Origin of the sequence: Micrococcus sp. SL257 (assembly GCF_026625585.1) — a bacterium.
In the GTDB taxonomy this organism is placed as follows: Bacteria; Actinomycetota; Actinomycetes; order Actinomycetales; family Micrococcaceae; genus Micrococcus; species Micrococcus luteus.
Genome location: NZ_CP113053.1, coordinates 675579 through 731244 on the forward strand (window position 1 = coordinate 675579; position 55666 = coordinate 731244).

The window sequence follows — 55666 nt, forward strand, 5'->3', positions numbered from 1 at the left end:
CCTCGGAGGACCTGGTCACGCGCGAGGCCGTCACCGAGCGGTTCGACCGCGTCGTGGTGGCCACCGGGCACTTCCACGCCCCGCACCTGCCGTCCTGGCCCGGCGTGGAGACCTTCCCCGGGCAGGTCCAGCACGCCCACGACTACCGAAGCCCGGAGCCGTACACGGGCCGTCGCGTGCTCGTGGTGGGCTCCTCCTACTCCGGGCAGGACCTGGCCCTGCAGCTGCACCGCGCCGGCGCCGCCCACGTGACCACCGCCTACCGTGCCCGCCCGCAGGACATCGCGTGGCCGGCCGGCATGGACGAGGCCCCCGAGGTGCAGGGGTTCGACGGTGCGGAGGTCACCTTCGCGGACGGCTCCACCGGCGAGTACGACGCCGTGCTGCTGTGCACCGGCTACCGCCACCACTACCCCTTCCTGCCGGGCGAGCTGGCGCTGGCCGGCCCGAACCTGCTGGCCCCGTTCGGGCTGTGGAAGGGCGTGGTCTGGCACGCCGACCCGCGCGTGCTCTACCTGGGTGCCACCCAGCAGCTGTTCACCCTGACGCTCCTGGACGCGCAGGCCTTCTTCGCCCGCGACGTGCTGCTCGGCCGCGTCCCGGTGCCCGGCGATGAGGAGCGTCGGGCCGACATGGACGCCTGGTTCGAGCGGATGACGCGGATCGACGGGCCGCCGGCCGCGCTGGCCTACCAGGGCGCGTACATCCAGGACCTGTCCTCCCACACGGACTGCCCGGAGGTGGACGTCGAGGCGGTGGCCCGCACCTTCCTCGAGATGCGCGACGCCCGGATCGAGGACGTCCGGACGTTCCGCGACCGGCGGCACCGCTCGACCGTGACCGGCACGCTGGCCGCGGCGCACCCGGTGCCGTGGATGGACCGCCCGGACGACTCCCTCGAGGAGTACCTCCGCCGCTTCCCGGCCTGACCCCCCACCCTGCCCTTCCCGTTCCGAATCCACTGCACTTCCGACCCTTCTGGCGGCCGTTCCGGGCCTCAGACGGGTCAGAACCGCAGTCGATTCGCGGGGGCGGGTGCTGGTGCTGGTGCGGATGCGGGTGCGGGGAGTGCTGAAGGGGGTGGGCGCTCAGCGCTGGAGCGCGGCCAGGGCGGCCTCGGCGTCGTCCGCGGCGGCGCGCAGCACCGGCAGGGCCTGCACGACGGCGGCCGCCACCTCCGGCGTGCGCGGCGCCGGCACGCGGGCCCCGGTCCGCAGGGCCGCCCGGCGCGCGCCCGGGTCGCGATGGTCCGGCCCGAGGGACAGCGCCGTGTTGATCGCCACGGCCACTCGCCCCTCGGCGTCGCGCACGGGCACGGCGACGCTGCTCAGATGGGCGTCCAGCTCCGCGGTCACCACGGCGTGGCCCTGCTCCCGCACGCGCGCCAGCTCGGCCATCAGCGCGTCCACGTCCGTGAGGGTGTGCTCCGTGGCGGGGGTGCGCGGGGCGCCTGCGAGCAGGGCACAGGCCTCGTCCTCGGGCAGGTCGGCCAGCAGCACGCGGCCCATGGACGTGGTGAACGCGGGCAGGCGCGTGCCGACGTCGAGGTTCACCCGCAGGATCCGCTCGGTGTGCACACGCGCGATGTACATCAGGTGCGCCCCGTGGAGCACGCCCGCGGAGCAGGACTGGTGCAGGCGCTGCGAGGCCTGGGTGAGGATCGGCCGGAGGATCTCGGAGACGGACCGGCCGGACCAGTAGCCGTGGCCGAGCTCCAGCACGCGCGGGGTCAGCGCGAACCGCCGCCCGTCCTGCACGGCGTAGCCGAGCTCCGTGAGCGTCAGCAGCATGCGCCGCGCCGTGGCCCGGGTGACCCCCGCGGCGGTCGCGGCCTCGCTCACCGAGAGCGTGGGGGTGTCCGGGGTGAACGCGCGCAGCACCGCCAGACCGGACGCCAGGGCGCGCACCACGTCCCCGCCCGACGCGGGACGTGCGCCGGGGGCGTCGACGTCGTCGGTCATGTCCGCCAGCGTAGTCCGCTATGCGCACAGCGCACGCCCGTGCGCGTCACGCACACACCCTTCCCCGCCCGCCGAGGCGGTCCTACGGTGAGGCCATGAGCCTCACCGATGCCTACGTGTTCGACGCCGTCCGCACCCCCTTCGGCAAGGTCGGCGGCGCGCTGTCGGGGGTGCGCCCCGACGACATGGCCGCCCACGTGGTCCGCACCCTCGTGGACCGCGCCCCGGGCCTGGAGGGCCTGCGCGCCGCGTCCGCCCAGGCCGTGGCCGACGCCGCCGCCGGCCGCCCGATCGAGGCCGGCACGGACGCCGCCGCCCCGCAGCGGATCGACGAGGTCGTCTTCGGCAACGCCAACGGCGCGGGCGAGGAGAACCGCAACGTGGCCCGCATGGCCACCCTCCTGGCCGGCCTGCCGCTGTCCATCCCCGGCACCACCGTGAACCGCCTCTGCGGCTCCTCCCTGGACGCGGCGATCATCGCCTCCCGCCAGATCAACACCGGCGAGGCGGACGTGGTCCTCGTGGGCGGCGTGGAGTCGATGTCCCGTGCCCCGTGGGTGCTGCCCAAGACCACCCGCCCGTTCCCCATGCACGACCTGGCGGCGGCGAACACCACGCTCGGCTGGCGCCTGATCAATGACGCGATGCCGCCGGAGTGGACCGTCTCGCTCGGCGAGGCCACGGAGCTGCTGCGCGAGCGCTTCGGCATCTCCCGCGAGCGCCAGGACGAGTTCGCCGCGCGCTCGCACCGCCTTACCGCGCGGGCGTGGGACGAGGGGCGGTATGACTCCCTCGTGGCCGCCGTGCCCGGCACGGACCTGGAGCGGGACGAGACCGTCCGCCCGGACTCCACCCCCGAGACCCTCGCCGGCCTGCGCACCGTGTTCCGCCGGGAGAACGGCACCGTCACGGCGGGCAACGCCTCGCCCATGAACGACGGCGCCTCGGCCGCCCTCCTGGGCTCGTCGACGGGCGCCGATGTGCTCGGCCTGGAGCCCCTGGCCCGCATCGCCGGCCGCGCCACCGCCGCCAACGAGCCCGACTTCTTCGGCTACGCGCCGGTGGAGGCGGTGAACCGGGCCCTGTCCCGCGCCGGGATCGGCTGGAAGGACGTGGCCGCCGTCGAGCTCAACGAGGCCTTCGCCGCCCAGTCCCTGGCCTGCACGGACGCCTGGGGCGTGGACCCGGAGATCGTGAACGCCTGGGGCGGCGCGATCGCGATCGGCCACCCCCTCGGGGCCTCCGGCACCCGCGTGCTCGGCACGCTGGCCCGCCGCCTCGAGGCCTCCGGTGAGCGGTGGGGCGTGGCCGCGCTGTGCATCGGCGTGGGCCAGGGCATCGCCGTCGTCCTCGAGAACGTGGCCGCGCGCTGACGCGTCCGGCCGAGCACCCACCCGACCCCCTCATCCAAGGAGTCCCCATGCTGGAGTTCGTGGACACGGCCGCGCAGGCCGTCTCCCGCATCACCGACGGCGCCACGGTGCTGATCGGCGGGTTCGGCAACGCCGGCCAGCCGATGGAGCTGATCGACGCGCTGCTCGAGTCCGGGGCCACCGGCCTCACGGTGGTCAACAACAACGCGGGCCAGGCGGACGCGGGCCTGGCGCTGCTGATCAAGGAGCGGCGGGTCGCCAAGATCATCTGCTCGTTCCCGCGCCAGTCCGACTCGTGGCATTTCGACGAGGCCTACCGTGCCGGGGAGATCGAGCTGGAGCTCGTCCCGCAGGGCAACCTGGCCGAGCGCCTGCGCGCCGGCGGCGCCGGCATCGGCGGCTTCTTCACGCCCACCGGCTACGGCACGCAGCTGGCCGAGGGCAAGGAGGTCCGCGAGATCGACGGCACGCACTACGTGCTGGAGGCCCCGATCCGCGGCGATGTCGCGCTCATCAAGGCGTACGCGGCGGACCGCCACGGCAACCTCGTGTACCGCAAGACCGCCCGCAACTTCGGACCCGTCATGGCCGCGGCCGCCGCCACCACGATCGTCCAGGTGGACGAGGTCCGCGAGGAGCCGATCGACCCGGAGCACGTGGTGACCCCCGGCATCTACACGGACACCGTGGTGCGGATCGACACCGAGTCCGGGGAGAAGGAGCGCGCCGAGCGGGCTGCCCTGGCGGAGGGCCGGCCGAAGCCGTGCGCGGCCACGACGACCGCGGCCGAGCCGGCCGCCGAGGGGAAGTGAGGAGAGCGATGAGCATCACCCAGACCGACACCCCGCTGACCCAGGACGAACTGGCCCGTACGATCGCGGCGGACATCGCCCCCGGCTCCTTCGTGAACCTGGGCATCGGCCAGCCCACCACGGTGTCCAACTACCTGGAGGCGGAGAAGAACGTCACCCTGCACACCGAGAACGGCATGCTGGGCTTCGGCCCGCAGGCCGAGGGCGAGCAGATCGATGAAGACCTCATCAACGCCGGCAAGATCCCCGTCACCGAGCTGCCCGGGGCCGCGTACTTCCACCACGCCGACTCGTTCGCCATGATGCGCGGCGGCCACCTGGACGTGTGCGTCCTCGGCGCCTACCAGGTCTCCGCGACCGGCGACCTCGCCAACTGGTCCACGGGCAAGCCCGGGGCGATCCCCGCCGTCGGGGGTGCGATGGACCTGGCGATCGGCGCCAAGGACACCTACGTGATGATGGATCTCTTCACCAAGAAGGGCGATCCGAAGCTGCTGGCCGAGTGCACGTTCCCCCTCACCGGCGTCGGCTGCGTCTCCCGCATCTACGCGGATCGGGGCGTCTTCCTGCTGGACGCCTCCGGGGTCGTGCGGGTCCGCGAGCTGCACGGCATCACGTGGGAGGAGCTGGAGGCGGCGCACCCCGGCGTGCGGTTCGAGAAGCTCGAGGACTGAGCCGCGGCGCCGCAGCCACCGGCCCCACGGGCTCTCGGAGGCCTGCGCCGTCGTCGACTTGTCCTGGGGAGCAACGTCGGTTGACTTATCCCGGGTGCGGCGGCCTACGACCGGTGATAACTCAACCGACGACGTCGGCCCGCAGGCCGCCCCGCGCCGTGAAAGGCCAGCGGCACGCCACGGGCGAGGCCCCCGAGCGCGGCCGGAATGTGCCGAGGAATCTCCTTGACACCCCACCGGGGGGGATGATGATTACCCTACTCACAGGGGTATGAGAGACATCACAGATGGTCAGGGGGATCTTCTGGGTGTCACACAGCAAGGAGGCCATCATGGCCCTGCTCAGGAAGACTGCCGCGTGGGGAGCCGCTGCGGTCGGTGCTGTGGCGCGGGTGCAGTACGGGGCCCTGTCCGAGCCCATCGGTGGGAACTGACCGTGACGGGCAGGGGACTCCGGACGCTCGGGCTGCTCGTCACCCGTGCCGTGCTGCTCGTGGCACTGTGCGGGCTGGCGCTGAGCCTCGTGGGCTCCCTGTCCGTCCACCATCGGCAGTACTTCGGAGCCGCGGAGTGCGGGCCGGCCGTCTGGGATGTCGGCATCGGAGGCGGCGGCGAGGTCTGGTCCGTGGCAGAGGCCGCCACGACCGGGCGGAACCTCACCCTGATGGCGAGCGGGGCGGACCCCGGCGTGCGCCACCTGGCCGGCCCCGCGGCCCCGTGTCTTGCGGGCATCGACGTGCCGACCTTGGAATCTCTGCGGGCAGCGCGAGGGTTTCTGCTGCGCGAGGGCAGCATTCTGGCCGACCGGGCCGCTCGGAGCGGGGAACTGTCCGGTCGGCCGGTGGCCCTCACCTCCGCGGCGGACTGGCGAGGCCTCCCCGCAGACGGGGTGATCCAGCCGACCCCGGCGTTCGACAACGCCGCCTCCTACGTGGGCATCCTCGTGGGCGAGCCCGGTGATCTGGAGGGATTCCTCCAGACCCTGCGAGCGTCCGGGCTGGGAGCCGAGGCGACTCCAGCGCCCTCGGCACTGAACGCGGCCATCACGTCGCCGGTGCTCGGCGTGACCGCGACGCTGACCGGCCTCACTCTGATCAGCGTCACGGCGTTCTGGGTGCTGACTCTGCGCGCGGGGGATCGTCCCTCTTTGCGGGTGCTGCGCCTGCTCGGGGTCTCCCCGCTCCGGGCCGCCGTGTCTCGGGCTCGCGTGAGCCTGGTGCCGTTCCTCGGCGCTGCGGGGATCTCGGCCGCGCTGTGGCAGGGGATGGTGCTGACTGGCGCGGTCACGGAACCGTCCCCGCTCGTCGCGAGTGGCGTCATCCTGGTCGTGCTGCTGGGCGATGCCGTGCTCGTGTCGGCGACCCATGTGGTCGCCCTCTGGATGCGAGCGCCCCGGTGAACCTCCGGAGTCTCGGTGTGGCCTGGAGCGAGGGGTTGCGCGACACCTTGAGGTTCTGGCCGTTGGTGCTGGTCGCCTTCGTCCACGCGGTCGCCTCGTGCTCGCTCTTGGGACTGTCCTTCCAGCAGGCGAGCGAGGCACAGGAGGTCGATCGGCACCTGCAACGGTGGGAGCAGCTCGGCGCGGCCTCGTTGCGGGGCTTCTACCTCGCGGCGCCAGGGCATCTGGAGGGAGGCGGCGCCGCCCCTGGCGAATCGCAGCAGGAGCCGCCCGAGCCCGACCTCTCTGCCGACTCCAAGGCCGCCTCCGCCGACGACGGTCGGCGCGCCGCCGCGCTGTTGGCCCTCCTGGAGGACCCGCACCGGACGGCGTACACGATGGACCCCTACGGGGACCGGTTCGGCGACGACCTCCCCGGCGCCCTGCTGGTGACCGAGGACTTCTTCGCCGGGTCCGGTCTCGCCGAGGCGATGTCTCCGACGGGTCAGTCCCCGCATCGCGACGCCGACGGCACTGCCGCTCCCTACGCGGTGCTGGGCAGCGACTCCTCGGCGAAGGACCCGTACGCGCTCACGGTCGGGGGCGTCCTGCCGCCGCCGACGCGTGTGCAGTTCCAGGACGCCATGATCCCGGTGACCGGACGACTGGCGCCGGGCGCCACCGCTCTGGATCCGATGATGGGATCGGTTCCGCTGGACGGAGCCGTCCTGGTGGTCGTCCCGCCCTCGGCGCTGGCGAGCCTGTACCCGCCAGACGCGCTGGAGGCCATCCTGCTGCGCACCATCGTCCTGGGCCAGGACGCCGTCCCGGCGCTGGATGCGGCCGGACGAGCCCTCGAAACGGACGCTCTGGTGGTCAACGCTGAGCCCTTGACCCCGCAGTCCTCTGCGCTGCTGCAGTCTCTGAGCGCCAGCTCCCGCACGCTGCTCGTCCTGTTCGGCGCGGCGGTGCTCGGCGCCGTCGTCTCCCTGTTCGGCGTTCTCGGCGTGCTCGCCCGGGCTCTCGCCCCCACCTGGCGGATCGCCGCGATGGTGGGCGCCGCCCGCTGGCAGGCCGCGGTGCGGATCATCGTTCCCGTGCTCTTCGCGTGGGTCCTGCCGGCCGCCGTCGGTCTCACCGCGGGCGCGTCCGCCCTGCCGGGGCCGCCGCCCACCGGTCTGACGTCCACCGCGCTCATCGCCGTCATGGCGATCGGCGCCGTCGCCACCCTGTCCTCCTGGCGCGCACTCGCGGCGACCTTCGGCCGCCGCCCCCGCCGCCACCGGCCGACCAAGGAGACCGCACGAGCCTCCTCGAAGTCCACGACGTGGACAAGACGTTCCTCTCCGGCGGGGAGGCGGTGCCCGTCCTCCGGGGGGCCTCTCTGCTGGTTCCGGCCGGTGAGATGCACGCCGTCACCGGGCCTTCCGGGTCCGGGAAATCCACCCTGCTGCGGATCCTCGCGTGCCTGGACTCCCCGGACTCGGGTCGCGTCCTGCTCGGGGGCGAACCTCTCCCGGAGCCGTGGAGCCGGGGCGGGGACCGGTATCGGAACCAGCGGTGCGGCATCGTCCTGCAGGACTTCGCCCTCATGGAGCACGCCACCGCACTGGAGAACGTGATGCTGCCCCTGCGCTACGGCCCGGACCGGGTCCCGCGTGGGGAGCAGCGACGCCGCGCGGGGGAGGCCCTCGAGCGGGTGGGGTTGGGAATGCGCACGGGTCACCGGGCCCGCACGCTGTCCGGCGGGGAGAAGCAGCGGGTGGCCGTCGCCCGGGCTCTCATCAACGAGCCGCCGCTGGTCCTGGCGGACGAGCCGACGGGTGCGCTGGACCAGGCGAGGACGCGGGACGTCGTCGACCTGCTGCGCGGAGCCGTGGGGCCTGAGCGAGCCGTGGTGGTCGTGACCCATGACCCGAGGGTGGCGGCCGCCTGCGACCGGCGCTGGCACCTCGTGGACGGGGAGCTGGCACCACAGGACTGAAGCGGCGCGCGCCGTCGTCGACTTCTCGTGGGGAGCAACGCCGGTTGACTTATCCCGGGTGCGGCGGCCTACGACCGGTGACAACTCAACCGACGACGGCGGCCCGCACCTTCACGCGCAGGTGCGGGCCGACGTCGTCCCGGCGGGGTGCTCAGGCGGTGCGCAGCACCATGCCCGGGTGGAGCAGGGTCGAGACCGTCATGCCGTTGAGGCGTTGCAGGCGCTCCATGGAGACGCCCGTGCGCTGGGCGATGAGCCACCAGCCGTCGTTCGCCTGGACCACGTAGGTGGCGGGCGAGGGCGCCGGGGCGGAGGCGGTCTGGCCGGTCCGCAGCACCATCCCCGGGTGCAGCACGGTGGTCGCGGTCATGCCGTTGAGGCGCTGGAGGGTCTCCATCGTCACGCCGGTGCGGTGGGCGATGATCCACCAGCCGTCGCCCTCGCGGACCGTGTACGTGCCCGGGGCCGGGGCGGGCGCGGGCGGGGAGGCCGGCGCCGTGGCGGCCGTGACGAGCACCATCCCCGGGTGCAGGACGGTCGACGCCGTCATGCCGTTGAGCCGCTGGAGCTCCGCGGCGCTGACGCCGGTCCGTCGGGCGATGACCCACCGGCCGTCGTTCGGCTGCGCCGTGTACGTGCCGGTGGTGATGGGGGTGGGCTCCGGGGCGGTCGGGTCGGCGACGGTGCGCAGCACCATGCCCGGGTGGAGCACGGTCGACTCGGTCATGCCGTTGAGCTCCTGGAGGGTGGCCGCGGGCACGCCGGTCCGTCGGGCGATGACCCACCAGCCGTCGTTCGGCTGCACCGTGTACGTGCCGGCGGTCGACGGCTCGGTCGTCGGGGCCGGCGTCGGAGCAGGCGTGGTCGGTGCCGGCGGCTGGCCGGCCGCCGTCGCGATGGCCTCGGCGCGGTCGCGCAGGTCGTCGAAGCGGGCCATCAGGTGCTGCCCCGGGCACGCGGTCGCGGACGTGGCCCGGTGCGGGAAGATCGTGTCCACGGTGACGGGCGTGCCCGCGGCGTACTTCGTGCTGCCGCCCGAGGTCAGGGTGACTCGGCCCCGCGCGTCGATGCTGTCGCGGTACAGGTAGTAGGCGGTGGCGCGGGCCATCGCGTCCACGACCTCCTCGGACGGGGCGAGCACGTCGTAGTTGCCCATCGTGGAGATGCCCATCGTGCCCCGGTTGAACCCGCCCGCGTGCGTGCCCAGCGGGTTCGAGTCCAGGGCGCCGCGGCGGCCCTCGTAGATGTTGCCGAAGCGGTCCGTGATCAGGTGGTACGGGAAGTCGCCCCAGTCGAGGGTCTTCGTGTAGTACGCGTAGATGCCGCGCATCTGCTCGACGGCCTGGGCGCGCGTGTAGTCATTGGTGCCGGCCGTGTGGTGGATGGTCAGCGCGCGCACCTGGTCGAACTGCGGGGAGGACTCGGCCCAGGACTCGTCCGCGCCCCACTGCGCGCGGGTGATCACGTCCGGGAGGATCTTCGCGCGCGCATCCGAGGCCGTGGCCACGGTGCGGGCCTCGGCGGGTGCGGCGCCCCCGACGACGGCGCTCGACTTCACGCCCCGGGGCAGGCCGGCCGTCTCCGCGGCCTGCTCGGCGGTCGCCGCCGGGTGCGCGCTCGCGACGGTCTCGTCCGTGGCGGCCGTGCCCGGGTCGATGAGGGACAGCTCGAGGCCGGCCGGGGCTGCGCCGTCGGGCAGGACGGGCCGATCCAGGACCTGCCACGGGCCCCAGGCCCCGTCCTGACGCACGCGGATCTCCACGCGCTCGACGGCGTCGTCCGCCGCGGCGTCCCACACGGCGGCGGCCACCGTGAACGGGCGGTCCACCACGGGCTCGCCGAGCACGACGCCGGCCGGAGCCTCCTCGGCCGGGACGAGGTTCTCGCCCTCCTGCGGGACGGTCGCGACGCCGGCGACCGCGACGGCGGGCGCGAGCGGGCGGGGGGATGCGGCGGAGCGCGGCGGGAGAATCTTCATGCGGATGCCGTCGGAAGGTGGAGTGCCCGAGGAATGACAGGCGCGGGCCGTGTCGCATCCCCGGGGCGGTGACGTGGTGAGGGCGGGATGACGGCCGGAGAGCCGTCGTGATCGTAGCGTGATCGACCATTCCCGGGGACCTTTTTCTCGGGCCTGTCAGGTGATTTCACGCCCCCGTGATGTCCGGTTCACCCATTCACAGGTGGGCACGGTGTGGCGCCGGGGCGGAGCACAGCGGAGGGGTGTCGGGTCCGCGCCGGGGGATACGGTGGCGGGAGACCACCACGGGCCGCCCGGCCCGGGAACCAGAGGAGGCAGACCATGGCGGAGCCGATCCACATCGGCGCGGCGGCGGACGTCCCGGAGGGCGAGGCGATCGTCGTCCCGGCGGCGACGGCGGGGACGAGGGACGACGTCGCGGTGTTCCACACGGACGCGGGCGAGTTCCACGCGATCGACGACACGTGCACCCACGAGGACGCCTCGCTGGCCGAGGGCTGGCTCGAGGACGACCGCGTGGAGTGCCCGCTGCACGCCGCGCAGTTCTGCCTGCGCACCGGCGAGGCGCTCTGCCTGCCCGCCACCAAGGGCGTCGGCGTGCACCGCGTCGAGGAGCGCGAGGGCCAGCTCTACCTCGTCCCCGGCGCATGAACCACGACGTCGACGCCCCGGCAGGCATGCCCGGCTCGGTCGCGGTGGTGGGCGGCGGCGTCGCGGGCTTCGCCGTGGTCCGCGAGCTGCGGCGCCGCGGCTTCGCGGGCGGGATCGCCCTCGTGGACCCGCAGGGCGTGCCCTATGACCGGCCGCCCCTGAGCAAGGAGTTCCTGACCGGCGACACGGACGCGCACCGCCTGCTGCTCGCCCCGCCGGCGTGGTTCGCCGAGCACGGGGTGGAGCTGGTGGAGGACCTGGCGGTCCGGGTGGTGCCGGGCGGTGTCCACCCCGACGGCGGCCCCGCGCCCCACCGGGTGGAGACGGCCTCCGGGCGGGTCCTGGACGCGGACGCGGTCGTGCTCGCCACGGGCGGGCGACCCCGGGCCCTCGACGTCGCCGGCGCCGACCACCCGGACCTGATCACCCTGCGCACCCGCGCCGACGCCGAGGCCCTGCGCGACCGCCTGACGTTCGGGGCCGAGGTGGCGGTCGTGGGCGGCGGCTTCACGGGGGCGGAGGTCGCGGCCGCGGCGCGCCGCTCGCTCGCCGCGGTGACGCTCGTGACCGGGACGGACGCCCCGGCTCGCGCGGCGGTCGGGCCGGCGCTGGCCGCCCGCCTGCACCGGATGCACGTCGAGCACGGGGTCGCTGTCGAGGTCGGCCGGGCGGCCTGGATCGAGCACCGGGATGCCGACGGCGGCGCCGCGCTGCCGGCCGCCCACCGGCTCCACCTCCACGACGGGCGGACCGTGGACGCCGACGTCGTGGTGCTGGCCGGCGGCACCGTGCCGGACACCGCCCTCGCCGAGGACGCCGGTCTGGAGGTGGCCGACGGCGTGCTCACGGACGCGACGGGCCGCACGACCGTGCCCGGGATCCTGGCCGTGGGCGATGCCGCGCGGGCCCGGGGGTCCGCGTGGGCGCCGTCGCGGCACTGGGAGCCGGCGCTGCGTTCCGGTGCGGCCGCCGCGGCGGCGATCCTGGGGGAGCAGGCGGACGCCCCGGGCGCCCCGTGGTTCTGGTCCGACCGGTACGACGCCCACGTGGAGGCCGTGGGGGACATGACGGTGCCGGCCGGCGGGCGGATCGTGGACCGCGAGGTGCGCGGCGTCGTGGTGGCGAGCTTCGCCCTGGCCGCGGACGGGACCCTGCGCGGGGCCGCGTCGATCGACGACCCCATGACCGTCAAGGCCGCCCGGCGCATCATCGACCGGGGGATCGTGGTGGACGCCGCCGCGCTCGCGGACCCGGCCGTGCCGGTCAAGTCGCTGGCGCGGGGGTGAGAGCGCCCGTTTCGTCAACGAAAGTGCCCTGGAGGGCGTCCGTTTCGTCAACGACAAGCGGTCAGGTGCCGCAGTAGGTGACGAACGGGGCCCCGTCCGCCGGACCCGGCTCCGCGTACCGCTCGAACCCGGGGCGCGGAGTGAAGGGATCTGTCACGGCCTCGAGCAGCCGGTGGACGGCGGTGAGGTCCCCGTCCTCCGCGGCCGTCAGGGCCTCGTCGAGCAGGTGGTTCCGCGGGATGTAGACGGGGTTCACCGCGCGCATGCGGGCCGGATCGGGACCCATCGCCCGCCAGTCCGAGAGCCAGGCGGCGAGCCCCGCGGGGTCCGGGGCGCCGGGGACGAGCCGTGCCGCCTCGGTGCGGGCCGCGTCGTCGTCCACGGGCGGCGCCGTGTGCTCGGCCAGCCGCACCCAGAACGAGGTCCAGTCGGCCCGCGCCGCGGCCAGCCACGGGAACAGGCGGTCGGTGAGCGCGGCGACGTCGTCCTCCGCCACCGACGCCGGGAGGCCGAGCTTGTCCCGCAGTCCGCCCCGCCACGCCGCGAGATGGGCGCCGTGGAACCTGCCCAGCGCCTCCTGGGCGAGTGCGACGGCGCGGTCGGGGTCGTCGTCGAGCACGGGCACGAGGGCCTCGCCGAGCCGGGCGAGGTTCCACGCGGCGATGGGCCCCTGGTTGCCGTACGCGTACCGGCCCTGGGTGTCGATCGAGGAGAAGCTCGCGGCCGGGTCGAAGGCGTCGATGAACGCGCAGGGGCCGTAGTCGATGGTCTCGCCGGACAGGGTCATGTTGTCCGTGTTCATCACACCGTGCACGAAGCCGACGAGCATCCAGCGGGAGATGAGCTCGGCCTGCGCGGCGATCACCGCCTCGTAGAGCGCGAGCGCGGGGTGCTCGGCGTCGGTGGCGTGCGGGTGGTGGCGGGCGATGGCCTCGTCGACGATCCGGCGCAGCACCTCCGTGGGGTGCGCCTGCTCGGGGAGGGCCGCGGCGTACTGGGCCGTGCCGACGCGCAGGTGCGACGCGGCCGTCCGGGCCAGCACCGCACCCGGCAGCACGGTCTCGCGGCGGACCGGGTGGCCCGTGGCGACGACGGCGAGCGCCCGCGTGGTCGGCACGCCGAGGGCGTGCATCGCCTCGGAGACCACGTACTCGCGGAGCATGGGGCCGAGCACGGCCTGCCCGTCGGCGTTGCCGCGCGCGAAGGGCGTGCGACCGGAGCCCTTGAGATGCAGGTCGTGGAGCCGACCGTCCGGAGCCGTGAGCTCGCCGAGGAGGAGGGCGCGCCCGTCGCCCAGGCGGGGGGAGTAGTGGCCGAACTGGTGGCCCGCGTACGCCTGCGCGACCGGCCGTGCGTCCGGGCCGAGCTGCTCGCCGGTGAGGAAGCGGACGCCGTCGTCGGTGGCGAGCCACGCGGCGTCGAGGCCGAGCTCCGCCGCGAGGCCGGCGTTGAGCAGGACGAGTTGCGGGCCGTCCGTGGCCTGGGCCTGCCAGGGCAGGGCGAGCTCGGGGAAGGTGTCGGCGAAATGCGAGCTCAGGGTGGGGGCGGACGTGGTCATGGGGCCACGCTACGTGGGGGAGCACGGGTGTTCACGGGCCGACTCCCACCGCACCCGTCCTTTCGAGGCGGGAAATCGACCCCATGGGCGTGGACCAGAGTGCTATGACCTGGATTTCCCGCCTCGAAACGAGGGGGCCGTGGCGGGCCGCGGGGGCCGTGGATCTCACCGGGTCACCCACCGAACGCGGCCGCCCGGCGCCGCACCCGGGCGACGACGTCCGCGTAGTCGTCCCGGGCGTCGGCCCACATGACCTTGATCGAGAGCCAGTCGCGGTCGGCGCACCAGCGGTCGCGCAGCACGTCCCGGGCCTGCTGCTCGGCGGAGCGGTGGTGCTCGCCCTCGTATTGCAACGCGAGGCGCCACGGCCGATACCCGAGGTCGACCGTCGGAGCGCGGCGGTCTGACGGGTCCAGCCGGCACTGCACCTCGGGCTCCGGCAGCCCGGCATCGACGAGCGCCAGCCGCAGACGTGTCTCGCGCGGCGAATCCGCCCCCACGCGCATCCTCGCCAGCGCCGCCCGGGCCAGTCCTCGCCCCTGGAAACGTCCCCGTTCGGCCAGCGATCGGACGAGCTCCTCCGGGGTGTAGGCGGGAGCCCCGCGTCCGCCGCCGGGCAGCCACGGCGGGTAGAGCAGCGCGTCACCGGCGGCGACGACGTCCCGCTCGGTGAGCGCCGACCGTGCCGCGCACAGGTCCCACAGCGTGCGGGCCGGCGTCGTCACGAGCACGCCGCCCCGCGTCATCCGCTGTCCCTCCGGCACCTCGATGCGGTGCGGCACCAGACCCGCCTGGACCGGCCGGCCGCCCGAGGTGCCGACGCTGACGTGCACCGCACCGGGGGCCAGCAGCCGTGCGGGCACGGTCAGGCCGTGCAGGCGGGCGGCGGTCTCATGGCTGACGACGACGCCGGGGTGGCGCCGCTGGTACGCGCGGACCTCGTCCATCGTCCACTCACGGACGGAGGCCGCCGCAGGGCCGGCCGGCCCGTAGATGCCGTGGCGCAGCCGCCGCAGGTCTGAGGACTGCAGTCGGGACCACGTCACACCCGCCCGGCGCGCGTCGTCGACCGTGAAGGCGGCGGGGTCGATCGACGGCGGCAGCGGGGCGGGACGACGGGGCATGCGGCGAGCGTGCCCCGTCGCTCCGCGTCCCGAGACGGACGAGCGGGGGCCTGGGGACGCACGAGGGGGCCCGGCGTGGTTGTGCAGGAGGCGGTGACGTCCCCCGGGGCGCCGGCCCCGAGCCATTCGAGGCGGGAAATCCACGTCATGGGCCAGGATCGGGCGTCCATGGGGTGGATTTCGCGCCCCGAAGTGAGGGGATGACCGGATCAGTACGACGCGCGGGGCGCGCTCTGCCCGTCGGCCGCGGCGTTGCTCGGGGCCGGGCACCAGCGGTCGGCGAGGGCCTCGGCGGCGCGGGCCAGCAGGGCGACGTCGGCGCCCACGTTGACGTAGTCCGCGCCGGCGACGGCGTAGGCGTCGGCCTGCGCGGGCACGAACGCATTGACGCCCACGAACTTCCCGGCGGCCTTGACCTTCGTGATGACCTCCTCGACCGCGGCCACCACGTCCGGGTGCGACTGCTGGCCGAGCAGGCCCAGGGACGCGGAGAGGTCCGAGGGGCCGATGAAGACGCCGTCGATCCCGTCCACCGCCGCGATCTCGTCGGCGTTGCGCACGCCCGCGGCAGTCTCGATCTGCACGATCACGGAGACGTGGTCCGCCGCGCCGGGCAGGTAGCCGGGGATCCGGTTCCAGCGGCCCGAGCGTGCCAGGGCGGAGCCCACGCCGCGCACCCCGCCCTCGGCGGAGCCGTCCGGGTAGCGGGCGGCGGCCACGGCGCTGCGGGCCATCTCGGCGTCGTCGACCATGGGCACCAGCAGCGTCTGGGCGCCCAGGTCCAGGAACTGCTTGATGGCCACGGTGTCCAGCGCCGGCACACGCACCAGGGTGGGCACGCGGTAGCCGGCGATCGTGCGCAGCTGGGCGAGGACGTCCTGCAGGGTCAGCGGGGCGTGCTCGGCGTCGATGAGCAGGTAGTCGAGGCCCGCGCCGGCGCAGATCTCCGCCGTCGTCGGGTCCCCCGAGGAGAGGAACATGCCGGCGGCGGGGCGGCCCCCACGGGCGGCGACGGCCTCGGGCGTGAAGAGGTCGCGGAACAGCGGCTGCGGGTTGTGGCGGACGGGCATGGGACGTTCCTCCGGGGTTCTCCGCGCCCTCCACCCGACGCGGGTTGAGTTGTCGCGGGTGGAGCGGCGTCGTACTGGTGATAGGTCAACCCGCGTTGCGGGCGGGCGCGGGCGGGCGGGGCGACGACGACGGGCGGGTCAGGCGAAGCGGCAGGTGATGGTGCCGAGCGGGCCGTAGTCGGCGTAGACGGTGTCGCCCTCGTACACCCACATCGGGCGGGTGAAGGAGCCGGCGAGCACGATCTCACCGGCTTCGAGCGCGTCCCCGTGCTCGGCGATGCGGTTGGCCAGCCAGTGCACGCCGTTGGCCGGGTGGTTCAGCACGCCCGCGGCCACCCCGGTCTCGATGATCTCCTCGTTGCGGGAGAGGATGCCGGAGACCCACCGCAGGTCGACGTCGTGCACGCCCACGGGGCGGCCGCCGATCACCAGGGAGCCCAGGGCGGCGTTGTCCGAGATGGTGTCCGTGATGGTGCGGCCGGCCATCTCGATGCGCGAGTCCAGCACCTCCAGCGCGGGCACCACGTACTCGGTGGCGCGCAGCACGTCCATCAGGTTCAGGCCGGGCCCGCGCAGCTCGTCCCGCAGCACGAACGCCAGCTCCATCTCGATGCGCGGATGGGTGTACTTCTTCCACTCGTACACGTGGCCGGACTCGAACACCTGGTCGTCGAAGATCACGCCGTAGTCCGGTTCGTCGATCCCGGTCGCGTCCTGCATGGCCTTGGAGGTCAGGCCGATCTTGTGGCCCACCTTGCGGCGGCCCGCCTCGACCTGACGCTCGGCCCAGATGCGCTGGATGGCGTACGAGTCCTCGATCTCCATCTCCGGGTAGCGCGCGGTCAGCCGCGGCACGGGCACGCGGTCGATGCCCGCGCGGTGCAGCTCGTCGGCGATCTTGAGGTGGGTCTCGTGGTCCAGCACAGCGGTCTCCTTCACGACGACGGGCAGGGGCCTGGCCTTGATCGTATACGATTACGCGGCTCGGCCCCCGGCCCCGTCGCCATCCTGTCACCGCCCCGGATCAGTCCGGGGTGCGCGTCCCGATGCCCAGCCCGGGCTGGCGGCGGTGCACCGTGAGCCAGGCCAGCCCCCCGACGCCCGTCTGCGAGGCGGGACACCCCTGCTCCCCACGCTTTGAGGCGGGAAATCGAGCTCAAACTGGCCCTCCTGGCTCGAATGAGATGGATTTTCCGCCTCGAACGGCGCGGGGCGGGGAGACGCGGAGGGTGGCAGGGAGGGCGGACGCCGACGGCGGGCACCTGCGTTGGGTGCCCGCCGTCGTCGTGATGCCCCCGGATCGCGGCCCCGGCCGTGCCGGTCAGAGCTGGTTGCCGAGCTTGTACTCGGCCTGCTTCCACTCCGGCAGGGACTCCTCGCCCTGCCCCTCGCGGGTGTAGGAGAAGCCGTCGGCGCCGATGGTCACGGCCATCTCCGAGTCGTCGGTGCGGGACACCAGCGGCTGCAGGTTGCCGTCGAGGTCCAGCACGCGGGAGGCATCGGTGTACCAGGACGGCACGACCGGGGTGCCCCACCAGTCGCGGCGCTGGTTGTCGTGCACGTCCCAGGTGACCACGGGGTTGTCAGGGTCGCCGGTGTAGTAGTCCTGGGTGTAGACCTCCACACGGTGGCCGTCCGGGTCGCGCAGGTAGAGGTAGAACGCGTTGGAGACGCCGTGGCGGCCCGGGCCGCGCTCGATGTGGTCGGACATGCGCAGGGCGCCGAGCTTGTCGCAGATCGCCAGGATGTTGTGCTTCTCGTGCGTGGCGAAGCACACGTGGTGCATCCGGGGGCCGTCGCCGCCGGTCATGGCGGTGTCGTGCACGGTGGGCTTGCGGCGCATCCACGCGGCGTAGACGGTGCCCTTCTCGTCCTGGATGTCCTCGGTGACGCGGAAGCCCAGGTCCTGCATGTAGCGGGCGGCGCGCGGCACATCCGGGGTCACCTGGTTGAAGTGGTCCAGGCGGACCAGGGCGCCCGGGGTGTAGAGGTCATAGCGCCAGGCCAGGCGCTCCACGTGCTCGACGTCGTGGAAGAACTCGTAGGGGAAGCCCAGCGGGTCCTCGACGCGCACGGAGTCGCCGACGCCCTTGACGAAGCCATCCTTCCGACGCTCGACACGGCAGCCCAGCTCCTCGTAGAAGGCGACCGCCTTGTCCAGGTCCTCGGGGGTGCGCACGCGGTAGGAGAACGCGGCCACGGCGGCGGTCTCGCCCTGGCGCAGCACCAGGTTGTGGTGGATGAACTCCTCCATGGAGCGCAGGTAGACGGTCTCCTCGTCCTCCTCGGTGACCACCAGGCCGAGCACGTCCACGTAGAACTCGCGGGAGACGGCGAGGTCCGTGACCACGAGCTCCATCGAGGCGCAGCGCAGGATGTCCGGTGCCTCGGACGTCGGGGTGGGGAGGGGGTTCTCCGGGTCGATGGGGGCTTCCTTCGTGACGAAGAAGCCGGAGGAGGTCTTCTGGCGGCTCTCGAGGTTGGTCATCGGTGCTCCTTGGTGAGGGGGCGGTGCGCTGTGGCCTGGGACACGGTCACGGGCTCGATCGTATACGATCCAGGCGACCGGCGGGAAGGCCGTCGAGGAACGCGGGTTGAGTTGTCGCGGGTCCGGGGCGCCCGCACCCGCGACAACTCAACCCGCGTCGGTGGGCCGGGGGAGAGACCCGGCGCGGCCCCACCACGACGACGGCGCCCGCACCGTCGCGGGGACGGTGCGGGCGCCGTCGTGGTCGCCGGTCAGTGCGGGTCAGCCGTCGATCTTCGCCGCGGCCTGCTCCTGCTTGCCGAACACCGGGTTGTGGACCTCGCCGAGGTTGATGTGCACGGCCTGCTGATCGGTGTAGAAGTCGATCGAGCGGTAGCCGCCCTCGTGGCCCAGGCCGGAGGCCTTCACCCCGCCGAACGGGGTGCGCAGGTCCCGCACATTGTTGGAGTTCAGCCACACCATGCCGGCCTCCACGTTCTGCGCGACGTTGTGGGCGCGCTTGAGGTCGTTCGTCCAGATGTACGCCGCGAGGCCGTACTTGGTGTTGTTGGCCAGCTGCAGGGCCTCCTCCTCCGTGTCGAAGGGGGTGATGGCCACCACCGGGCCGAAGATCTCCTCCTGGAAGATCCGGGCGTCCGGGGCCACGTCCGCGAACACGGTGGGCTGCACGAAGTTGCCCTCGGGGAAGCCCTCCGGGCGGCCGCCGCCGGCCACCAGGCGGGCCTCGGTCTTGCCGATCTCCACGTAGGACATGACCTTCTCGAAGTGCTCCGGGTGCACGATGGCGCCGACTTCGGTGGTCTCGTCGTTCGGCAGGCCGACCTTCACGCGGGAGGCCTGGGCGGCGTAGCGCTCCACGAACTCGTCGTAGACGGAGCGCTGGACCAGGATGCGGGAGCCGGCGGTGCAGCGCTCGCCGTTCAGGGAGAACACGCCGAAGATGGTCGCGTCGATCGCCGCGTCCAGGTCCGCGTCCTCGAACACCACGGCCGGGGACTTGCCGCCGAGCTCCATGGACAGGCCCTTCAGGTGCGGGGCGGCGTTGGCGAAGATGATCTGGCCGGTGCGGGACTCGCCGGTGAAGGAGATCAGCGGCACGTCCGGGTGCTTCACGAGCGGGTCGCCCGCGTAGCCCTCCTCACCGAAGCCGTGCACCATGTTGAACACGCCCTTCGGCAGGCCGGCCTCTTCGAAGATCCCGCCCCACAGGGAGGCCGAGAGCGGGGTGAACTCCGCCGGCTTCAGGACCACCGAGTTGCCGGTGGCGATGGCCGGGGCCAGCTTCCAGGACTCCAGCATGAACGGGGTGTTCCACGGGGTGATCAGGCCGGCGACGCCGATCGGCTTGCGGTTCACGTAGTTGATCTGGCGACCCGGCACCTTGAAGGTGTCGTCGTGCTGGGCCACGATCAGGTCCGCGAAGAAGCGGAAGTTCTCGGCGGCGCGGGCGGCCTGGCCCCTCGCCTGCTTGATCGGCAGGCCGGTGTCGAAGCACTCCATCTCGGCCAGCTGGTCGCCGCGGGTCTCCATGATGTCGGCGATCCGGTGCAGCACACGGGAACGCTGGCGCGGCAGGGCCTGGGACCATTCGCCGGACTCGAAGGCCCGCTTCGCGGCGGCGACGGCGCGGTCGATGTCCGCGGCCTTGCCGGAGGCGGCCGTCAGGTACGGCTCGTTGGTCACCGGGTCGAGCACCTCGAAGGTGTCGCCGTCGATCGAGTCGACGAACTCGCCGTCGATGTAGTGGCGCAGGACGTCGGGCAGGCCCTCGGGCGTGCGGGCCTCGATGCTGGTCTTCTCCGTCATGGTGTCTCTTTCGCTGAGTGCTTCGGGGGCGGATGGTCGGGGTCTGGCGCCGACGACGTCGGCGCCGGTCCGGCCGGCGGTCACGCGGACGGCTCGGCGCTGTGCTCCAGGTAGGCGCGCAGGGTGTTCAGGCGGTGGGCGCGGGCGGCGGCCTCGATCTCCTCGAAGCGCGCCCCGTCCTCGATCAGGCGCAGCAGGTGCTCGTGCTCGTCCACGGAGGCCACCGCCCGGCCGGGCACGTACGCGAACGTGGAGGAGCGCAGCGCGGCCAGGCGGTTCCAGCCGCGGTGCACCAGGTCGTGCACGTGCTCGTTCTGGTGATGCTCGAACAGGATCGAGTGGAAGCGGCGGTTGAGCTCGGTGAACGTCACCGGGTCCCAGGCCGTCTCCGACTCCGTCATCGCGCGCATGGTCGCGTTCACCTCGCGGGCCGCCGCGAGGTCCTCGGCGGTCACGTGCGGGGCGCACTGGGCGGTGGAGAACCCCTCCACCAGCGCCAGCGTCTCCATGGTGTGGCGGTACTCGACCGGGTCGATGCCCACCACGGTGGCGCCCACGTTGCGCTCGTAGGCCACCAGCTTCTCGGACTGCAGGCGGCGGATCGCCTCCCGCACGGGCACCACGGACATGCCCAGCTCCGCGGCGATCTGGGACAGCACCAGCCGGTCGCCCGGCTCGTGGCGCTGGTCCCGGATCCCCTCGAGGATCGCCTGGTAGGCGCGGTCCGCCTTGGAGACGGGGGCGCCTGCGAGGCCGACCGTTCCGATGTCCGTGCGGCGCATGCTCAGGCGTCGCCCTCCGGGGCCGGGGCGTCCGGCAGGGTCTTGCGGTACTCGGCGAACTTGGCCTTCCACTCGGCGTTCGGGGGGAACATCCCGTCCACCGGGTAGCCGGCCTTGACCTGCTCGTACGCCCAGGCGTCCTGGAGCTCCTGCTCGTAGGCGTCGTCCACAACCTCCTGGAGCAGGGACGGCGGGATGACCACCACACCGTCGTCGTCGCCGACGATGATGTCGCCGGGCTGCACGGTGGTGCCGCCGCAGGCGATGGTGCCGCCGACCTCCCACGGGATGTGACGGCGGCCCAGCACCGCCGGGTGCGTGGCGCCGGCGTACACCTGGAGGCCGACCTCGGCGACGGCGGCGGAGTCGCGGATGCCGCCGTCCGTGATCACGGCGTTCGCGCCGTTCACCTGGGCGCGCAGGGCCAGGACGTCCCCGAGGGTGCCGGTGCCGTGCTCGCCACGGGCCTCCATGACCACCACGTCGTCCGGCTGCACCGAGTCGATCGCCCGCTTCTGGGCGTTGAAGCCGCCGCCGAACTCCTTGGCCAGGTCCTCGCGCTTGGGGATGTAGCGCAGGGTCTTGGCGTAGCCGAGGACGCGCCGACCCCGGTGGATCGGGCGCGGGCCGTCGATGGTCGCGTTCTGGACGCCGCGCTTCTGCAGCTGGGCGGTGAGGGTGGCCACCGCGATGGCGTCGATCTTGGCGCGCAGCTCGGGGGTCAGCAGGGAGCGGTCCGGCTGCGGGGCGCTCGCGACCCAGTGGCCGTTCTCGTCCACCGCGGACGACGACGGCGCCGCGGCCTGCGGGGCCAGACCGGCGGCCTCGCGGGAGCCCCAGGCCTCCTCGCGCTGCACGTCGTCCACCTGCGGCTGCGCGCCGAACGGGGCCAGGGAGTGCTCCGAGTCGACGACCGTCGTCACCAGGCGGCCGGTGGTCGGTGCGCCGGGGGCGCTGGGGGCGTCCACCTCCACCTCGACGACGTCGCCCGGCTGGGCCACGGAGGAGCCGGCGGGGGTGCCGGTGAGGATGACGTCGCCCTCCTCGAGCGTCATGAGCTGCGAGAGGTCGGCCACGAGCCGGCCGAACGGGAAGACGAGGCCCTCGGTGGTGTCGTCCTGGACGATCTCGCCGTTGACCCAGGTGCGCACGCGCAGGGCGGCCGGGTCCAGGCCCGCGGCGGAGATCACCGCGGGGCCGAGCGGGGTGTAGCCGTCGCCGGACTTGTTCTTGACGTTGGAGCCCTTGTCCGCGTGGCGGAGGTCGTAGAGGCCCCAGTCGTTGGCGGCGGTGATGCCGGAGACGTGCGACCAGCCCTCCTTCGGGCTGACGCGCCGGGCGGTGCGGCCGATGATCAGCGCGATCTCGCCCTCGTAGGCGAGCAGCTCGGTGCCGGCGGGGCGCTCGATGGTGTCGCCGGTGCGGGCGAGGGAGGTGCCGGCCTTGAGGAAGTAGCCGGGGGCCTGCGGGGACCGGCCGCGCTGGGCGATGCGGGAGGGGTAGTTCAGGTGGACGGCGAGCACCTTGCCCGGCCGGTTCTCCCGGACGGTGAAGTCGTGCTCGGTGACGGTGGGCGTGGGATCCGGTGTGCTCTGCGTCATGGTCGAGATCGTATACGATCTCGCGGGCCCGGGGAAGAGGTCGCACGCCCGGCAGACGCGCCGGGCCGACGTCGTCGTGGGCGCCCGCCGCGGCTCAGCGGGCCCGGGCGATCGACTCGTTCACCGCCGGGGCCAGGCGCCGCACGCCCTCCACGAGCTTCTCGGCCGCCACGAACGAGTACGCCAGGCGCAGGGTGGAGCGCGTGCCCTCGACGGGGGTGAAGGCCGCCCCCGGCACGAACACCGCGCCCGCCTCGATGCCGCGGTGCATCACCTCGAGGGTGTCCACCCCGACGGGCAGGGTGGCCCACAGGAAGAAGCCGCCCTGCGGGGTGATGAACTCGACCGCCGGGTCCCAGTGCTCACGCACCGCGTCCACGAGCGCCCCGGCCCGCTCGCGGTACAGCCCGGTCACGTGGCGGACGTGGCCCTGCCAGTCCAGCTGCGTGACGAAGGCGGTGGAGAGCATCTGCGAGTACGTGGACGCGTGGATGTAGGCGGACTCCGCGCACAGGTAGAACTCGCGCTTGAGCGCGGCCGGCACGAGCGCCCAGCCGATGCGCACGCCCGGGGAGAAGATCTTGGACATCGTGCCGAGGTGGACCACGTTGTCCCGGTGGTCGGCGGCGATCGGGGCGACGGGCTCGCCGTCGAACGCGATCTGCCCGTACGGGTTGTCCTCCACGATGAGCACGCCGTGCTTCTCGCAGATCGCGCCCACCTCGGCGCGGCGTCCCGGGGGCAGCAGGGCGCCCGAGGGGTTCGCGAACGAGGGGATCGTGTAGAGGAAGGCCACGCGGCGGCCCTCGGCGGCCAGGCGGGTCAGGGTCTCGTCGAGGGCCGCGGGCACCAGGCCCTGGTCGTCGGTGCCCGTGGCCACGGCCTCGAGCTGCCATGTGGTGAAGGTGGTCAACGCGCCCACGAACGTGGGGTCCTCCACCACGACGACGTCGCCCGGGTTCGCGAACGCCCGGCAGGCGGTGTCGATCGCGGCCTGCGAGCCGGGGGTGATGACCACGAGGTCGGGATCCGCGTCCGGGATGCCGTCGGCGGCCATGACGGTGGCGGCGGCGGCGCGCATCTCCTCGGTGCCCTGGCCGGGGCCGTACTGCAGCGACTCCGTGCCGAACCGGGTCATCAGGTCGGAGGCGATCCGGCCCAGCTCGTCGAGGGGCAGGTCAGCGAGCCACGGGTTCCCGCCCGCGAGCGAGACGAGGTTCGGGTCCATCGCGATGTCGAAGACGTCGCGGACCGCGGACTGCTTCACGCCGACGGCGCGCTGGGACAGGTGATCTCGGAGGTTCCGCACGCTCGGCACCCTATAGCACGGCGCGGCCGTGTCCGAACGTCCGATGACGGGCGACGACGGCGGGTCGCGCGGTCAGGGGGCGCTCGGCTCCGGGCCGGGGGACCACGTGCCCTGGGTCGGCTCGGCGGGACCCCACGACGACTCCTCGGCCGGCGCCCAGGTCTCGTCCGAGGGCTCGGCCGGAGCCCACGTGTCCTCCGGCGACTCGCCCTCCGGCGCCCACGTCTGCTCGCCGGACTCGTCGCTCGGCTCCCCGCTCGGCGTGGGGTCCCCCTGCGGGACGTCCACGGACTCGCCGAGGCGGAGCGGCTCGAGCCCCAGCACGTCGTCGAGGTCCCGGCCGTCCACCTCGAGCCGGACCTGTCCCGCTGACGTGAAGGCGGCGGCGGTCGCCTGCAGCTGGGCGCGGATCCGCTCGGCCGTGCAGTCGTCCTCCGGCGTCACGGCGCCGGTGAAGGTGAAGATCTCCACGTCGCCCTCGCGGCGGTGCCCGGTCGGGGTGAGGGTCTCGCGCGCGTCGAACACGGCGTTCCACAGCGACGGGTCGCCGTGCCAGCCGCGCTCGTCCGCGAACAGGAAGTCCAGGGCGGCGTCCGCCTCGTCCTCGGTGTCCGTCGGCACGGTCTGCACGGGCACCAGCAGGTCGCCGCAGCCGAAGGGCCGGCCGCTCGTCCCCGGGACCGCCTCCGCCTCCGCGACGGCGAGGTAGACCGTCAGCGGCTGATACCCCTCCGTCGCGGGCAGGGGCACGCCGTCGTCGGACGCCGAATCCTCGGCCAGGCCGGGGTCGACCGCGCAGCCGGCCAGCAGGCACGCGGCGGCCACGGCACCCGTGAGCCGCAGGGCGCGGGAAGGGGAGGTCGGGCGCATCGGGTACTCCTGGCGGTCGGGGCTCGGCGGCGTCGGACGGGCCGACGGCCTCTCCATGCTACGGCCGTCCGCCTCGCCCGCCGCGAGCGGATGTGAGGCCTCCCACGGGTGGGAAGGGGCCCGCGGGCGGACGGCCGCGGCGGGCTAGGCTGGAGGCCATGCCCGTGAGGAACCGTCGCGCCGCCGCCCTGCCCGCCAAGCTCAGCCGCTCCTGGCTGCTGGTCAACGCGGCCACCCCCGACGCGTTCGCCCCCGCCCTGGCCTCCGAGGCCGACTCCGTCATCTTCGACCTCGAGGCCGCCGTGCCGGAGGAGCAGAAGGACACGGCCCGCCGGCACGTCGTGGACGCCCTCTCCGGCGGCATGACGGCGTGGGTGCGCATCTCCGCGACCTCCACGGACCACTGGCAGCGGGACCTCGAGGCGCTCGCGGGCCTCGACGGCGTGCGCGGCGTCGTGCTGGCCGAGACCGAGGAGCCGGAGCAGGTCACGTTCACCGCCATGCGGCTGCGCGCCGGCACCCCGGTGATCGCCCTGCTGGAGTCCGCCCTGGGCATCGAGAACGCCACGGCCGTGGCCAAGGCGCCGGGCACGTTCCGTCTCGCCTTCGGCGTGAACGACTTCCGCAAGGACGTCGGCGTCGGCGAGGACCCGCTGGCCATGGCCTACGCTCGCTCCCGCATGGTGATCGCCTCCCGCGTGGGCGGTCTGCCCGGGGCGATCGACGGACCGCCCGGCAACACGGACGGTGAGGACGCGGTCATCGAGTCCAGCGCCGTCACCGCCTCGATGGGCATGACCGGCCGCCTCGTCCTGAACCGGGATCAGGTGGACTGGGTCAACCGGGCGATGTCCCCGTCCGAGGACGAGCTCGCGTGGGCCCGCGACCTGCTCGAGAAGCATGCTCAGGGCGCCGCCGTCGGCGACGGCTCGTACCTGCCCCGCGTGCTGCGTGCCCAGAAGATCGCGGACCTCGCGGACTCGTACGGGCTCTGGAACGCGTGAGCACGGCCGGGGCGCGCGCATGAGTCCCCGCACCGACGGGTGGCTCCGCCCATGATGGCGTGGATCGACGGGCTGCCGCTGCTGTGGTCCATCGGGTTCTTCTGGATGCTGGCGATCCTGCGCACCCTGATCGTGTTCTCGCTCGGGCGGGGGCTGGCCTCCGGCGTCGAGCGGACCCGCTGGTTCGCCCACGTGATGGAGGGGCCCGTCTATGTCCGAGCCCAGCGCTTCATCCAGCGCTACGGGGTGTGGGCCATCCCGTTCTGCTACCTCACGGTGGGCATCCAGACGGCGGTGATCGGCTCCGCCGGCGTCGCCTGCATGCCCTGGCGCCGGTTCCTGCCGGCGGCCGCGCTCGGCACGTTCCTGTGGGGCGTGGTGTACGGGACCGTCGGGATGGCCGTGGTGTGGGCCGTCATCGGCGCGGCGCTCGGAGAGGGCCGGGGCGTCCTCGCCCTCGTGCTGATCCTCGCGTCCGTGGCCGCGTTCGTCGTCTGGCGCCGACGCCGCACGCTGCGCCGGCACGGGGCCGGGTGACGTCGTTGTCCGTGACGCGGGCCGGGCTTCGTCGCCGGGGGACTAGAGTTGACCGCGTCTTCGCCCCGGCCAGCCGACCCGCGGCCGGGGTCGCCACCCCTTCGGAAGGACCCCCATGAGCGACGAGCGCGCCCTCAGCTTCTCCGCCTCCACCGCCTCCGCCGCCGACGACGGCGCCCGCGGCACCGGCACGACCCGCGTCAAGCGCGGCCTGGCGGACATGATGAAGGGCGGCGTGATCATGGACGTCGTCAACGCGGAGCAGGCGCGCATCGCCGAGGACGCCGGCGCCGTGGCCGTCATGGCGCTCGAGCGGGTCCCGGCCGACATCCGCGCCCAGGGCGGCGTGGCCCGCATGTCCGACCCCGACCTGATCGACGGCATCGTCGAGGCCGTGTCCATCCCCGTGATGGCCAAGGCGCGCATCGGCCACTTCGTGGAGGCCCAGGTGCTGCAGGCGCTCAAGGTGGACTTCATCGACGAGTCCGAGGTGCTCTCCCCGGCGGACTACGTGAACCACATCGACAAGTGGGACTTCGACGTGCCCTTCGTGTGCGGCGCCACCAACCTCGGCGAGGCCCTGCGCCGCATCACCGAGGGCGCGGCCATGATCCGGTCCAAGGGCGAGGCCGGCACCGGCGACGTCTCCGAGGCCGTGAAGCACATCCGCACCATCCGCAAGGAGATCGCCCAGCTCCAGGGCCTGGCCCAGGATGAGCTGTACGTGGCCGCGAAGGAGCTGCAGGCGCCGTACGAGTTGGTGCGCGAGGTCGCCGAGACCGGCGCCCTGCCCGTCGTGATGTTCACCGCCGGCGGCGTGGCCACCCCGGCCGACGCGGCCCTGATGATGCAGATGGGCGCCGACGGCGTGTTCGTGGGCTCCGGCATCTTCAAGTCCGGCAACCCGGCCGAGCGCGCCCGCGCCATCGTCAAGGCCACCGCCCAGTTCGACGACCCGATGGCGGTCGCCGAGGCCTCCCGCGGCCTGGGCGAGGCCATGGTGGGCATCAACGTGGGCGACCTGCCCGCTCCGCACCGCCTGGCCGAGCGCGGCTGGTGAGTCCACAGAAGACCGTCGGCGTGTTCGCCCTCCAGGGCGACGTGCGGGAGCACGTGCACGTGCTCGAGGCCCTCGGCGCGCGCACGCGCCCGGTGCGCCGCCCCGCGGACCTCGAGGGTCTGGACGGCATCGTGCTGCCCGGCGGCGAGTCCTCCGTGATGGACCGCCTCGCCCGGATTATGGGGCTGAAGGACCCGCTCATCGCCGCCCTCCGCGACGGCCTGCCCGCCTACGGCACGTGCGCGGGGCTGATCATGCTGGCCCGGGAGATCCGCAACCCGGCGCCGGATCAGGGCGGGCTCGGCGTGCTGGACGTGGCCGTGCGGCGCAACGCCTTCGGCGCGCAGGTCGACTCGTTCGAGGAGGACCTGGACATCCCCGCGGTCGCGGCGGAGCCGGTGCACGCCGTGTTCATCCGCGCCCCCGCCGTCCTCCAGGCGGGGGAGGGCGTCGAGGTCCTGGCGAGCGTGCCGACGTCGCGTCTGTCCGTGCCCGCGGCGGACCCGGGGCTCGACGGCGACGCGCGGCTGCCCGTGGCCGTGCGGCAGGGCCACCTGCTCGCCACGGCCTTCCACCCCGAGGTGACCGGCGACTGGTCCTTCCACCGGGCGTTCCTCGCGGGGCTCAGGCCTCCGCGAGCACCTCGGAGGTGACGCGGACGTCCTTCTGGGGGTCCAGGCCGAGCTCGTCGGCCACGGCCGTGGCGACGGAGGGCAGGGTGAGCGCGCCGTCGTGGGCGTTGAGGCCCCCGGCGAAGCCCTCGTCCGCGGCCAGCGCCGCACGCCATCCGAGGTCGGCGATGCGCTTGATGTAGGGCAGCGTCGCGTTGGTCAGGGCCGAGGTGGAGGTCTGGGGCACGGCGCCGGGCATGTTGGAGACGCAGTAGTAGATCTTGTCCCCCACGAGGTACGTCGGGTCCTGGTGGGTGGTGGCCCGCGAGTTCTCGAAGCAGCCGCCCTGGTCGATCGCGATGTCCACCAGCACCGAGCCGGGCCGCATGGACTCCACCATCTCGGCGGTCACCAGCTTCGGGGCCGCGGCGCCGGGGATCAGCACGGAGCCGATCACGAGGTCCGCGTCCGCCACGGTCTCACCGATGTTCAGGTGGGACGAGGCCAGCGTGCGGATCCGGCCCTGGTGGACGGCGTCCAGCTGCGCGAGCCGCTCAAGGGAGATGTCCAGGACGGTCACGTCCGCGCCCATGCCCGCGGCGATCACGGCCGCCGCCTCGCCGGCCACACCTCCGCCGATCACGGCCACCCGGGCGCGGCGGGTGCCGGGCACGCCGCCCATCAGCACACCCGAGCCGCCCTGCGGCTGGAGGAGGTGGTAGGCGCCCGCGGCGGGGGCCAGGCGGCCGGCCACCTGGCTCATGGGGGCCAGCAGCGGCAGGGAGCGACCGCGGGTGACCGTCTCGTAGGCGATCGCCGTCGTGCCGGCGTCCAGGATCGCCCGCGTGCACGCGGGGGAGGCGGCCAGGTGCAGGTAGGTGAAGAGGACCTGGCCGCGGCGCAGGCGGCCGTACTCCTCCGGCTGCGGCTCCTTGACCTTGAGGACCAGCTCGGCGCGCTCCCAGAGCTCGTCGACGTCGTCGACCAGCTCGGCGCCGGCGTCGCGGTAGTCCTGGTCCGAGGCGCCGGAGCCGGCGCCGGCCCCCGACTGCACGAGGACCTGGTGGCCTGCGCGCACCAGCTCCTGGACCCCGCCCTGCGTCAGGGCCACACGGAACTCGTTGTTCTTCACTTCGGTGGGCACGGCGACCAACATGCGGCGAATCTAGCCCATCCGGCCCGTTCCGGCGAGGGCGCGGGGGCCGCTGCGCGGTCGCCGGTGCCGCCGTCACCGCGGTGCCCGTCCCGTCATACTGGTGCGGTGACTCCCGCGCTGATCTCCCTCGTGGCCGTGCTCCTGCTCCTGGTGGGGCTGGTGGGCACCGTGTACCCCGTCCTGCCCGGCTCGCTGCTCAACCTCGTGACGGCTCTCGGGTGGGCCGCGCTGCTGGGTTCCCCCGCGTCCTGGACGTTCGGCGTCATCGCGGCCGGTCTCGCCGTGGCGGGGCTGAGCGCGTCCGCGGTGCTGACCGGCCGACGGCTGCGACGTGAACGCGTCACCCGCGGCCCGATCCTGTGGGGGGTGGCCGGGGCCGCCGTCGGGTTCTTCGTGATCCCGGTGGTAGGGCTGTTCCTCGGCTTCGCCGTCGGCCTGTTCGCCTCCCAGTGGGCCCGCACCCGGGACGCCCGGGCCGCGCTCAGCAGCTCGATCGGCGCGCTCACGGCCATGGGCATGGGCATGCTCGTGGAGTTCTGCTGTGCGCTGGGCTCGCTGACCGCCGTGGGCGTGGGCGCCCTGGTGCACGGCGTCACCGCCTGAACCGCCGGAGCCGTCCGTCCGGCGGGACCCCGCGCGCGCCGGACCCTTCGCCGGCTCAGCCGCCGGCGGGCACCCTGCCGGTCTGGGCGAGGGCGGCGAAGCCGAGGACGTGCTCCCGCAGCTCCTGCGCGGCCGCCCGGCCGTCCCCGGCGGCGGAGGCGGCGAGGATCCGCCGATGGTCGGCCTGCAGGCCGGCGCGCACGGCGGGCCAGTCGGACAGCCCGGCCACGGTCTCGGTCACGTAGCCGATGGTCGCCTGGCGCAGGGAGTCCAGCATCATCGCCGTCACGACGTTCCCGCCCAGGGTGGCCAGCCGCACATGGAACTCGGTGTCGAGCAGGTGGAAGTCCTCTTCCGGCAGCGCGGGGTCGTCCATCCGGTCCAGCAGGGTTTCCACCTCGGCCAGGACGGCGACGCTCTCGGGGTCGCCGGAGGTGGCGGCGGCCGCCTGCGCCGCATCGGTCTCGAGGAGCACGCGCGCGGCGACGACGTCGGCCATCGGCAGGGACCGGGTGGCGATGTGCAGGCGCAGCGCCCAGCCCAGCGCCGCGGACGGCTCGGAGACGACGACGGCGCCCGAGTTCGGCCCGGAGCCGGCGCTGGCGCGGATCAGGCCCATGGCCTCGAGCATCCGGGTGGCCTCCCGCACGGACGCCCGGGAGATGCCGAAGCGTTCGGCCAGGGTGCGTTCGCCGGGCAGCTTGTCCCCCACGACCACGGCGCCGGAGCGCAGCTCGGCCTCGAGCCAGTCGAGCACGATGGTGTAGGCGGGGGCAGCGGTCATGGACGGACCTTCCGAGGGGGCGGGGCGGCGACCGTCCATCCTACCGATGGACGCCGCCCCGCTCGGGTGGTGCAGGCGGTCAGCCCGCCGCCGGCAGCATCCACGCCAGCACGTTGGACTGCAGGTACACGAGCGTGCACACCGCCAGCAGGAGCACGAGCGACCACACCACCACGCGGCGCAGGATCTCGGACTCCCGGCCCTCCATGCCGACCGCCGTCGCGGCGATCGCCAGGGACTGCGGGGAGATCATCTTGCCCACGACGCCGCCGGAGGTGTTGGCGGCCACCAGCAGGGCCGGATCGGCGCCGATGTTCGTGGCGGCGGTCTGCTGCAGGGTGGAGAACAGGGCGTTCGCGGAGGTGTCCGAGCCGGTCACGGCGGTGCCGAGCCAGCCGAGCACCGGGGACAGGAACACGAAGGCCGCGCCCAGGCCGGCCACCCACGTGCCCATGGCGACCGTCTGGCCCGAGAAGTTCATGACGTAGGCCAGGGAGAGCACGATCACGATCGTCAGGGCGGACCAGCGCATGCGGGCGAAGCAGCGGCCGATCTCGGCGAGCGCGTTCCCCACCGAGAGCGGGAACCGGCCGTCGTGGTCGAACCGGGAGTAGACCACGGCCATGATCAGGCCGGCGATCAGCAGCAGCGTGCCGGGGGAGGCCAGCCACTCGAACTTGTACACGGTGCTCGCCAGGGGCGCGCCGGAGGCGTCGACGAGGTGCCCGTCGAGCCCGGGCCACGGGATCTTGGCGGTGGCGGAGTTCAGGGCCGCGGTGATCGAGGGGACCAGCTTGGCCAGGGCGAACACGGCCACGACCACGATGTAGGGCAGCACGGCCATGAAGATCCGGCCGGGGGTGAGGTCCTGCGCCGCCGCGCGGGCGGGGGCGTCGAGGCGCTGGCGGGCCTCCTCGGCGCCCCGCGGCCGCCAGAAGCGCAGCAGCAGGACGGCGGCGGCGAGGGAGACCAGGGAGGCCACGACGTCGGTGAGCTCGTAGGAGAAGTAGGTCGAGGCCAGCCAGATGGCGACGGCGAAGCTCGCGCCGATCACGATCAGTGCCGGCCACGTCTGCCGCACGCCGCGCAGCCCGTCGATGATGAACACGAGCAGGAACGGCACGAACACGGCCACGAACGGGGCCTGGTGGCCGACGATCGCGCCGATGTGCGTGGCGGGGATGCCGGTGAGCGTGCCCGCGGTGGTGATGGGGGTGCCCACGGCGCCGAAGGCCACGGGCGCGGTGTTCGCCAGCAGCACGGCGGTGGCCGCCCGCAGCGGGGGCACACCCAGGCCGAGCACCATGGTGGCCGTGATGGCCACGGGGGCGCCGAAGCCGGCGAGGGCCTCGAGCAGGCCGCCGAAGCAGAACGCGATGAGCACGGCCTGGATGCGGATGTCTCCGCCGCCGAGCGAGTCGAAGATCGCGCGCATGTCGTCGAATCGCCCGGAGAGCACGGTGACCTGGTAGAACCACAGCGCCATCACGACGATCCAGACGATCGGGAACAGGCCGAAGGTCGCTCCCTGGGCGGCGGCCAGCGCCGCCAGGTGGGCCGGCATGTGGAAGCCCAGCACGGCCACGAGCAGGGCCACCACGAGCGCGGCGAGCCCCGACTGCCAGGCCTTGAGGCGCAGACCGAGGAGGGTGGCGAAGAACGTCAGCAGGGGCAGGACGCCGAGCGCGGCGGAGAGCGCGACGCTGCCGGCGGCATCGGGGGTGGGGGTGAAGGTGTGCACGGGGGTCTCCCGGTGGGCGAGGGGACGGGGCGGGATCCGGTCGGGCCGGTGATGGTCGGACCACTGTGGTCAGACCAAGGAGCGTACTGTGAGGGTGGTCACCTTGCAAGAGGCTGGCATGATATGGTCTGACCACTACGGCACCCGTGTGCTGGCGCACCGCACGGCGCCCCAGGCGCCCCGTCCGGAACGGAGACCGGCATGAGAATCGCCCTGTTCGCCACGTGCATCGTGGACGCGATGTACCCCAAGGTGGCCCTCGCCACCGTCCGCATCCTCGAGCGGCTCGGCCATGAGGTGGTCTTCCCGCCCGGCCAGGTCTGCTGCTCGCAGATGCACGTCAACAGCGGGTACGTGAAGGACGCCCTGCCCGTGGTGCGCAACCACGTCCGCACCTTCATGAAGGCCGACTACGACCTCGCCGTCGCCCCCTCCGCCTCCTGCGTGGCCTCGCTCGGCCACCAGCAGCCGGACGTCGCCCGCTCCGGCGGGGACGAGGGTCTGGCCCGCGACGCCGAGGTCGTCGCCTCCCGCACCCTCGAGCTGTCGCAGCTGCTCACGGACGTCCTCGGGGTGACGGACGCCGGGGCCCAGCTCGGCTCCTGGTTCCCGCACACCGTGACCTACCACCCCTCCTGCCACGGCATGCGCCTGCTGCGCCTGGGCTCGCGCCAGGAGGACCTGCTGCGCACCGTCGCGGACATCGACCTGCGCCCGCTGCCGGACGCCGAGGAGTGCTGCGGCTTCGGCGGCACCTTCTCCCTGAAGAACCCGGACGTCTCCGCCGCCATCGCGGAGGAGAAGATCGAGAAGGTCACCGCGTCCGGCGCCTCCCTCTGCACGGGCGGCGACGCCTCCTGCCTGCTCCACCTGGACGGGGCCATGCACCGTCGCGAGGCGCGCGGCCAGGACGGCCGCCCGCTGCGCACCGTGCACCTCGCCGAGATCCTCGCGGCCACCCGGGAGAACCCGCTCGAGGTCGACGGCCCCGTCGAACTGTCCATCCCCGCGTCCGCCGGCGCCCGCCGCGGACCGTCCGCCCGTGTTGAGGAGGCCCGCCGATGAGCACCGCACCCACCCGCGTGCGCCTGGGAATGCCCACCGTCCGCCCCGTCCACGGCGAGGGCGAGATCCTGCTGAACACCCCGTTCCCCGAGTCTGCCCGCGAGCAGCTGGGGAACGGCCAGATGCGCGCCAACATCCGCCGGGCCACGCACACCATCCGTGCCAAGCGTGCCGGCGTCGTCGAGGAGCTGCCGGACTGGCAGGAGCTGCGCGCCGCCGGCTCCGCGCTGAAGCAGTCCGTCATGGCGGACCTGCCCGCGCTCCTGGAGCGGCTCGAGTCCGAGGTCACCGCGCGCGGCGGCGTCGTGCACTGGGCCCGGGACGCGGCCGAGGCCAACCGCATCATCACGGAGCTCGTCACCGCCAAGGGCGTGGACGAGGTGATCAAGGTCAAGTCCATGGCCACCCAGGAGATCGGCCTGGACGCCGCGCTCGAGCATGCCGGCGTGGCCGCCGTCGAGACGGACCTGGCCGAGCTCATCGTCCAGCTCGGCCACGACCGGCCCAGCCACATCCTCGTCCCGGCGATCCATCGCAATCGCCGGGAGATCCGGGATATCTTCCTCCGGGAGATGCCGGACACGGACGAGAGCCTCACCTCCGAGCCGGCCGATCTGGCCGAGGCCGCACGCCGGCACCTGCGCGAGAAGTTCCTGAGCACGAAGGTGGCGATCTCCGGGGCGAACTTCGGCGTCGCCGAGACGGGCACGCTCTCCGTCGTCGAGTCGGAGGGCAACGGCCGCATGTGCCTGACCCTGCCGGAGACGCTGATCACCGTGATGGGCATCGAGAAGCTCGTGCCCACCTTCGAGGACCTCGAGGTGTTCCTGCAGCTGCTGCCGCGCTCGTCCACGGGCGAGCGGATGAACCCGTACACCTCCATGTGGACGGGCGTCACCGAGGGCGACGGTCCTCAGGAGTTCCACCTGGTCCTGCTGGACAACGGCCGCTCCGCGGTGCTGTCCGACCCGAAGGGCCGTTCCGCGCTGCACTGCATCCGCTGCTCGGCGTGCATGAACGTGTGCCCCGTGTACGAGCAGACCGGCGGCCACGCCTACGGCTCGGTCTACCCGGGCCCGATCGGCGCGATCCTCTCCCCGCAGCTCACCGGTGTGGACGCGGGGGAGAACGGCACCCTGCCCTACGCCTCCACGCTGTGCGGCGCGTGCTACGACGTCTGCCCCGTGGCCATCGACATCCCCTCGATCCTCATCCACCTCCGGGACGAGGACGTGCAGGCCACCCACGCCGCCCGGAAGGCCCTGCGCACGGAGAAGGACGCCGCTGCCGGCCCCCTGGCCCGCGCCAAGGCGGCGGTGGAGTCCGTCACGCCCTCGCAGATGGACGTGGCGATGAAGGGCGCCTCCGTGGTGATGTCCTCGGGTCGGCGCATGTCGCTGGCCGAGCGGGGCCTGGGGTTGGGCCGGGTCGCGGCCGGGCCGGACCGGGTGCTCGGCTGGCTGCCGGGCATCGCCGGCGGATGGACCCACGAGCGTGACGTGCCGGCGCCCCCGCGGGAGTCCTTCCGCAACTGGTGGGCCCGCCACAAGGATGAGACCGAGCACCGGACCGCCCTGGACGGCGTCGCCGGGCTGGACCGCCAGGAGGACGAGCACGTCGAGGAGGACGGACGATGAGCGAGGCGAAGGCCGAGATCCTGCGGCGCATCCGCGAGGCGACGGCGGACGGGCCGGTCGCGGACCCGGTGCAGCGCACCTACCGGCGGACCTCCTCCCGGGACCGGGCCGAGGTGGTGGAGTTGCTGCGCGATCGGCTGATCGACTACCGGGCCTCCGTGCGGGACGAGACCGAGGAGACGGTGGCCGCGGCCACCGCCGAGCTGCTCGGCCCGGACGCCCGGTACGTGGTGCCGGCCGGCCTGGAGCCGGACTGGCTCCCCACGGACTCCCGCGGGGCAGGCCGGGAGCGCATCACGGAGCCCGCGGTGGGCCACACGGGGGAGCGGGCCGCGGTCCGCGGCGCCCACGACGGCGAGCGCGAGCCCCTCAGCGTGGACGCGCTGAACGAGGTGGACGCGGTGGTGACGTCCTCGACGGTCTCCTGCGCGGAGACCGGGACGATCTTCCTCAGCGGCCGCCCCGACGAGGGCCGCCGGGCGATCACCCTGGTCCCGGACCACCACGTGTGCATCGTGCCGCTGGACTCCGTGGTGGAGCTCTTCCCGGAGGCGCTGGCCCGCGTGGAGGCGACGGCGCCGATCACCATGATCTCCGGTCCCTCGGCCACGAGCGACATCGAGCTCGAGCGCGTCGAAGGCGTGCACGGGCCGCGCCGCCTGGACGTGATCCTGCTCGACCGCGCTCGCTGACGCGGGCGCGGTATAGCAGGGGATCGAGCGGGTCAGGCCCCCTCGACGACGGCGCCGCCGGCGCGGCCCGTCTCGAGGTGGGCCTGACGCTCCCGCACGCCGCCGTACAGGGCGACGAACAGCAGCGCGAGACCGGCGGTCACGAGCAAGTGTTCGAGCCCGGCGATGCCCGGGATGGCGGCCGAGGTCTCGGCGGGCGTCAGGCGGAAGACCGTGTCGAGGGCGAGGACCACCAGGGTCACGGGCCGCCCCCGGCGGAGGCCTCAGATGATCGAGCGGCCCTCGCGGCGGGCCGCGGCCCAGTCGGCGACGAAGCCGCGGGCGATCGCGACGAGGACGGCCAGCACGAGGACGGGCCACATCAGGACGTACAGGGTGAGACCGACGGTCATGCGGATGCTCCTTGTGAGTCGGTGGACGGGGGATCAGGACACGGGGGCCGAGGCGCGCTCGACCTGCGGCAGGTCCTCGGTCGCGGGGTCGAAGTCGCCGGTCACGCGCGCGATCCGGTCGAAGTCGAAGTCCTGCCCGGAGCGGACGGACAGCCCCCAGCACACGAGGAAGGACACGGCGTAGGCCACGAGCGAGCCCGTGAGGGTGGCGTAGTCCCGCAGGAAGCCGTAGCCGAGGAACAGCATCACGACCGAGGCGATCGCGCCGACCACGACCGCCGGACGCAGGCCGAAGAAGCCGAAGCACATGATGCCCAGCACGACGCCCACGCCGAGGATCGCGAGGGTCTCCACCACGAACGCCCAGGCTCCCTCGATCGGGATCCACTCGAAGCGCACGGGCAGGAACACGGCCAGCGCGGCGAGCACGGACACCGTGAACGCGACGTTGGTGATCCTGCCCCAGTAGAAGGACGCGATCACGGGGAACACGAGGCAGCCCCACAGGGCGCCCACGAAGACCAGCAGGTCGAGGATGTCGAACTTGGCGGTGGCGAAGTACAGGGCCGCCGCCGTCGCCACGATCATGGTGATGCGGCCGATCAGCAGCATGGTCTTCGGGTCGGCGTTCTTGCGGCCGACCGACTGGCCGTAGACGTCCGTCATCACGATCGACGAGAGGGCGGACAGGTCCGAGTCGGCGGTGGAGGACAGCGAGCCGATGATCATCAGGAACGCCAGGGCCACGAGCGCCAGCGGCAGGTGGTCGGCGACCATCTGCGGCAGGAGGTTGTTGACGTCGCCGTCGAGCGGCTCGACGCCCAGGTAGAGCGCCATGACGCCGAGCATGCCGACGCCGATCACGGTGCCGCCGTAGCCGAGGGTGGCCGTGATGAAGGTGGGCTTGATGAGGTCCTCACGCACGGCGAAGAGGCGCTGGGCGATGGTCTGGTTGCCGATCGCGTAGGCCAGCACGGCGGCGATGTACGGCGCCCCCTGGTTCATGAACGCCTCGGAGGAGAAGAAGCTTTGCTGCTGGGCCGTGACGTGGCCGGCCTCGACGCCGGCCTGGAACATGCCCGGGCCGCCCGCGGCGAAGAACACGGCGGGGATGATGATGACGGTCGCGCCGAGCATGGCCATCACCTGGGCGAAGTCGGTGAGCACGGAGGCGCGGAAGCCGGACCACAGGGTGTACAGCAGCACGCCCGCGGCCACGATCAGGATGCCCGCGCCGAAGGACAGCGGGGACAGCAGGGAGATCAGGGCGCCGCCGGCGATGAAGTTGGAGGTCAGGGAGATGACGGAGCCGAGCACGTTGGAGCCGGCCAGCATGAGCTGCGACGAGCGGCCGTGCCGGGCGTACATGACCTCGGCGAGGGTGTGGGCGCGCGGCGCGACCGCGCGGATGCGGCGGCCGAACGGGTAGATGAACAGGATCATCAGGGCGCCCCAGAGGCCGTAGTGGAGGGGGCCGGAGACGCCGTACGTGTAGCCGGCGGTCACGGAGGCGTACATGGAGGCGGCCCAGATCCAGGTGGCCGTCATGGAGGCGGCGGACACGCCGAAGCCGATCCGATTGCCGGCCGTCATGTAGGCGTCGGCGTTCTCCTTCTTCTTGGAGATGGCCACGGACATGATCATGGTCCCGCCGTAGAACAGCGCGACGAGCAGGATCACCCCGATCACGCCGAGCTGGGTCAGGGATGCTGCGTCCTGGGAGGGCGGCATCGGACTTCCTTTCGCACGAGTGACTGTGGACGTCCCGATCCCCCGGCGCGGTCCGGTCAGGGCACGGCTCCGCAGGGCGGAAGGTGGCGTACCGATCACGTCGCGGCCAGGGGGCCGGGGAGGTGGAGGGCATCCCGCCGGGTCCCGAGTCCACGAACGGCGAGCTCTCTGCTCAAGCCATCGCGGTCCCTCGGCCCTGGGCGGCGCTGTCAACACCGGCATCCTGGCGGAACGAGCCCACCCGGATGGGGTGATCATCACATGATCGGCGCAGAAATGGCAAAAACATAGATCCTTTTCAGCAGGGCGGGGACCATGAGTGCCCGGCGCAGAAGCCGGACAGAATGGGCGGATGACCGTTCCTTCCGGCTCCCCGGCCGCTCCCTCCGCCCCCGCTTCCCCACGACGGCGCCGCGCCCTGGCGGCGGCGCTGGCCGTCGCCGTCGCGGTGCAGCTGGTGGTGCTGTACCTGCCGGGCGAGCAGGTGCCGGAGGCCGGGTTCACCGTGCCCGGACTGGACAAGGCGATCCACGTGGCCGTGTTCGCGCTGCCCGCGTTCCTCGCCGTGTGGCGGGGGCGGAGCGCGTGGTGGGCGCTGCCGTTCGCGGTGCACGCGCCGGTGAGCGAGCTCGTGCAGCACGCGTGGGTGCCGCTGCGGACGGGGGACCCGGTGGATGTCGTCGCGGATCTGGCGGGTGTGGTGCTCGGCGTGGTCGCCGCGGGGCGCCGCCGGATTGGAGGATCGGGGGCGTCGGGCGTATGATGGTCCGGTGCACTCCTGCGGGAGGGCATGACCTGGGGCTATAGCTCAGTTGGTAGAGCGTTTCGTTCGCAATGAAAAGGTCAGGGGTTCAATTCCCCTTAGCTCCACGGACCGTCCCGGTCCGCGATCCTCGAGGTCGCGGGCCGGGACTTTCTCGTGACGGGGGCGTGTGCGCCTGCCCTGCCCTCACCCCCGGGAGGGGGGCCGGCGCTTCCGGGGGGACCCCCCGGGTGTCTACAGTGCCGGGGTACGTCAGCGCGGACGTGATGCGGTCGTGTCACCGCAGGTCAGTCGCGCTTCTGCCGCCCCGCACGGGGCCGTTCGGCCCGGCCCGGGCCGGGAAGGGGACGCCGATGCGCATCAGCGTGCTCACCCACATGCTCCACCCCATTCGTTCGCCCTACGAGGGCGGGCTGGAGATGCACACGGCCATGACCGTGGAGCACCTCGTGCGCCGGGGCCACGACGTCACCGTCTACGCGCGGGAGGGCACCCGGGTGCCGGGCGACGTCGTCGCCGTGCTGCCCGCCGAGGGCGCCGGCCCGGGCCGCGCGGGCGCCCGCGTGCGCGAGGAGGCCGCCCGCCGGGCCTGCGCGTTGATCCTCGATGACGACTCCGACGCCGTCCTGAACAACTCCCTCTCTCCGGCGCCGCTCGAGCTGCTGCGCGCCCGCCCCATGGTCACCGTCCTGCACACGCCGGCCACGCTGGCGGAGGTGCTGGCCGTCGTCGACGCCCCGGGCTGGACAGCCCCCGACCACCACCGGTGGGCCTCGGTGTCCGCGTCGAACGCGCTGGCCTGGCAGCATCGGCTGCCGCGGGTGGATGTGGTGCCCAACGGGATCGAGCTGCACCAGTGGGTCTCCGACGCCGTCCCCGTGCGTGGCCGCGCCGTGTGGTCGGGCCGGATCACGGCGGAGAAGGGCCTGCACGTGGCGATCGACGCCGCCCGGATCGCGGGCATGGAGCTGCACTTCGCCGGGCCGATCTCGGACGAGGAGTACCACGCCCGCGAGGTCGTGCCGCGGCTCGGTCCGGACACCGTCTACCACGGCCACCTCGACCATCACGCGCTGCCGCACATGCTCGCCACGGGCGAGGTCTTCCTGGCCACGCCCCTGTGGGCCGAGCCGTTCGGGCTCGCCGTGGTGGAGGCCATGGCGCTCGGCGTGCCGGTGGCCGCGCTGCTCAGCGGCGCGATGGGGGAGATCGTCGCCCCGCAGGCCGGCGCACTGGCCGTGCACCACACGGCGCAGGAGCTCGCGGTCTCGATCCGTCACGCCCGCCGCAAGGACCGGGGACGCGTGCGCGCGTGGGCCTGCCGGTTCAGCGCGGAGACCATGGTGGAGGGCTACGTGGACCTGCTCGAGCAGGCCGCCGAGGACGCCCGTGACCTCGCCGCCGCCGAGGACGCGTATGGGTTCGACCCGCAGGGGGTCCCGCGCCCGTCCGCCGATGCGGCGGACCTGGAGTCCCTCTGATGGCTCCGGCCCGCAGGCGGGTCCTCTACTACGCCCACCAGCACGGGGCGGGGCACCTGCGGCACGCCGCCGGCCTGGCGTCGACCGGGGCGTTCGACGTGACGGTCGTGACCGCCCACCCCCGGGCGGCCGAACTGCTGCCCGCGGACGTCCCCGTCATCCCGCTGCCCTCGGACCTCGTGCCCGGCCACCAGCAGCCGGCCCGCTCGCCCCTGCACTGGTCCCCGGTGGGGACCGAGATCCGGGCGCGCTTCGACGCCCTCCACGCGGCGGCGCAACGGGTGGACCCGGACGTGTGCGTGGTGGACGTGTCCGTGGAGGCGGCCCTGTTCCTGCGCCTGGCGGGCTGGCCCGTGCTGCACCGCCGCATGCACGGCGAGCGCACCGACCCCGCGCACGCCCTCGTCTACGCCGAGGCCGACGGCCTCTTCGCCCACTACGCCGCCGAGCTCGAGGTCCCCGCCTGGCGCGCCGCCCACGCGGACCGGGTCACCTACCTCGGGGTCGCGGACGTCACCGGCCGGCTCGGCACCCGCGCCACGACGACGTCGTCCGCCGGCGCCGCCCCACGCGTCGCCGTGATCGCCGGGACAGGCGGCGGCGGGGTGCGGGCCGCGGACCTGGCCCGGGCGGCATCCGCCGTGCCGGAGGCGACGTGGGAGGTGTACGGCCCGATCGCCGGGGTGGGCGATCCGGAGGCGCCGGGCGGGCTCGCGGCGGAGGCGATGCCCACCACCGTGACGCTGCACGGCTGGGTCCAGGCGCCGGCCCGCCGGGCCGCGGACGCCGACGTCGTGGTGGTCTCGGCCGGGCACAACGCCGTGGTGGACGCCGCCCGCTCCGGCCGCCCCGTGGTGCTCGCCCCCGAGCCGCGGCCGTTCGACGAGCAGCGCGTGTTCGTCCGCGAGATCCACCGGGCCGCGGGCGTGCCGTGGTGCGCGTGGGAGGACCCGGACGCCGACTGGGCCGGCGCGGTGCGCGGCGCCCTCGCGGACCCGGCCGCCGCCGATCGGCTCGCGGGCCTGCTGCTCGTGGCGCCGGACGAGTACCGGCGGCGCTGGGAGGCGGCGATCGAGGGCGCCCTGGGCTGAGCCCCGATCGCCCCCGGCGCGTCGCCCCTCAGTACGCGGCGTCGTCGCGGCGGGCGGCCGTCAGCTCCGCCTCCGTGGGGTGACGCAGCAGCGCGAGCCGCTCCCCCTCGGGGTCCCACGCGATCAGCCCCGCGTCCGCGAACGCGCGCAGCCACCCCTCCATGGCCCATCGGCCGTGCACCTGCCGGAAGCGGCGGGCGTTGACCAGGATGTCCTCGAGGTGGTGCAGCGGCGGGACCATCACCCCGTGGTGCTGGTGGAACGCCTCGGCGGGGCTGAACCGCAGCGTCAGGCCGGCGTCGCGGGCGCGGAAGGCCAGGTCCGTGTCCTCGGCGCCGTAGCCGGTGAAGCCCGCGTCGAAACCGCCGATGCGGGCCAGGTCCGCGCGGCGCAACGCCAGGATCAGCGTCCACACGAGGTGCCACTCGTCCGAAGGGCCGGCGGTCAGGTGCGCGCGCGCCCGGTGGGGCACGGAGAGGCGGCGCAGCAGGGCGTCAGCGCGGTGCGAGGTCAGATCGGCCTCCCCGACGTCGCGGGTCCAGCCCGGCCGCAGGTAGCGGGGCCGGCCCATCACCACGGACCCGGGGTGGGCCGCGACCTCGGTGGCCAGCACGCCGACGGTCTCGGCCGCCGGGATGCAGTCCACGTCGAGGAAGACGAGGATCTCGCCGGTGGCGAGCTCGGCCGCGCGGTTGCGGGCCTGCGCCAGCGGCAGGCCGGCCTCGGCGGCCACGTGCCCCACCGTGACGGGCAGGTCCGTGGCCGGGACGCGCCCGTCCGGCTGGCCCATGAACACCACGACCACCTGGTCCGGGCGGCGGTGGGAGCGCTCCAGCCCGGCGATCACGCGGGCCAGGTGCTCGTCCCGGTGCCCCGTGATGACCAGCACGGACACGCCCGGCAGCGCCCCGCGCGCCCGGGCGAGGGCCTCGCGGTAGACGGCCACGTGGGCGGCGGCCACGCGACGGCGCTGCCGGGCCCGGGCGGCCGGGTCGGCGGGGGCCGTGCGCGCGCGGGCGCGCACGAGCGTCTCGAGCGCGTCGGCGAGGGAGTCGGGGTCCTCCGGGTCGAACGCGGCGAGCGAGTCGGGGGTCAACCAGGCGCCGGACTGGTCCGCGATGTGCCCGATGTCCGCGACGGCCACCGGCACCCCCAGGTCCCGGCACATCTCCACCCAGCCCGAGTGGGTGCCGACGCGGTACGGCAGCACGGACACGTCCACGTCGCGCAGCAGCGCGTGCAGGGCGGGGTCGTCGAGCCGGTCGTGCTGCCACAGCTCGAAGCCGTGGTGGGCGCAGCCCGCGCGCAGCGCGGCCAGGGCGTCCTCGTCCTGCACGGTGTCCTGGACCTCCACGGTCACCCGCGCGTCGACGCCGCGGTCGGCCAGCGTCCCGACGGCGGCGGCCAGCACCGGCAGCAGCGCCACCGGGGCCACCTGGGCCCGCAGGTCCTTGGCGTGCACCAGCAGGCGGGCGGGGGCGGCCGCGCCGTCGCCGTCGTCGGACGCGTCGGGGGGCAGCACGCCGGGGGCGTCGTCGTCGCCCCGCGCCGCGAGGTCCTCGAGCGGGACGATGTGCGGGTGGGGGACCACGAGGGCGCGCACGCCGTAGTCGCGGGCGAGGGTCGCCGCGGCGCCGGGGGTGAGCGTGAGCACGGCGTCCGCGCGGCCCAGCAGCACGGCCAGGCGGTCCCGGTGGGGGCCCTGGTCCGTCAGGTGCGGGTTCTCGAGGTCGTGCACGGTCACGACGACGGCGCCCCCGTGCGCGTGCTGCGCGTCCAGGGCGGCGGCCAGCTGGGCGGGGCTGAAGTGCTCGAAGCCGAAGTGCACGTGCAGCACGTCCGGGCGGTGCTCGGCCAGCCACTCCGCGCGCAGGGCCCGGGGCGGCCACCACTGGTGCGCGGGCGCGCCCGGCACCGGCGGGTCCGGCAGGAACTCCACGTCCGGCGCGGCGCCCGGGTCGAGGGGGCGGATCGCGCGGGTGTACGGGTGCTGCGCGGGCACGTGCTGGACGGTGATGCTCACGGGGGAGGGCCTCCTGACCTGGGGATGCGATGCCGCGCGGGCGGCGTGTCCCCGTCCCGGGTCGGGGGTCGCGGAATCTAGTCTGTCAGGGCAGGATCGGAGAATCGGAGCAGCGGCATCCTGTCCGTTCCGGCGCGCCGCCGCGTCGAGGAGCGCCGCCGCAGGTGAAGGGGATCGTGGACGTGGACTCGCAGCCGCAGGGACGTGTGCTGTACGTGACCGTGGGCGCGCCGGAGCACGGCGTGGTGCGCCATGGCCGGCAGACCGCCGCCGCCCTCCGTCGGGTGGGCGCCGAGGTGGAGCTGCTCACGGCGGAGGACGTCGCGGCGTTCCGGGGCCTCGTGCCCGTGCTGGAGGAGGCGCGCGCGCTGGGCGCCGCCGTGCACCTGGACGTCACGGACGCGCTGTTCGGCCCCACCGCGACCGCCGCCGCGGACCTGCTCGTCGACGTCCTGCCCGAGGGCACCACGCTCACCCTGCACGACATCCCGCAGCCCGCCGAGGGCGACGGCCGCTACCGCCGCCGCGGCGAGGCATACGCGCGGCTCGCCCAGGCGGTGGACGGCGTCGTGGTGTCCTCGCAGCACGAGCGGGCGCTGCTGGCGGACCTGGTGGACGTGGCCGCGGACGTGGTCCCGCTGCCCGTGGAGGACCGCCGGGCCGCGGCCGCCCGCGCCGAGCCGGTGGTGCCGGAGAGCATGGCCGGCCTCGACCGGGACCTCGTGCTCTTCGGCTTCGTCTACCCGGGCAAGGGGCACGCCCTCGCCCTGGAGGCCCTCACCGAGCTGCACCGCCAGTGGGGCCCGGATTCCGGGGCGCCGCGCCGGCTGACGGCGCTCGGACCCGTCAGCATCGGGCATGACGACCTCGTGGCGGAGCTGACCCGCGACGCCGAGGCGCGCGGCCTGGAGTTCCGCGTCACCGGGTTCGTGCCGGACGAGTTCGCGGACGCGGCCCTGCTCTCGGCGGGCATCCCGTTCGCGGCGCACCGCAACGTGTCCGCGTCCGGGTCCCTGGCGGCGTGGACCTCGGTGGGGCGGAGGGCGATCGCCTCCGCGGGCCGCTACACGGAGGAGATGGAGCGCCTGCGCCCGGGCACCCTGCGGCTCGTGCACCCGAACGGGTCGCCGGCCTTCGCGCTGGCCGAGGCGATCGCCGAGGCGGTCGAGGACCCCGAGCGCACGTGGCTCGACCCCGCCGTGGACCTCTCGCCCGGGGCCGAGGACTGCGCGCGGATGCTCTTCGACGTGCTCCGCCGCGTGCACAGGTGGACGTGAGCGCTGCCGTCTCCGTGGTGGTGCCCTACTACCGGGCCCAGGCGGACCTCGACCGGCTCACGGCCGCGCTCGCGGCCCAGCGCGGCCTGACCGGCGGGCTGCAGCTCGTGGTGGCCGACGACGGCTCGCCCGTCCCGCCCCGGGTGGACCCGGGCCTGCCGTTCGACGTGGTGACCGTGCGCCAGCGGGACCGCGGGTTCCGCGCCTCGGCGGCCCGGGCGCTCGGGGCGGAGGCGGCCGACGGCGACGTGCTCGCCTTCCTCGACGGGGACATGCTCCCCGAGCCCGGGTACCTCGCCGCGGCGCTGGCGGCGGTGGCCACGGCGCCCCGGGACGCCGCGGTGGTGGGTCGGCGGCGGCACCTGGCCGAGGCCTGGCTGGAGCGGGCCTGGGCGGACGGCTGGCGGCCCGGGGACGAGGTGCCGGAGAGCTCCCGCCTGGCTGAGCCGGCGTGGCTGGGTGACGGGTACCGCGCGACGGACGACCTGCGCCGCGCCGACTCCACCGGCTACCGGTACGTCATCTCGGCCGTGCTCACGATGGCGCGCGAGGTCTACGAGGACGCCGGCGGCTTCGACCCCGCGTTCGTGGGCTACGGCGGGGAGGACTGGGAGCTGGCGCACCGGCTGTGGCGCGTGGGGGCGGCCCTGCGCCACGCGCCGGACGCCGTGGCGTGGCAGGCCGGCGCCGACTTCGGCGGACGCGGCGACACCGCCGAGGCCGCCCGGGTGAAGGCCCGCGAGGCGCTCGTGCTCGCCTCGCGCATCCCCGCGACGACGGCCCGCGGCCACGGCCTGTCCCTGGCCGGCCCGCTGCGGGTCGAGGCGCGCGTGCGGGTGCCGGAGGGCGCGGACGGCGCGGCGGCGGCCGTGGTGGCGGTGGACGCCGTGCTGCGCGCGGCACCGGGGGCGCGGGTCGGCGTCGTGGGCGGCCTCGACGAGGCGGCGGCGCGGGCGCTCGGCGACCCCCGCGTGCGGCTGCTGGGCGAGCCCGACGGCGGCGCGGCGGCGTCCCAGGACCTGCCGCCGACGCCGGCGCGCGGCGACCTCGACGCCGTGCGGTCGGTGCCCGACTGGTCCGTGGACGTGCACGTGCCGCTGCGGCCCGCCGCGGCCGGAGCCCGGCCTGACGCGGACGCCGTCGCCGCGTGGCTGCTGCGCCTGGAACGGGCCGGCGTCGAGCGCGTGGAGGTGCTGGGCGAGCCGGGCGAGCGGGCCGAGCGCGACGTGCTCGCCGTGCTGACGTGCGCCCGGGCGCGGTGGCGGCGTCGGCGGGGCGGGACGGCGCGGGTGTGGCGGGTGCCCGCCTCCCGGCTGGGCTGGGCGCCCGTGGCCGCCGTGCCGGACCTCGAGGCGTGGTGGGGCGGCTGGGGCTGAGCGGGCCGGTGTCCGCGGGGCTGGCACAATCGCGGACAGGACGGAGCACGGGAGGACCGATGAGCGAGCTGGACGAACTGGACTTCGCGGCGCTCTCCGCGTTCCTGGCCTGGTGGTTCGGGAAGACGGGCGTCGACTGGATCCGTCGCGAGGACGGCTGAGGAGAGAGGACGCAGGCGTGCACGAGGACGAGGGACGACGCCGGCACTACGGCCACTTCTACGGGCTCGAGGACCTGCCCGAGGGTGACCTGCTGCTGGTGTGGGGCAACTGCCAGGGCGAGTCGTACCGGCGGCTGCTCGGCGGGGAGCCCGGCACACCGCTGCACGGGGCGGACCTGGTGAGCGTCCGCGTGCCGCCCGCCTTCGAGGCCCAGCCGGACGAGGTCGAGCACCTGGAGCGGCTGCTGCCCCGCGTGAAGGCCCTCGTCACCCAGCCGATCCCGCACGACTACCGGGGCATGCCCATCGGCACGGACCAGCTCGTGGCCCGGTTGCCGAAGGACGCCGCCGTGGTGCGGATCCCCGTGGTGTACGACGTCTCGCGCTTTCCCTGGCAGGTCACCCTCCGCAACTGGAAGTTCGCGCCCGGGGCGGCCGAGCGGCCGGGGGAGGACCCGCCCGTCGTGCCGTACCACGACCTGCGCGTGCTGGCCGAGGCGGCGACGGGCCGTCGTCGGGAGGTGGCGCCGGCGGCGATCCGCGAGGCCGCGGCCGCGTCCGTGCAGGCGCTGCGGGCGCGGGAGGAGGCGAAGGGGACGCTGTCCATGGCGGATCTGGTGGCGGCGGAGCGGGGCGTCGGCTTCTACACCGTGAACCACCCGACCAACATGCTGCTGACCCGCGTGGCCGAGCGCGTGGCCGGGCACCTGCCGGGCGACGTCGCCGTCCAGCCCGTGCCCGCCTCCCGCGTGCTCCTCGGCGGGGTGCGCGCGCCCCTCGAGGCGGTCGTGGTGGAGGCCCTCGACCTCGACGCCGAGCCGACCGAGGACTGGACCGTGGCCGGACAGACCGTCCCGGCCGAGCAGCTGCGACAGACCCACCTGGACTGGTACGCGCAGAACCCGCAGGCCGTGGAGGTCGGGATGCGCAAGTACGCCGACCAGCTGCGGCTGCTGGGCCTCGCGGGCTAGCGCCGGCCCCGGCCACCAGTGGAGGATGGGCGGCACGTCCCGTCTGCCGCGGAGCACGTCTGCGGGGGCGGCCGTACCGTTTCCTTGACCCCGTCACCCCACGGAGGACCACGTGACCGAGCAGTACGACATCCTGATCGTCGGCGGCGGCAACGCCGGCGTGTCCTTGGCCGCCGCACTGCGGCGGAAGCGGCAGGGTCGGGTCGCCATCGCCGACGGCCAACAGCTGCACCGCTACCGGCCGATGCTGAACTACGCGGCGGGCGGGCAGGCGGACATGGCCCGGTTCGAACGGCCGATGCGGGCCGTCATCCCGGACGGGGTCGAATGGATCCCGGACCACGTCGTGGCCGTGGACGCCGAGGAACGGACCGCGGTGACGAGCACCGGGCTGACCGTGGGCTTCCGCCACCTCGTGCTCTGCCCGGGGCTGACCCCGTGGTGGGGTGCGATCGACGGGCTGCGTGAGGCCTACGCCGCCGGATGGGCGGCGAGTGCGCACGTGCCCGAGCACGTGGACGCCGCCCGGGCGCTGCTGTCGCGTGTGGCCGCGGGGGACCGTGTGGTGGCGAATGTGCCGGCTGAGCCCTCCTCGTGCGGCGGCACCGTGCTCAAGGCGCTGTTCCTGGCCTGCGCGGCATGGGAGCGCACGGGGATCCTGCCGGACGTGGACGTCCACCTGGTGACCCCGTACGGCCGGATCCTGGACCGGCAGACCATCGACCCCGCTCTGGCCGAGGCCGTGGCGAGGTACGGCATCCATGTGCACGCCGGCGCAGAGGTGAACGCCGTGGACCACGAGGCCCGCGAGGTGGTGCTCAACACCGGTGAGCGGATCACCGACGTCGCGGCCGCGTACATCACGCCCGTGGTGCGGGCCCCGGAGTTCATCGCCGAGGCAGGCCTGGCGGACGACGGCGAGGCCGGCCTGGCGGCCGTGGATCCCGCGACCCTGCGGCATCCCGTGCACCCGCACGTGTGGGCGCTGGGCGACGCCGCCGCCCTGGGCACACGGCCCTCCGGCGGAGCCCTGCGCCGGCAGGTCAAGATCCTGACCCAGAACATCCAGGCCGCGGACGCGGGGAAGCCGCTCCAGAAGTACGACGGCTACACCGTGATCCCCGTGATGGTCAGCCGGGACGAGCTGGTCCTGGACGAGCACGTCCGCGACGGCTCCGAGGACCGGTCGATCCCCGGCGTGGACCTGACGAAGCCGCGGAAGAGCACGGCGGCCTTCGACCGCCTCGGCCAGCCCCGGATCTACTGGCACCGACTGCTCAAGGGCAAGGTCTGAGCCCAGCGTTCTCGCTGCCGCGACCCGTGCGGCGGACGTGCTGTCCCACGCGGGGCGCCCCCACCCGATCCGGATGACGGCCCCGGCCCGCCGAGCGTTTTCGTTCGGGAAACGGCGGCGTGTCGCACCGCTTTCGTTCGGGAAACGGCGCCCTGCCGACGACGCCGCCCTCAGTCGTCGCGGCCCCGCACCGGGCGCTCCTCGAGCGTGGTCTGCACGACCCGCCCGCGCTCCCAGCTGTTCGCGCCCGGCACCACATCCGGGACCGGGATGTCCGCGCGGTGGCGCCGCTTGGCCGCGGTGTCCACGCCCAGGCGCTCGTCGCGGGCGCGCAGGAGGGCCTCGTCCACCTGGCCGTCGCCGGTGAGGCCCATCATCAGCTGGGGGATGCCGTACGGGAAGTCGTCCCGGTCGTACTGCCAGGTGTGGAACGTCTTCCCGTAGGTGTGGATGAGGTCTTCGAAGTAACTGTGCTCGGCCAGCTCGGGCACCCCGGGAGCGGTGAGGGCGCCGGAGCTCACCTCGTAGTGGTGGCTGTGCCACAGGCGCCGCTCCTCGTCGGGGAGGCTGCGGAACCGCTCCTCGCTGATGATGTACTCGATGCCGATCAGCCGTGCGTCCGGCGCGTTGCGGTCGAAGATCACGCACTGGTGCAGGTCGTGGCGCAGGTGGATGCAGAAGTGGCTGGCTTCGACCTGTCGGCCGAGGTCGTCGGCGTAGAAGTGCAGTCCGTTGAGATAGGTGCTCATCGCGCCCATGGGGTACTTCGGCTGGACCAGGCCGGATGCCGCGTCCAGGAGGCGGTGCTTGAGCGGGTGACCCTTCCCGACGGCGGCCATGACGGCGATCTTGCGGGCTGCGGTGACGGCGGCCGCGGTGCCCAGTCCGGCGGCGAACCCGAGGGCGGTGGAGGACAGGCGATGGGTGCTCATGGCCCCACGCTAGGAGTGCGGGGCGGACTCGGCCAGAGTGCCGGGGCTGCCGGGGCTGCTCAGGAGGCGGGGACGGCGGATCGTCTGCGCATCTGACCCTTCTGAGTGGGCGCGTGGTCGCCAGAAGGGCCAGAGATGCAGAAGATTCCGGGCGGCCGGCGGGCACGACGTCGGTCCATACGACACGCGACAATGCGCAAAATCCATTTGCGCTAATCGTCTATCGACTAAGGATCACCCCTCTTGTGCTATTCGTGGGCCGGAGTAATCTCGATTCCAGCAGCACCGTCCCAGTCCGGGGCGGGCCCGAACCGGGAGGATCACGCCATGACCACCGCCGTCCGCACCTGCGCCGCCAGCGCCTGCGCCTTCAATGCCGAGTCGTCCTGCAATGCCCTGGCCATCACCGTCGCCGGCTCCGACCGCACGCCCGGCTGCGGCACCTTCGTCCAGCTCGACGTCCGCCGCCCGGTGACCGAGGGTGCCTCGACCGTCGGTGCGTGCCACCGCCTCGAGTGCACCTACAACGCCGACCTCGCCTGCACCGCCGAGGGCATCGAGGTCACGGACGTGGCCACCTGCGCCACCTACACGATCGACTGACGCCGCCCCTCAGGGGTGGGCGACCCGCGCCGGGATCGCGTCCAGCAGCCGCCGCCAGGCGTGCCGGGGGCTGTGATCGAGCCGGCCCGCACCGGGCAGGGCCACGTGCACCGCTGCGGCCTCGCCGTCGCGGACGCGGAGCAGGGTCACCCCGGCTTCGTCCGCGTCGAGGGCGTGGGCGGGGGACTCGGGCAGGGGCCCGGTGCCGACCTGCAACGGGGTGCTCTCGCCCGGCAGCAGGCCCAGGGAGACGGCGTCGGCCAGGTCCGCGAGCACCTCGGGGGCGGTGCCCAGCACGTCGTCCGCCAGGTCTGCGAGCTCGGCCTGGTCCACGAGCCCCCGCGACGTGAGCGGCAGGGTGTGACGGCAGAACACGGCGACGCCGTCGACGTCGTGCAGCAGGATCCGCTGGGTCTCGACGACGCCCACGCGCACCCGTGGGCCGACGTCGGCCACGAGGTCCGCGACGCGACCGCGCAGCCCCAGCTCCGCGACCTCGGCAGAGTCCCGGCACCAGCGCAGGGTGCCGAGCAGATGCACGGACGCCAGGCGGGTGGGGAGCGTGAGGTCCAGGGCGTCACGCAGGACGTCCACGCGCACGTCCAGCGGCGCGGGTGTGTGGAACGCGCCGAGCGAACCGAGGAGGTTGGGGACGTGGGCGACCACGAGGCGGCCGTCCGCGCTCACGCCGTGGACGGCCGTGGTGAGCGTCTCGCCGGCGCGGAAGGCCGTGACCTCGACGGAGCCCTCGCCTCGGAGGAGCCGCTGGGCCAGCAGCAGACGACGGGGCGCCACGGGCGGCAGCGGGTGGGCGGGGTGCGTGGAGGCGTGGGCCATGGGGGTCCTTCCGGCGGGGGTCCGAGAACCAGTAAGGCACACCTCAGTGAGATACGCAAGGCGAGTGTTGTGTATTTGTCGTACGCGGGGCGGTGGGGGCGTGTGGTGCTGGGCTACGGTGACGGGACTCACATGCCGTCGTCGAGGGAGCCAGCCGATCATGACCTTCCGCCCCACCCGCTGCCGACTCGCGACGGCGGCCTTCGGCGTCGTCCTGACGCTCACCCTCACCTCCTGCGGCACGGCGCAGGATGCGGGCAGCTCATCGGAACCCGCCACCGCCACCGTCGTCGACTCCGCACTCACCCGCATCAAGGAGGTCGGCACGTTGCGCGTCTGCTCCACCGGTGACTATCCGCCCTTCACCGAGCAGACCGAGAGCGGCGACTGGAAGGGCATCGATGTGGACATGGCCCGCGACCTGGCCGAGACCATGGGCGTGGAGCCGGAGTTCGTGAAGACCAGCTGGAAGACGCTCATGGACGACTACACGTCGGGGGCGTGCGACGTCGCCGTCGGGGGCATCTCCCTGAACCCGGAACGTGCCGAGCAGGTGTACTTCACCGTGCCCACGCAGGAGGACGGCAAGACGCCGATCACCCGCTGCGAGGACGTCGAGAAGTACGACACCGTGGCGGAGATCAATCAGCCGGGTGTGCGGTCGATCTTCCCGGAGGGCGGCACCAACGAGAAGTTCGCGCGGGAGCACTACCCGCAGGGCGAGCTACTGACGCACGACAACCTCACGGTGTTCGACGCTCTCGCGGCCGGTGAGGCGGACGTGATGACCACGGACCGCTCCGAGGTGCTCTACATCGACCACGAGTACCCCGAGCTGTGCGCCGCGAACCCGGACGAGCCCTTCGACTACTTCCAGAAGGGGTACATGCTCCCGCAGGGCGACGAGGTGTTCAAGCACTACGTGGACCAGTGGCTGGCCATCGCGCTCAAGGACGGGACGTACGAAGGATTCGCGGAGCCGTGGGTCGGGGACGTGGAGCTGAGCCTGGAGGACTGAGCCGCAAGGGCGATCCCGTCCCCGCTGGGACGCCGCCCTTGTAGACGTCCGCGGTGGTGACGCGCTTCAGGTCTTCGAGTGCAGGAGTCGTCAGCCGGTGACCTCGAGCTCGCGGCCGAGCACCTCCATGACGGAGAGCACTGACTTCAGGGTGCTCTTGCCGGTGCCGCGCTCGATCTGGCGGACGGTCGCATCCGAGACTCCCGCCAGGTCTGCGAGCTGCTGCTGGGTCAGCAGGAGCTCTTTACGCATGGCGCGGACGCGATCGCTGATCTTCATCAGCGCCGCGGCAGAGGAGACTGCGCGTGTGGTGGCCACGGCTCCAGCGTGGCAGATGAGCAGCTGAAATCCGAAGGATTCTTCGGAATCGGTGACGTTCGACTGCTGCGGTGACGAGTCGACATGGGAAACCGAAGAGAACTTCAGATTCGAGCCTCCGGGGTCGGTCGAAGAGGTGCCGGCCTCCTCATCCGAAGAATTCTTCGGAACCCGGCCCTCAGGCATCAGGCGTGCGACTTTTCAGTGCCAGAATGAGGCCGACTGCCACATCGCTGTGCTCCGAAAGGCTCTGCCACCATGCCCTCTCGCCAGAACCTCTCGAACTTCGTGTGGGGGATCGCGGATCAGCTCCGGGGCGTGTTCAAGCCGAACCAGTGCGGCACGCTCGTCCCTCCGCTCACCATCCTGCGCCGCATGGAGGCGGTCATGGCCCCGCACCGGCTCGTTCTCGCGGGATCCTGGGCTGACCCCGTTTCGTAGGTCCAGTCGTTATGAGAGTCGTCCTGTTGCCCGCGGTCGCGGGCAGGGAGACTGGTCAGATCATGACGAACAGCAGGAAGCGTCACACCCCCGAGCAGGTCGTCCGTAAGCTCGGGCAGGCCGACAGGATGCTCGCCGATGGTCAGGACGTCGCGGCGGTGTGCCGGGAGCTCGGGGTGTCCGAGCAGACGTACTACCGGTGGCGGAACCAGTACGGCGGCCTCAAGGCCGACGACGCAAAGCGCCTGAAGGAGCTGGAGAAGCAGAACGCGACCCTGAAGCGTCTGCTCGCGGAAGCGGAGCTGGAGAAGGCCGCGCTCAAGGAGCTGGCTGAGGGAAACTTCTAAGCCCGGACAGGCGCCGCGCCGCCGTCGATCACCTCAAGCGCAAGTTGCGGGTGAGCGAACGGATGGCGTGCCGTCTGGTCGGGCTGAGCCGCTCCGCGTACCGGCGACCGCTCAAGGGCGACACGGTCGCGGACCCGGATCGGGCGCTCAGGGAGTGGCTGCGCGCCTGGGCGAAGGACCATCCCCGCTACGGGTATCGGCGGGCGTATCACGACGCCCGCGCCGAGGGGTGGGTGGTGAACCACAAGAAGATCCAACGCCTGTGGCGTGACGAAGGGCTCCGGGTCCCGCAGCGGCGTCGACGCAAGCGCGTCGGGTCCTCGACCGTCGACGCGCCGACGGCGGACGCGCCGAACGTGGTGTGGGCGGTGGACTTCCAGTTCGACGCCGACGAGCAGGGCGTGTCAACTTGTCTGTGTAAGCGGGGTGGTCACAGGTAGGGGTTGATCCGGTCGGGGTAGGCCGCGGCGAGCTGGGCGAGGGCCTGCTTCCAGTTCGTGACGGCCTGACCTTCGACGAGCCGGCCCTGGGCTTTGCGCTGGCCGGCGGGTTTGCCCCGGTCCCGAGCGCGTTCGGCGGCGCGTTTGTCTTCGATGTTGCAGATCGCCAGCCAGAGCAGCTTCACCGCCGCCTCGGTCGAGGGGAAGTGGCCGCGGTTCTTGGTCACCTTCCGTAGCTGGAAGTTCAGCGACTCGATGCTGTTGGTCGTGTAGATGACCTTGCGGAGCATGGGTGGGAACTGCAGGAACGGGATGAACCGCTCCCAGGAGTTCGCCCAGGTCGCGGCTGCAGACGGGTACTTCGTGCCGAGCTCGGAGGCCTCGAACTCGGCCAGCGCCTTCCTCGCGGTCTCTTCGTTGGGGGCGGTGTAGATCGGCTTCAGCGCGGCGGCGACCTTCTTGCGGTCCTGGTAGGCCACGAACCGCATCGCGGCCCGGATCAGGTGAACCACGCAGGTCTGGACCATCGAGTCCGGCCACGTCGCCTCGACCGCCTCCGGCAGGCCCTTGAGCCCGTCGCAGCACACGATCAGCACGTCCTGCACGCCCCGGTTGGCGAGATCGGCGCAGACGTGGGCCCAGAACGCCGAGCCCTCGGTGTCCTGGACCCAGATCCCCAGCACGTGCTTGATGCCCTCGAGGTCCACGCCGACGGCGATGTAGGCGGCACGGTTGAGGACCTGGCTGTTCTCTCGGATCTTGATCCGGATTGCGTCGAGATAGATCACCGGATAGAACTCCTCCAGCGGCCGCGACTGCCACGCCAGGACCTCTTCGCTCACGGCGTCGGTGATGTTGGAGATCGTCTCGTGCGACAGGTCCGTGCCGATCGTGGAGGCCAGGTGGTGCTGGATGTCCCGGATCGTCATTCCGCCGGCATAGAGGCTGATGATCATGTCATCCAGGCCCCCGAGGCGCCGCTGGCCCTTGGGCACCAGGCGCGGGGTGAACGACCCGCCCCGGTCTCGCGGGACGTCCAGCTCGATCGGCCCGACCTCGGACTCCACGGTCTTCGGGGTGGTCCCGTTGCGGGAGTTGGCGTGCTTCAGCGCCTCGCTCGAGCCCTTCTCGTAGCCCAGATGGCTGGTCAGCTCGGCCTGCAGGCCCCGCTCGAGCGCGGCCTTGACCAGCGCGGGCACGAACCCGCCGTCACCGGTGAGCTCGACGCCGCCCGCGTCGATCTGCGCGAACAGGGAATCAAGCTGCCCTGAGGCTTTCAGCTGCTCGACCAGGTCCTGGCCCGAGGGCTCGCCTGGGTTCTTCTCGTCGATCATGGTCATGATTCTTACCGTTCCTCTCGGTACGGCTTACACAGACCATCTGACACGCCCGACGAGCACGGACGACCGATCAAGATCTGCTCGATCGTCGACGAACACACCCGGGAGTGCATCGGCGGGCTCGTGGAGCGCTCGATTACCGCCGACCGACTCACCGCCCACCTCGAGGACCTCGTCGCCGCCCGGGGCGCCCCGGCGGTGCTCAGGTCGGACAACGGGCCGGAGTTCATCAGCGAGGCGATGGCCGACTGGGCCGGCACCCGCACCGGCCTGTCCTACATCCCTCCGGGCTCGCCGTGGCGCAACGGGTACGTCGAGTCGTTCAACAGCCGGATCCGCGACGAGTGCCTCAACATCAACAGCTTCTACTCGCTGCTGCACGCACAGGTCATCATCGGCGACTGGAAGGACGAGTACAACCACCACCGCCGGCACTCCTCGCTCGGCTACCTAACCCCAGCCGAGTACGCTCGGCAGTGCACCCATCAAATGGAAACCGGCGACTCACAGAACGTCCGGACCGAATGAAGGGGGCGGCTCACTCCTCGCTCGGCTACCTAACCCCAGCCGAGTACGCTCGGCAGTGCACCCATCAAATGGAAACCGACGACTCACAGAACGTCCGGACCGAATGAAGGGGGCGGCTCAATCCCTCGTAGTGATCGAACAGGCTTGGCGGGATGGTCTCGACGGCGGCGAGCACTGACTCGATATCGTCCGGGGTGGGGGTGCGAGAAATCACGAGATGACCCCCTTCGCAGGGCTGCGAGCAGTATCCCTCCAGCCGCGGGCTCTGAAGTGCGGCTGTGGCAGGTGAAGTGGCCGTTCACCCTTCCGACGCGGAAACGCGACATGAGCATTCCTGCTCGACTCTCACATGTCCTCGGCGTGTCGCTCAATGGGTGCGTTGCTGTGCACAATATGCAGTTGAGGGCCTTCTCACCCTTCCTCGACAGACTCTCACTGGCACCTGGGCTGACCCCGTTTCGTAGGTCCAGTCGTTATGAGAGTCGTCCTGTTGCCCGCGGTCGCGGGCAGGGAGACTGGTCAGATCATGACGAACAGCAGGAAGCGTCACACCCCCGAGCAGGTCGTCCGTAAGCTCGGGCAGGCCGACAGGATGCTCGCCGATGGTCAGGACGTCGCGGCGGTGTGCCGGGAGCTCGGGGTGTCCGAGCAGACGTACTACCGGTGGCGGAACCAGTACGGCGGCCTCAAGGCCGACGACGCAAAGC

51 protein-coding genes, 1 tRNA gene and 1 pseudogene (2 of these 53 only partly in view) are annotated in these 55666 nt (G+C 73.2%); 30 read left to right on the forward strand and 23 right to left on the reverse strand.

The annotated features are described in order from the left end of the window. Positions 1-929 carry the 3' portion of an NAD(P)-binding domain-containing protein gene (locus OVA32_RS03205; protein ID WP_036383606.1) on the forward strand. 424 nt of this gene lie to the left of the window's left edge, so 929 of the gene's 1353 nt are visible here — the last part of the coding sequence; its start codon lies beyond the left edge, outside the window; its stop codon occupies positions 927-929. 159 nt (positions 930-1088) lie between these two features. Here the strand turns inward: OVA32_RS03205 and OVA32_RS03210 are convergent, their stop codons facing one another. After that, positions 1089-1961: an IclR family transcriptional regulator domain-containing protein gene (locus OVA32_RS03210; protein WP_020624471.1), complete on the reverse strand. Its 873-nt coding sequence runs from the start codon at positions 1959-1961 to the stop codon at positions 1089-1091. Between the two features lie 95 nt (positions 1962-2056). Here OVA32_RS03210 and OVA32_RS03215 point away from each other — a divergent pair, with 95 nt between their 5' ends. From OVA32_RS03215 to OVA32_RS03235, 5 genes are all read left to right on the forward strand, one after another. Continuing rightward, on the forward strand, positions 2057-3334 hold the full coding sequence (locus OVA32_RS03215) for a thiolase family protein (RefSeq protein ID WP_020624470.1): 1278 nt from the start codon (positions 2057-2059) through the stop codon (positions 3332-3334). Positions 3335-3381: 47 nt separating this feature from the next. Beyond that, positions 3382-4146 (forward strand): 3-oxoacid CoA-transferase subunit A, encoded by a 765-nt coding sequence (locus OVA32_RS03220; protein ID WP_020624469.1) that lies wholly within the window; start codon positions 3382-3384, stop codon positions 4144-4146. A gap of 8 nt (positions 4147-4154) precedes the next feature. Beyond that, positions 4155-4820 carry a 3-oxoacid CoA-transferase subunit B gene (locus OVA32_RS03225; RefSeq protein ID WP_020624468.1) on the forward strand — a complete coding sequence of 222 codons (666 nt, stop codon included), beginning with the start codon at positions 4155-4157 and terminating at the stop codon, positions 4818-4820. Between the two features lie 436 nt (positions 4821-5256). Further along, positions 5257-6219, forward strand: coding sequence for a hypothetical protein (locus OVA32_RS03230; RefSeq protein WP_036383608.1), 963 nt, complete (start codon positions 5257-5259; stop codon positions 6217-6219). A gap of 1384 nt (positions 6220-7603) precedes the next feature. Further along, on the forward strand, positions 7604-8182 hold the full coding sequence (locus OVA32_RS03235; protein ID WP_230297503.1) for an ABC transporter ATP-binding protein: 579 nt from the start codon (positions 7604-7606) through the stop codon (positions 8180-8182). A 151-nt stretch (positions 8183-8333) separates the two neighbouring features. Here the strand turns inward: OVA32_RS03235 and OVA32_RS03240 are convergent, their stop codons facing one another. Continuing rightward, positions 8334-10160: a LysM peptidoglycan-binding domain-containing protein gene (locus OVA32_RS03240; RefSeq protein ID WP_267715198.1), complete on the reverse strand. Its 1827-nt coding sequence runs from the start codon at positions 10158-10160 to the stop codon at positions 8334-8336. A gap of 321 nt (positions 10161-10481) precedes the next feature. On the opposite strand from OVA32_RS03240, the gene OVA32_RS03245 reads away from it, so the two are divergent. Beyond that, entirely contained in the window at positions 10482-10811 is a 330-nt protein-coding gene (locus OVA32_RS03245) for a bifunctional 3-phenylpropionate/cinnamic acid dioxygenase ferredoxin subunit (protein WP_002857882.1), read from the forward strand. Then, positions 10808-12097: an NAD(P)/FAD-dependent oxidoreductase gene (locus OVA32_RS03250; RefSeq protein ID WP_267715200.1), complete on the forward strand. Its 1290-nt coding sequence runs from the start codon at positions 10808-10810 to the stop codon at positions 12095-12097. Before OVA32_RS03245 ends, OVA32_RS03250 begins: the two co-directional genes overlap by 4 nt. A gap of 61 nt (positions 12098-12158) precedes the next feature. Here the strand turns inward: OVA32_RS03250 and OVA32_RS03255 are convergent, their stop codons facing one another. From OVA32_RS03255 to OVA32_RS03300, 10 genes are all read right to left on the reverse strand, one after another. After that, on the reverse strand, positions 12159-13655 hold the full coding sequence (locus tag OVA32_RS03255) for a protein adenylyltransferase SelO (protein WP_267715202.1): 1497 nt from the start codon (positions 13653-13655) through the stop codon (positions 12159-12161). A 173-nt stretch (positions 13656-13828) separates the two neighbouring features. Then, positions 13829-14779, reverse strand: coding sequence for a hypothetical protein (locus OVA32_RS03260; RefSeq protein WP_166437489.1), 951 nt, complete (start codon positions 14777-14779; stop codon positions 13829-13831). Positions 14780-14988: 209 nt separating this feature from the next. Continuing rightward, entirely contained in the window at positions 14989-15849 is an 861-nt protein-coding gene (locus OVA32_RS03265; protein ID WP_324287925.1) for an HpcH/HpaI aldolase family protein, read from the reverse strand. Positions 15850-15987: 138 nt separating this feature from the next. Continuing rightward, positions 15988-16773, reverse strand: coding sequence for a 2-keto-4-pentenoate hydratase (locus tag OVA32_RS03270; RefSeq protein WP_119217764.1), 786 nt, complete (start codon positions 16771-16773; stop codon positions 15988-15990). Positions 16774-17170: 397 nt separating this feature from the next. Then, positions 17171-18337 (reverse strand): 3,4-dihydroxyphenylacetate 2,3-dioxygenase, encoded by a 1167-nt coding sequence (gene hpaD / locus OVA32_RS03275; protein ID WP_267715208.1) that lies wholly within the window; start codon positions 18335-18337, stop codon positions 17171-17173. Between the two features lie 261 nt (positions 18338-18598). Continuing rightward, positions 18599-20143, reverse strand: coding sequence for a 5-carboxymethyl-2-hydroxymuconate semialdehyde dehydrogenase (gene hpaE, locus OVA32_RS03280; protein WP_036383626.1), 1545 nt, complete (start codon positions 20141-20143; stop codon positions 18599-18601). A gap of 80 nt (positions 20144-20223) precedes the next feature. Beyond that, positions 20224-20925 (reverse strand): GntR family transcriptional regulator, encoded by a 702-nt coding sequence (locus OVA32_RS03285; protein ID WP_036383628.1) that lies wholly within the window; start codon positions 20923-20925, stop codon positions 20224-20226. 2 nt (positions 20926-20927) lie between these two features. Next, positions 20928-22526 carry a fumarylacetoacetate hydrolase family protein gene (locus tag OVA32_RS03290; RefSeq protein ID WP_060974213.1) on the reverse strand — a complete coding sequence of 533 codons (1599 nt, stop codon included), beginning with the start codon at positions 22524-22526 and terminating at the stop codon, positions 20928-20930. 94 nt (positions 22527-22620) lie between these two features. Beyond that, positions 22621-23835: a PLP-dependent aminotransferase family protein gene (locus tag OVA32_RS03295; RefSeq protein ID WP_267715212.1), complete on the reverse strand. Its 1215-nt coding sequence runs from the start codon at positions 23833-23835 to the stop codon at positions 22621-22623. 72 nt (positions 23836-23907) lie between these two features. Next, positions 23908-24705, reverse strand: a complete 798-nt coding sequence (locus OVA32_RS03300; RefSeq protein ID WP_159228072.1) for a hypothetical protein — start codon at positions 24703-24705, stop codon at positions 23908-23910. A gap of 158 nt (positions 24706-24863) precedes the next feature. Here OVA32_RS03300 and OVA32_RS03305 point away from each other — a divergent pair, with 158 nt between their 5' ends. The 4 genes from OVA32_RS03305 to pdxT all read left to right on the forward strand — a co-directional run bounded on the left by OVA32_RS03305 (position 24864) and on the right by pdxT (position 27959). Continuing rightward, positions 24864-25709 (forward strand): HpcH/HpaI aldolase/citrate lyase family protein, encoded by an 846-nt coding sequence (locus OVA32_RS03305; protein WP_267715215.1) that lies wholly within the window; start codon positions 24864-24866, stop codon positions 25707-25709. Positions 25710-25760: 51 nt separating this feature from the next. Continuing rightward, on the forward strand, positions 25761-26246 hold the full coding sequence (locus tag OVA32_RS03310; protein ID WP_267715217.1) for a DedA family protein: 486 nt from the start codon (positions 25761-25763) through the stop codon (positions 26244-26246). 115 nt (positions 26247-26361) lie between these two features. Then, a complete protein-coding gene (pdxS, locus tag OVA32_RS03315; protein WP_002857913.1) occupies positions 26362-27306 on the forward strand; it encodes a pyridoxal 5'-phosphate synthase lyase subunit PdxS in 945 nt (314 codons plus the stop codon). After that, a complete protein-coding gene (pdxT, locus tag OVA32_RS03320) occupies positions 27303-27959 on the forward strand; it encodes a pyridoxal 5'-phosphate synthase glutaminase subunit PdxT (protein ID WP_041102621.1) in 657 nt (218 codons plus the stop codon). Before pdxS ends, pdxT begins: the two co-directional genes overlap by 4 nt. Here pdxT and ald read toward each other — a convergent pair. Next, positions 27931-29073 carry an alanine dehydrogenase gene (ald, locus tag OVA32_RS03325; protein ID WP_206481710.1) on the reverse strand — a complete coding sequence of 381 codons (1143 nt, stop codon included), beginning with the start codon at positions 29071-29073 and terminating at the stop codon, positions 27931-27933. The genes pdxT and ald overlap by 29 nt on opposite strands. 105 nt (positions 29074-29178) lie before the next feature. Here ald and OVA32_RS03330 point away from each other — a divergent pair, with 105 nt between their 5' ends. Next, entirely contained in the window at positions 29179-29676 is a 498-nt protein-coding gene (locus tag OVA32_RS03330) for a DUF456 domain-containing protein (RefSeq protein ID WP_036339666.1), read from the forward strand. Between the two features lie 55 nt (positions 29677-29731). On the opposite strand, the gene OVA32_RS03335 is transcribed toward OVA32_RS03330, so the two are convergent. Together OVA32_RS03335 and OVA32_RS03340 are read right to left on the reverse strand one after the other, a co-directional pair. Next, positions 29732-30460, reverse strand: a complete 729-nt coding sequence (locus OVA32_RS03335; protein WP_036313468.1) for a FadR/GntR family transcriptional regulator — start codon at positions 30458-30460, stop codon at positions 29732-29734. A gap of 79 nt (positions 30461-30539) precedes the next feature. Next, positions 30540-32201 carry an L-lactate permease gene (locus OVA32_RS03340; RefSeq protein ID WP_020628227.1) on the reverse strand — a complete coding sequence of 554 codons (1662 nt, stop codon included), beginning with the start codon at positions 32199-32201 and terminating at the stop codon, positions 30540-30542. 201 nt (positions 32202-32402) lie between these two features. Between OVA32_RS03340 and OVA32_RS03345 the strand changes: the two genes are divergently transcribed. The 3 genes from OVA32_RS03345 to OVA32_RS03355 are packed head-to-tail and all read left to right on the forward strand — an operon-like array spanning position 32403 to position 35595. Next, entirely contained in the window at positions 32403-33266 is an 864-nt protein-coding gene (locus OVA32_RS03345; protein ID WP_036313467.1) for a (Fe-S)-binding protein, read from the forward strand. Beyond that, entirely contained in the window at positions 33263-34903 is a 1641-nt protein-coding gene (locus tag OVA32_RS03350) for a LutB/LldF family L-lactate oxidation iron-sulfur protein (protein WP_206481712.1), read from the forward strand. Before OVA32_RS03345 ends, OVA32_RS03350 begins: the two co-directional genes overlap by 4 nt. After that, positions 34900-35595: a LutC/YkgG family protein gene (locus OVA32_RS03355; RefSeq protein WP_206481715.1), complete on the forward strand. Its 696-nt coding sequence runs from the start codon at positions 34900-34902 to the stop codon at positions 35593-35595. Before OVA32_RS03350 ends, OVA32_RS03355 begins: the two co-directional genes overlap by 4 nt. A 32-nt stretch (positions 35596-35627) precedes the next feature. Here the strand turns inward: OVA32_RS03355 and OVA32_RS03360 are convergent, their stop codons facing one another. Genes OVA32_RS03360 through OVA32_RS03370 form a run of 3 tightly spaced genes read right to left on the reverse strand, consistent with a single transcriptional unit; the run spans position 35628 to position 37718 of the window. Beyond that, entirely contained in the window at positions 35628-35837 is a 210-nt protein-coding gene (locus OVA32_RS03360; RefSeq protein ID WP_020624127.1) for a hypothetical protein, read from the reverse strand. 21 nt (positions 35838-35858) lie between these two features. After that, on the reverse strand, positions 35859-35987 hold the full coding sequence (locus OVA32_RS03365) for a putative transporter small subunit (protein WP_036339645.1): 129 nt from the start codon (positions 35985-35987) through the stop codon (positions 35859-35861). A gap of 33 nt (positions 35988-36020) precedes the next feature. Further along, positions 36021-37718 carry a sodium:solute symporter family protein gene (locus OVA32_RS03370; protein WP_060974162.1) on the reverse strand — a complete coding sequence of 566 codons (1698 nt, stop codon included), beginning with the start codon at positions 37716-37718 and terminating at the stop codon, positions 36021-36023. A gap of 352 nt (positions 37719-38070) precedes the next feature. Here OVA32_RS03370 and OVA32_RS03375 point away from each other — a divergent pair, with 352 nt between their 5' ends. From OVA32_RS03375 to OVA32_RS03390, 4 genes are all read left to right on the forward strand, one after another. After that, complete coding sequence (locus tag OVA32_RS03375) at positions 38071-38481, forward strand: hypothetical protein (protein WP_060974163.1); 411 nt, start codon at positions 38071-38073, stop codon at positions 38479-38481. A gap of 34 nt (positions 38482-38515) precedes the next feature. Beyond that, positions 38516-38588: transfer RNA gene (locus tag OVA32_RS03380), tRNA-Ala, on the forward strand. Positions 38589-38834: 246 nt separating this feature from the next. Further along, positions 38835-39962 (forward strand): glycosyltransferase, encoded by a 1128-nt coding sequence (locus tag OVA32_RS03385; protein ID WP_267715232.1) that lies wholly within the window; start codon positions 38835-38837, stop codon positions 39960-39962. Further along, positions 39962-41053 carry a glycosyl transferase gene (locus tag OVA32_RS03390; protein WP_267715234.1) on the forward strand — a complete coding sequence of 364 codons (1092 nt, stop codon included), beginning with the start codon at positions 39962-39964 and terminating at the stop codon, positions 41051-41053. Before OVA32_RS03385 ends, OVA32_RS03390 begins: the two co-directional genes overlap by 1 nt. Before the next feature lie 28 nt (positions 41054-41081). Here OVA32_RS03390 and OVA32_RS03395 read toward each other — a convergent pair whose 3' ends face one another. Next, a complete protein-coding gene (locus tag OVA32_RS03395) occupies positions 41082-43076 on the reverse strand; it encodes a glycosyltransferase (protein ID WP_210079053.1) in 1995 nt (664 codons plus the stop codon). Positions 43077-43240: 164 nt separating this feature from the next. Here OVA32_RS03395 and OVA32_RS03400 point away from each other — a divergent pair, with 164 nt between their 5' ends. The 4 genes from OVA32_RS03400 to OVA32_RS03415 all read left to right on the forward strand — a co-directional run bounded on the left by OVA32_RS03400 (position 43241) and on the right by OVA32_RS03415 (position 48155). Continuing rightward, the gene (locus OVA32_RS03400) at positions 43241-44353 is read left to right on the forward strand and encodes a glycosyltransferase family 4 protein (RefSeq protein WP_144825180.1); all 1113 of its coding nucleotides are present in this window, start codon (positions 43241-43243) and stop codon (positions 44351-44353) included. Beyond that, on the forward strand, positions 44350-45729 hold the full coding sequence (locus OVA32_RS03405; protein WP_260849725.1) for a glycosyltransferase: 1380 nt from the start codon (positions 44350-44352) through the stop codon (positions 45727-45729). The genes OVA32_RS03400 and OVA32_RS03405 overlap by 4 nt, the downstream gene beginning before the upstream one ends. 178 nt (positions 45730-45907) lie before the next feature. Then, entirely contained in the window at positions 45908-46861 is a 954-nt protein-coding gene (locus tag OVA32_RS03410; RefSeq protein ID WP_119217778.1) for a WcbI family polysaccharide biosynthesis putative acetyltransferase, read from the forward strand. A 112-nt stretch (positions 46862-46973) separates the two neighbouring features. Beyond that, positions 46974-48155: an NAD(P)/FAD-dependent oxidoreductase gene (locus OVA32_RS03415; protein ID WP_078026234.1), complete on the forward strand. Its 1182-nt coding sequence runs from the start codon at positions 46974-46976 to the stop codon at positions 48153-48155. Between the two features lie 170 nt (positions 48156-48325). On the opposite strand, the gene OVA32_RS03420 is transcribed toward OVA32_RS03415, so the two are convergent. Further along, the gene (locus tag OVA32_RS03420; protein WP_237069058.1) at positions 48326-49087 is read right to left on the reverse strand and encodes an OBAP family protein; all 762 of its coding nucleotides are present in this window, start codon (positions 49085-49087) and stop codon (positions 48326-48328) included. A gap of 327 nt (positions 49088-49414) precedes the next feature. Here OVA32_RS03420 and OVA32_RS03425 point away from each other — a divergent pair, with 327 nt between their 5' ends. Further along, entirely contained in the window at positions 49415-49690 is a 276-nt protein-coding gene (locus OVA32_RS03425; RefSeq protein WP_041102637.1) for a DUF1540 domain-containing protein, read from the forward strand. 9 nt (positions 49691-49699) lie between these two features. On the opposite strand, the gene OVA32_RS03430 is transcribed toward OVA32_RS03425, so the two are convergent. After that, on the reverse strand, positions 49700-50527 hold the full coding sequence (locus OVA32_RS03430) for a hypothetical protein (RefSeq protein ID WP_144786454.1): 828 nt from the start codon (positions 50525-50527) through the stop codon (positions 49700-49702). A 160-nt stretch (positions 50528-50687) separates the two neighbouring features. Between OVA32_RS03430 and OVA32_RS03435 the strand changes: the two genes are divergently transcribed. Further along, on the forward strand, positions 50688-51545 hold the full coding sequence (locus OVA32_RS03435; RefSeq protein WP_041102639.1) for a transporter substrate-binding domain-containing protein: 858 nt from the start codon (positions 50688-50690) through the stop codon (positions 51543-51545). 90 nt (positions 51546-51635) lie between these two features. On the opposite strand, the gene OVA32_RS03440 is transcribed toward OVA32_RS03435, so the two are convergent. Beyond that, entirely contained in the window at positions 51636-51863 is a 228-nt protein-coding gene (locus OVA32_RS03440; RefSeq protein WP_267715242.1) for a helix-turn-helix domain-containing protein, read from the reverse strand. A gap of 258 nt (positions 51864-52121) precedes the next feature. Between OVA32_RS03440 and OVA32_RS03445 the strand changes: the two genes are divergently transcribed. Continuing rightward, a complete protein-coding gene (locus tag OVA32_RS03445; protein ID WP_267715244.1) occupies positions 52122-52304 on the forward strand; it encodes a type I restriction-modification system subunit M N-terminal domain-containing protein in 183 nt (60 codons plus the stop codon). 62 nt (positions 52305-52366) lie between these two features. Continuing rightward, positions 52367-53070: pseudogene (locus OVA32_RS03450) on the forward strand (transposase); the annotation flags it as partial. 11 nt (positions 53071-53081) lie between these two features. Here OVA32_RS03450 and OVA32_RS03455 read toward each other — a convergent pair. Further along, entirely contained in the window at positions 53082-54425 is a 1344-nt protein-coding gene (locus tag OVA32_RS03455; protein WP_095354206.1) for an IS256-like element ISMlu11 family transposase, read from the reverse strand. Here OVA32_RS03455 and OVA32_RS03460 point away from each other — a divergent pair. Then, positions 54387-54959, forward strand: coding sequence for an integrase core domain-containing protein (locus OVA32_RS03460; protein WP_267715816.1), 573 nt, complete (start codon positions 54387-54389; stop codon positions 54957-54959). The two genes, OVA32_RS03455 and OVA32_RS03460, sit on opposite strands and share 39 nt — an antisense overlap. Positions 54960-55485: 526 nt before the next feature. Further along, positions 55486-55666 (forward strand): IS3 family transposase gene (locus OVA32_RS03465; protein ID WP_095694652.1) (it continues 970 nt past the right edge of the window). Within the gene, positions 55486-55666 belong to an annotated coding region that runs on past the window's edge; the region does not span the whole gene.

Excerpts from the sequence above, each read along its gene's own strand:
- OVA32_RS03375 (WP_060974163.1), top strand. The coding sequence starts at position 38,071 with ATGACCGTTCCTTCCGGCTCCCCGGCCGCTCCCTCCGCCCCCGCTTCC.
- OVA32_RS03365 (WP_036339645.1), bottom strand. The coding sequence starts at position 35,987 with ATGACCGTCGGTCTCACCCTGTACGTCCTGATGTGGCCCGTCCTCGTG.
- hpaE (WP_036383626.1), bottom strand. The coding sequence starts at position 20,143 with ATGACGGAGAAGACCAGCATCGAGGCCCGCACGCCCGAGGGCCTGCCC.
- OVA32_RS03305 (WP_267715215.1), top strand. The coding sequence starts at position 24,864 with ATGCCCGTGAGGAACCGTCGCGCCGCCGCCCTGCCCGCCAAGCTCAGC.
- OVA32_RS03265 (WP_324287925.1), bottom strand. The coding sequence starts at position 15,849 with ATGCCCGTCCGCCACAACCCGCAGCCGCTGTTCCGCGACCTCTTCACG.
- OVA32_RS03455 (WP_095354206.1), bottom strand. The coding sequence starts at position 54,425 with ATGATCGACGAGAAGAACCCAGGCGAGCCCTCGGGCCAGGACCTGGTC.
- hpaD (WP_267715208.1), bottom strand. The coding sequence starts at position 18,337 with ATGACCAACCTCGAGAGCCGCCAGAAGACCTCCTCCGGCTTCTTCGTC.
- OVA32_RS03435 (WP_041102639.1), top strand. The coding sequence starts at position 50,688 with ATGACCTTCCGCCCCACCCGCTGCCGACTCGCGACGGCGGCCTTCGGC.
- OVA32_RS03235 (WP_230297503.1), top strand. The coding sequence starts at position 7,604 with ATGCACGCCGTCACCGGGCCTTCCGGGTCCGGGAAATCCACCCTGCTG.
- OVA32_RS03335 (WP_036313468.1), bottom strand. The coding sequence starts at position 30,460 with ATGACCGCTGCCCCCGCCTACACCATCGTGCTCGACTGGCTCGAGGCC.
- OVA32_RS03385 (WP_267715232.1), top strand. The coding sequence starts at position 38,835 with ATGCGCATCAGCGTGCTCACCCACATGCTCCACCCCATTCGTTCGCCC.
- OVA32_RS03370 (WP_060974162.1), bottom strand. The coding sequence starts at position 37,718 with ATGCCGCCCTCCCAGGACGCAGCATCCCTGACCCAGCTCGGCGTGATC.
- OVA32_RS03290 (WP_060974213.1), bottom strand. The coding sequence starts at position 22,526 with ATGACGCAGAGCACACCGGATCCCACGCCCACCGTCACCGAGCACGAC.
- OVA32_RS03425 (WP_041102637.1), top strand. The coding sequence starts at position 49,415 with ATGACCACCGCCGTCCGCACCTGCGCCGCCAGCGCCTGCGCCTTCAAT.
- OVA32_RS03445 (WP_267715244.1), top strand. The coding sequence starts at position 52,122 with ATGCCCTCTCGCCAGAACCTCTCGAACTTCGTGTGGGGGATCGCGGAT.
- pdxS (WP_002857913.1), top strand. The coding sequence starts at position 26,362 with ATGAGCGACGAGCGCGCCCTCAGCTTCTCCGCCTCCACCGCCTCCGCC.
- OVA32_RS03350 (WP_206481712.1), top strand. The coding sequence starts at position 33,263 with ATGAGCACCGCACCCACCCGCGTGCGCCTGGGAATGCCCACCGTCCGC.
- OVA32_RS03355 (WP_206481715.1), top strand. The coding sequence starts at position 34,900 with ATGAGCGAGGCGAAGGCCGAGATCCTGCGGCGCATCCGCGAGGCGACG.
- OVA32_RS03285 (WP_036383628.1), bottom strand. The coding sequence starts at position 20,925 with ATGCGCCGCACGGACATCGGAACGGTCGGCCTCGCAGGCGCCCCCGTC.
- OVA32_RS03215 (WP_020624470.1), top strand. The coding sequence starts at position 2,057 with ATGAGCCTCACCGATGCCTACGTGTTCGACGCCGTCCGCACCCCCTTC.
- ald (WP_206481710.1), bottom strand. The coding sequence starts at position 29,073 with ATGTTGGTCGCCGTGCCCACCGAAGTGAAGAACAACGAGTTCCGTGTG.
- OVA32_RS03220 (WP_020624469.1), top strand. The coding sequence starts at position 3,382 with ATGCTGGAGTTCGTGGACACGGCCGCGCAGGCCGTCTCCCGCATCACC.
- OVA32_RS03255 (WP_267715202.1), bottom strand. The coding sequence starts at position 13,655 with ATGACCACGTCCGCCCCCACCCTGAGCTCGCATTTCGCCGACACCTTC.
- OVA32_RS03245 (WP_002857882.1), top strand. The coding sequence starts at position 10,482 with ATGGCGGAGCCGATCCACATCGGCGCGGCGGCGGACGTCCCGGAGGGC.
- OVA32_RS03260 (WP_166437489.1), bottom strand. The coding sequence starts at position 14,779 with ATGCCCCGTCGTCCCGCCCCGCTGCCGCCGTCGATCGACCCCGCCGCC.
- OVA32_RS03300 (WP_159228072.1), bottom strand. The coding sequence starts at position 24,705 with ATGCGCCCGACCTCCCCTTCCCGCGCCCTGCGGCTCACGGGTGCCGTG.
- OVA32_RS03390 (WP_267715234.1), top strand. The coding sequence starts at position 39,962 with ATGGCTCCGGCCCGCAGGCGGGTCCTCTACTACGCCCACCAGCACGGG.
- OVA32_RS03240 (WP_267715198.1), bottom strand. The coding sequence starts at position 10,160 with ATGAAGATTCTCCCGCCGCGCTCCGCCGCATCCCCCCGCCCGCTCGCG.
- OVA32_RS03345 (WP_036313467.1), top strand. The coding sequence starts at position 32,403 with ATGAGAATCGCCCTGTTCGCCACGTGCATCGTGGACGCGATGTACCCC.
- OVA32_RS03310 (WP_267715217.1), top strand. The coding sequence starts at position 25,761 with ATGATGGCGTGGATCGACGGGCTGCCGCTGCTGTGGTCCATCGGGTTC.
- OVA32_RS03430 (WP_144786454.1), bottom strand. The coding sequence starts at position 50,527 with ATGGCCCACGCCTCCACGCACCCCGCCCACCCGCTGCCGCCCGTGGCG.
- OVA32_RS03420 (WP_237069058.1), bottom strand. The coding sequence starts at position 49,087 with ATGAGCACCCATCGCCTGTCCTCCACCGCCCTCGGGTTCGCCGCCGGA.
- OVA32_RS03250 (WP_267715200.1), top strand. The coding sequence starts at position 10,808 with ATGAACCACGACGTCGACGCCCCGGCAGGCATGCCCGGCTCGGTCGCG.
- OVA32_RS03210 (WP_020624471.1), bottom strand. The coding sequence starts at position 1,961 with ATGACCGACGACGTCGACGCCCCCGGCGCACGTCCCGCGTCGGGCGGG.
- OVA32_RS03225 (WP_020624468.1), top strand. The coding sequence starts at position 4,155 with ATGAGCATCACCCAGACCGACACCCCGCTGACCCAGGACGAACTGGCC.